Origin of the sequence: Cyclonatronum sp. (assembly GCF_022565315.1) — a bacterium.
Taxonomy (GTDB): domain Bacteria; phylum Bacteroidota; class Rhodothermia; order Balneolales; family Cyclonatronaceae; genus Cyclonatronum.
Genome location: NZ_JAIUMX010000013.1, coordinates 1 through 54,530, shown reverse-complemented (window position 1 = coordinate 54,530; position 54,530 = coordinate 1). Strand labels below are relative to the sequence as shown.

Below are 54,530 nucleotides of genomic sequence, written 5' to 3'. Positions count from 1 at the left end.
GTGCGGGATTCGAGCACGTCGAAGGTGAAGTCTCCGCCGCTGGTATCGATAGATCCGGGCCTTACATACTCGGCATTGCCGCCAAACATGTAGCGCGCACCAAAGTTGAAGTAAACGCGCCCCTGCTGTGCTTCGCCGCCGTCCCAGATAAGGGCCCGAACCCCCGCACCGGCGCCATAGGCAAAGGCGAAGTCGTCGAAATTGGTGTCGCTTACAACCTCTTCCTGTGTACGGCGGTCCCGTATGGTGGAGTCGGTGTAGAGGTAATTAAAGCCGATGAGCGCATCAACATAGGGGCGAAAGCGGTAGTCGCGGCCGGTAATACGGGCGAAAAAGTTTACGTTGGCCATATTGTAGCTGTTCTCTACCGAGACGGTAACGTCAGGAATCGTGGGGCTGATAGGCACCCGGCGGCGGTCGGTGCCGAAGGTAAGAAAGCCGGCATCGATTCCGAGCATCAGAGGCGAATACGGCAGGCGGTAACCGGCCATACCGTGAATTCCAAAACCGGTGCGGTCGAGCTTATCGCCAAAAGCCCCCTGCGGTACACCCACCTGGAAATTAACGGCAAACTCAGCTTCCTGCGCGTTTGATTCCGCAACGGTGCCAAATAGAAAAAGCCCTGCAAAAAGGGCTGAAAACAGAACTGCGTAAATGATTTTCATATTTTTGAATAAATGGATGGAGTCGATTATTTAAACTGCTGCAGAAAACTATTCCATGTTTGGTACATCGGGCTGATCAGCCTGGATTTTTCATCCGGAAGATTCAAAAAAAGACCAATACAGCCGACGCCTTATAAAGAATTCTTTTTTACACTTTATATTGCGCTAAGTTACGCAGGGCTGATTTCAAACGCTAAAATTTGAATACGCTGAAGGACTTACCCAAAAGCCGGAACGCAGCGGCAGATTCTGCTGTAGGCTTCTCATAACTTAAACATAAACAAGGGACAGGGATATGGTTTTCATTCAGAAAGAAATTGAGCTTCGGCCTCATCCCAGAGGCTTTCACATCATAACAGACGAAATACTGCGCGGTATCGGCGATATCAGACGCATCAAAAAAGGCATGCTTCAGGTTTTCATCAAACACACGAGCGCATCGCTCACCATTAATGAAAATGCGGATCCTACGGTCCGTCAGGATTTTGAGACTTTTTTCAACCGCACCGTACCCGAAGATACCCGGCTGTACAAGCACACCCTCGAAGGCGAAGACGACATGACCTCACACATCAAAAGTTCCTTAATGGGGGCATCAGTGCTCATCCCGATCAGCAGCGGCCGGCTGAATATGGGCGTTTGGCAAGGCATCTACCTGTGTGAGCACCGCAATGAGGGCGGTTCAAGATACCTGGTCTTAACGGCCTGGGGAACAGAAGGCTGAGCTGCTCAGCTTTTAGAAATAAAGCTGAAACAACATCTCCCAAAACTTCTTCAGAAGAGCTGCATTTTTTTGCTGAAGCAGGCTTCTTCATAAAAATACAACATGCAGGTGCTATTTTAATTCAGTCTGAATAATTGTATTTTAGATACCTTATTTAGAATTAATCTTTGCATACGCTATTATTTTTATGAGCTCTATCCTGCTGATCCTGCAAAAAAGAATTGTATCTCTCGCCGTTCTGTGCTGCCTGCTTTTTGTGGCAGAAACAGCCCTGGCTCAGATAACAGTGTATTCCGGACGCAACCGTGCGCTGGTTGAACCCTTGGTTGACCGCTTTCAGGCCGAGACCGGCATAACGGTTCGCGTGCGCTACGGGGGCACCACGCAGCTGGCCGTAGCCATTCTGGAAGAAGGCCGCAGAAGTCCGGCAGATGTTTTCTGGTCGCAGGATGCCGGAGCATTGGGCGCGCTTCACAACGGGGATATGCTGCTTGCCCTGCCCGACAGCCTCACGCAGGCCCTGCCGCCTCAGTTTCGCAACAGTGCAGGCAGCTGGATTTCAACAAGCGCACGAGCCCGGGTGCTGGCATACAACACCAAACAGATTTCAGCCGAAGAGCTGCCGGCCTCTGTGTACGATCTCACCAAACCCGAATGGCGCGGCAAAGTAGGCTGGGCGCCGGCTAATGCCTCTTTTCAGTCGTTTGTAACGGCCATGCGCGCCCTCGACGGGGAAGAAAAAACGCGCCAATGGCTCGAAGATATGCGCCGCAACGGCGCCATCGCCTACAATAACAACAACTCCATCCTTCAGGCCATAGAAGCAGGTGAAGTTCTCGTAGGCCTCACCAACCACTACTACATCGACCGCGCGCTGGGTTCAAACACTAACTACCCGATCCGGTTTGCGTTTTTTGACGCCGGTGATTCCGGTAACCTGATCAACATTGCCGGAATGGGCATCGTAGCACCGTCACGCAGGGTTGAACAGGCAACCCGCTTTATCCATTTTATGATACAGGAAGAAGCCCAGCAGTTTTTCCGGGATTCCACTTTTGAGTACCCGGTCACTACAGGGCTTGCACCCGGCTACCGCCTGATTGAAGACGTTCTCGAACTGGCCCCGGAAATTGACCTCGACCTGCTTGAGGACCTCGACGGCACGCTTCGGCTGCTTCGCCAAACCGGGCTGCTCTGAGTTTGATTTCAAAACGCACCCTTTCCGGTTTACCGCCCTGGTATTTTTTACTTCCGGCTGTTTTTGTGGGCATATCGGTGCTGATGCCCCTGGTGTATCTGGTAATTCGCGCCTTCGACGGCGACTGGTCCCAAACTTCGGAGCTGGTGCTGCGGCAGCGCAACCTCATCCTGCTCAAAAACACCCTGATGCTCACCGGTAGCGTAGTGCTGGTTACCACACTGCTGGCCTTTCCCTTTGCCTGGCTCACTACACGCACCAACGTGCCCGGCGTTAAACTCATGACCCTGCTCGGGGTTATGCCCCTTGCCATTCCCGGCTATGTGCTGGCCTATTCGCTGCTGGGCGTAGGCGGCACAAACGGCACGCTGGCGCAGCTGTTCGGCATCGTCATCGACCGGCCCTCCGGCTTCTGGGGCGCGCTGCTGGCCATAAGCCTGTACACCTTCCCTTACCTGTTCCTGAACCTGCGCACCGGTTTCCTCGGCCTCGACCCCTCCGTTGAGGAAGCCGCCCGCTCACTGGGCTACAGCAGCAGGCAGATTCTGTTCCGGGTGATCATCCCGCAGCTGAAGCCTTCCTATCTGGCCGGTATGCTCATCATCTCGCTCTACGTAATCGGCGATTTCGGGGCCGTTTCGCTGATGCGCTTCGAAACCTTCAGCTACGCGCTTTTCCTGCAATATGAGAGCGCCTTCGACCGCGTTTATGCCGCCTGGATCGCGCTCATGCTGCTGGCCCTCACAAGCACAATTCTGGTGGCCGAGTACAAGCTGCTCAAAGGGCTGTCTTTTTACCGTATCGGCGTCGGTTCCGCGCGCCGCACCAAAATCACTGAGCTCAGCAGCTGGGGCATCGGGCTGGCCTGGACCTACGTGCTGGCCGTGCTCACGGCCGCCGTAGTGATACCGGTTGTAACCATTCTATTCTGGATGGCGCAGGGGGTCGATCCCTTCATCTGGAACTCCTTCGGCGATGCCATCCGGAACTCCATCACAGCTTCGGCACCGGCCGCGCTGCTGGCCGTTTTCTTTGCGGTGCCGCTGGCCTACATTTCGATCCGCTACCCCTCCCGCATGTCCAACTACCTGCAGCGGTTTGCCTACCTCGGCTATGCAACCCCACCGCTGGCGCTGGCGCTGGCCTTCATCTTTTTCAGCCTGAGCGCGGTACCTTTCCTCTACCAAAGCCTGGCACTGCTGGTGTTTGCCTACGCGCTGCACTTCCTTGCAGAATCGATGGGGCCGATCCGCAGCGCCCTGTATCAGGCACCGCCGCGCATTGAGGAAGCTGCCCGCTCACTGGGCGTAAGCCGCTTCCGGGCCTTCTGGCTCACAACCTTCCCCCTGCTGAAAAGCGGAATTGTAGCCGGCTCCGCCTTTGTTTTCCTCTCAGCCATGAAGGAATTGCCAATTACCTTTATATTGTCACCCATCGGCTTCGAAACGCTGGCTGTGAGCGTTTGGGGGTATTCAGCGGAGGCCATGTTTGCCGAAGCCGCTCCTTTTGCACTTAGCATCCTGTTTTTCTCGGTATTATTTGTTTATCTGTTATTCGCCCGCGAATGGAAAAAAGCATGAACTGTCTGTTGAGAGCTACCAATCTCACGAAACGATTTTCGCCTCAGGATCCCCCTGTGGTGGATAAAGTTTCGTTTACGGTAGCCCCTGAAGAAATTTTCGCCATCCTCGGCCCAAGCGGCTGCGGCAAAACGACCACCCTGCGCATGATTGCCGGCTTCGAGCGAACCGACGAAGGTTCCATACAGCTGAACGGCAAAACGCTGGAGTGCCCCTATACGCACGTGCCCCCCGAAAAGCGGGGTGTAGGCTTCGTATTTCAGGATTATGCCCTGTTCCCGCACCTCAATGTGCTGGAAAATGTAAAGTTCGGCCTCACAGGGCTTTCCAAAAGCGAGCGTGAATACCGGGCAAACGACATCCTGGAGCTCATCGGCATGAAGGCCTTCTGCAAACGCAAGCCGCACGAGCTTTCCGGCGGACAGCAGCAGCGCGTTGCCCTGGCCCGCGCCCTCGCTCCGAAGCCCTCCATGCTGCTCATGGATGAGCCCTTCTCAAACCTCGATGCCGTACTGCGGCAGTCAACCCGCAACGAAGTGCGGCGCATCCTCAAAGAAGCGCGCATGAGCGCAGTGCTGGTTACGCACGATCAGGAGGAAGCCCTCTCGGTAGCCGACCGCATCGGGGTGATGAACAAGGGCAAACTCGTTCAGATCGGCACCCCCGAAGATGTCTATTACCGGCCCCGCACTTCTTTCGTGGCCACCTTCCTGGGCCGCACCAACCTGTTTGCAGCACAGGCATCCGGGCTGGAAGCCCGTTCCGAAATCGGCACCCTCATGCTCGATAAACCCGCCCGGGGCGATGTAATGCTCTCCGTACGGCCCGAGCACCTCACCATTGAGCGCGCCACACCCGCCAACAGCAGCAACAGCTGCGGCCTGATCTGCAGCCGCGAGTTCAAGGGGCACGACATCACCTACCACGTGCGCATGCCGCAGTGCGAGTGCATCGTGCATACCGATAACCGCATGCCCTTCAGCATTGGCGATAATGTGGTGGTTCGCCCGCTTGAGCCGGCCGTAGTACTCGAGCACGAAGACGGGCGCGCGAGCCTCACCCCAAGCTTCATGCAGGAAACCGGCGACCCCGACAAGCCCCTGTAAGTCTGCCCGAAGCCCCGCCCCGCTTCGACCAAAGCAGGCATAAACAGTTGCCCTGAACCCGGCTGCCCGATTATGACCGTACCGCCTTATTTTTAGGGGAAACGCCGTGCACATCACGGTCTTTCGTGCTTGCGGGAAATCCCAAACCAGCGGCCTGTCCCCAGCTTTTTGTTTTCTGTTTTGGGCGTTCCTCTCCCGCATAGCCCCTTCCCTGAAACCCTAAAGCAAGAGCTTCTCCGAAACCGGTTTTAAATTCAAACCTCTGAATCAGCTCAAAATGCCCGCAACACCTGAATTGGATGCAGCAGCGTCAGGATCATCCCCGCACTCAGCGCATACGCGTACGCATACGCAACCACAGCTGACAGACACACCGGCACCGCCGCAATGTCCGCTGAGCGGCTCTTACGGGCTCCGGCTGCTGTGCCGCACCCGCGATTTCGGCTGCAGCGGGGAAGCCTTCGAGGTGTGGGAATCGGCCGGAAATCACTTTTGCTTCACCTGGCCGGCACCGCCACCTGAAGTCATGCCCCGTTACTATGATATGCCCGCCTACCTCTCCCACAACAGCGAGCAGAAAGGGCTCTTTGCGGCTGTGTACCGGCGCGTGCGCACCTTCATGAACCGGCGCAAGCTCCGGCTGATTGCGAGCTACGTACCCCTCCGTAAGGCGCGCGTGCTCGATTTCGGCTGCGGTACCGGCGACTTTGCCGGCTTTCTGGCAAAGGCCCGCCCCGGCTGGTCGGTAGCCGGAATTGAGCCCGGGGAGTCAGCCGCGCAGCAGGCACGGGAGCGGCACGGCCTCGCGGTTAGCGAAAGCTTCGGAGCCCTCCCGGCAACAGAGCGCTTCAGCCTCGTCACCGCATGGCACGCCCTCGAGCACGTACCTGACCCGGCCGAAACCCTGCGGGAAATGAACCTACGGCTGGTGCATCACGGAAAGCTCGTCATCGCCCTTCCGAACTACACAAGCTACGATGCCGAATTTTACGGCAGCAGCTGGGCTGGTCTTGATACGCCGCGCCATCTGTTCCACTACAGCCCGAAAGGAATCACGAAGCTTGCCGCCGGCTGCGGTTTCCGCCTCGAAGAAAAACAGGGCATGCCCTTCGATGCTTTTTATGTGAGCCTGCTCAGCGAGCAGTACCGAAAGAGCGGCTTTGCCGGCTTTTTCAGGGCCGGACTCATCGGGTTGCTCTCAAATATATACGGTGCATCGAATGTTAACCGAAGCAGTTCTGTTATCTACGTGTTCACAAAAACAGAAGAAGCAAGCTGATTCCCGTCTGTCGTTTACTTTGCGTAAATTTTTCGTTAGTCTGTCAACAACCCCTTCGTTTATTCATTCCACATCTGCTGCTATGACTTACACTGAAATCTCCTTCGACATAAAAGTAATTGTGAAACCTGTATTTCTTGAGAATGAATCCGATGTGATTACAGGCAAATATGTCTATGCCTATTTCATTACTATTGAAAACCTGGGTCAGGAGCCCGTAAAACTCCTGAACCGCTACTGGCACATTGCTGATTCGACCGGCGATGTTTATGAGATTGAGGGAGAGGGAGTTATCGGGAGGCAGCCTGTAATCGGGCCCGGAAAATCGCATAGCTACAACAGCTACTGCGTGCTAAAATCAATGGCAGGCAACATGAAGGGCTACTATCTGATGCAGCGCGACAACGGCGAACGTGTTAAGGTGAACATTCCGGAGTTTCATCTCCGCTCACACCTGCTGAACTGAGCTGCCGCTCACCGGGAAGCTTTGCTCATAAAAAAGCTTTTCTGAATTTGACTGTAACTCACATGAATCGTTTTGAATATTCAGATTCAGCAGGAATTCAACTATAATTCAGAGTAATGCTGCCGATTTTCCTACCCCTTCCACCGAATAAACAAACCGGAATCTGCTTTCAGCGGGTTTATCGTAAATCAGAATTATAAAAAAAGACCTCTCTGTACAAATTGACAGAGAGGTCTTTTTTTTGATTACTGACGAAAAAAATGAGGACGAAATTACTCCTGCAGTAAAGCCTCAATACTGCCCGTCATTTCAGGACTCATAGGCGTAGTACGTGAGCCGAAACGGCGAATAAGATTTCCCTGCTGATCAATAAGAAATTTTTCGAAATTCCAGCGTATGTCACCCTCAATGTCGGGGTTAGGTGTGTTCGTTAACAAAGCAAACAAAGGGTGCTGCTCTTCCCCCCTCACAGAAATGCGGCTGAACATGGGAAAAGTGACGCCAAAATTACGCTCACAGAACTCAGCAATTTCATCATCCGCATCAAATTCCTGGCCACCAAAATCAGCTGAGGGGAAACCAAGTATCGTGAATCCCCGGCCGGCATAGGTTTCGTACAACTCCTGAAGTTCCCTATATTGGGAAGTAAACCCGCATTTTGAAGCCGTATTTACGAAGAGTACCACAGAGCCCTTAAACTGTTCCAGATCCGTTTCTTCCCCGTTCAGAGAAAGCATGGAAAAGTCGTAAACTGTACTTTGGCGCTCATTTGATGTGTTCTCATCCGCAGGTTCAGAGAAGGTCGTCATAAATAAGAAAATCAGTAAAATCATTTTTTTCAGGGTTTGGTTAACAGCTTATGCCTGAAATTATCACCGGCCCCATAACGTTCCAAGAGGAATCGATCCATATCCTTAATTTTGTTAATAATGAAACTTATCGCAGGCCTTTTTCTTGCTGCAGGTCTAATAGCCGGCATAACTGCGCCGCTACAGGCCCAGATGTTTTCCGTATCCGGCACCACACAACCACAGCAGCAGCGGCTCATCACCCCAAGCAGTGCGGGAGCTTTTGTTGAATTCGCTGATTTTTCTCTGTTTGGGCGCATTTCAGATGAATCCGGTATGCCCGACTACAGCTTTGACGGCATGCTCTACGGGGTTTTCATCAGAACACCGGGCCTCGTGTTTCACCTGGCCGACCGCACCTCACTGAGTGATGGTGAAGATATCCGCGCAACTTTTGTGGGTCTTGGCGTTCTGGCTCCCGCTACCATTCGTTCCGGTAACAGCTACCGTATCGCTATCCCGTTTGGTTTGAGCACCGATTACACGCTCGTAAGAACACGGCAAACGGCCAATACCAGTCAGGAGTTTGCTCAGAACTCAATTTATATTGCAGCCGGCCTCGATTTCCTTTTTCAGCTGACCCAGCGAACGCAGCTGCATGCCGTATCGCAGCCCAATATCGGTTTCACGGTAGGCTCTTACGGAGCCAACGGCGGCACTTCCTACAAACTCACGCAGGATCTTTTCCTGAATTTCAATCAGCTGGCAGGCCGTTTCGGCGCACAACTGGGCTACACAGCTTCCTTTATCCGTTACAGCAATACCGACCCGGAATTCCGGTACGACTGGTCCTCACACCGGCTGCGGTTTGCCGTCACTTTTTAACCGAAACTCCGCAAACTGTTTTTTGTGATGAGATCTGAAAAACTGCTTCTCGATCTTGAAGACATTCTGGAACAGCTCGGCTACGTCGTTCGCAAAGAACGGGGAAGTTTTCGCGGCGGGTTTTGTCTGCTTGAAGGCGAAAAAATAATTATGCTGAACAAAAATCAGCCTCCTGATTATCTCGTTGGCGTTATCGCCCGCTTTTTGCTGGAAAACAGCCATGAGATTGAACTCGACAGCCTGTATATTAAACCTGCAACCCGCAAGCATCTGAATGAGCGCATCAGGGCTGCAAGGCATCTGTCTGAGCGCCGGTCTGAAGACCGGCCCGACCCCCTAAATACTGATTTTGCATGAAACTTACTTTTCTCGGAACCGGCACTTCTATGGGCGTGCCCGTTGCCGGCGGCTTTGGCCGGGAAGTTCCGACCGGAGATTCCAGAGATGACCGCTACAGAACATCCGCATGGGTCCAAACCGACGAGCTGTCTATTATCATTGATACCGGCCCCGAATTCAGGCTGCAAACCCTGAGGGCGGGCATCCGAAGTGTTGACCTGCTACTGCTCACCCACGAGCATACCGATCACATTGCCGGCCTTGATGATCTTCGCCCTTTCCACTACATGCGCCGCAAACCGCTGCCGGCCTACACAACACAAAGCTGCATCAGGGCCCTGCGTACGCGCTTCCATTATATGTTTCCGCCACACAAAACCCCGGGCTCTGTAGATCTCGACCTGCACGTACTCAACCATGCCGTTACCATAGGCGACTGCACCATCACACCGCTTCCGGTCGATCACACCGTAATGGACGTGCTCGGTTTCCGCATCAACGATCTTTCTTATGTTACGGATGCCAAAATCATCCCTAAAGAAACGCGTGAGCGCATCAGAGGCTCCAAAGTGCTCGTGCTCAACGGCCTCCGCTGGGATCCTGACCATCCCACCCACATCACCATACCCGAAGCCGTAAAAATCGCCGAAGAGCTCGAAATTCCCCAAACTTACCTGGTCCACATTTCCTCCTACGTCATCCACAAAGAGGTCTCCGCAAAGCTCCCGGCCCACGTGCAGCTTGCCTACGATCAGCTGAGCATCGAAATCTGACCGGACCCCCGCTTCCTTACCATTATTGCTGAAAACAAAAAGCCGGAGAAGCTGCATGCTCCTCCGGCTTTTTTTATGTGATGATGAGGCTCAGAAACGATGCCGCACGGCCTGCAACATTTGCCGTTCCGGCGCTTATCTCAGCCGTGTTTCGGGGAAAACTTCCTCAAAACCGTGGGGCGGACGCTCGAGGGTCCAGGTTTCAAAATAAAACAGCCGCTCGCTTTTCGCCCTTTTCCCGTTGATGCTGAAAAATCGAAAGGTATCGGTACCGGTCATGGGCTGATAAACGTCAAAAAACGATTCGTAAATATTGGCCTTCGAAAACAGGTGCAGGTCAAATCCGTTGTGCGCCTGCTCGGTAAAGACCACCTGTGCCCCGGCATCAAGCACTGGTTTCAGGCAATCGATTTTTTCACGAACGGATAGATCAGCCGCAAAAAGGCCATCCCCTTCTGCATTTCCGGCCGCTGTCTTCGCCCGCCCGGCCACCTCATCTGAGCCGCACAAAACAAAAGCTTGGCCGGCGGCAGTGGGTGCCCACTGCTGTATTTCCGCCGGAGTACGAAGCTGCTCCACGCCGGAAAAAATCCGGACGGGCTTCAGCGCTTGCATAAAGCCGGCAAAGAGGCTGTCAAAACGGTCAAGTGCTGAAAACCCAAACTGAGGGTCTCCGGTTGCCCCAAACCGCGTACCAGTAAAATAAAACTTGGAGTACACCGGCACCGGCTTCATAAATTCTTCCAGTGTTGAAGGCCGTTTGAGCTCCCCTCTGGGGTCTGCGTTTCCTGAAAGCTGCTCCAGCCGGAGATCGTGCTCGAAAATAAGTTTGAAAATATCTTTATTCATGCTGCTGTCATTTTAGGGTGATGCGGTTCGGAGCCATAAGCCGCCCCGGGCATTATTTCGAATTAAACTGATTCATGGTCTGCACGATTCCCTGCCGGATGAAGCACAGCACACCTTCAGCAGAAAGCGCCACCGATTCCTCTATCAGCTGCCGCTCAGTATCGTCGAACGGCCCAAGCACATAATCGACCTGACGCCCCCTTGGGAAATCGTTACCGATACCAAACCGCAGCCGCGGGAAACGGCGCGTGCCGGTCCGCTCAATAATATCGGTGATGCCGTTGTGCCCGCCCGCCGAGCCGGCATCCCGAAAACGGATTTTCCCCGGCGGCAGGTTAAGGTCGTCGTAACAGATCAGGCAGTTATCAAGGCTCGTTTTAAAGGTTACAAGCGCCTTCGAAACGGCACTGCCGCTCCGGTTCATGTAGGTTTCCGGTTTGATGAGCACAAACGGCTTGCCTTTAAAACTGCCGCGGGCTTCCCGCCACGCCCCCCGGCCGGGCTCAAAAGCGAGGTTCATCTCACGGGCGATGTGCTCTACGATTGTAAAACCAATATTATGCCGGGTATTCGCATATTCAGCGCCAATATTTCCAAGTCCGAAAATTAAATGCATGGATCAGATTGAATTTATTTGCAATACGCTGTATAAACAGCAAACGCCGCCACTCATCTGAGGGCGGCGTTTGCCGGTAAAACAACGTATGCCGTAATGCTTAAACAGGAATGCTGTTTATGTTTATGCTTCTGCAGTTTCAGCAGCAGCTTCAGCTGTTTCTGCACCTTCTTCATCGTCGTCAAGCTCGGTAATTGAGATACCGCTTGCACCTTTCGGCGGACGAATAACTACGATAGTGCGCTCACCCGGAGTGAGAATCTGGAGGTTTTTCGGCTTAATACGGCGTACTTTAAGGGTATTACCGATCTGCATTTTACCGATGTTAACCACAAATTCAGCCGGCATATTTGCAGGCAGACATCTGATCTGAAGTTCACGAAGCGGCTGATACAAACGACCGCCTTCTGTAACACCCGGCGAAATACCTTCAAGACGGATGGGCACCGTGATGGTAAACTCTTTATCCTCAGAAGTAGCATACAGATCAACGTGAATCGGCCGATCCGTTACAGGATGAAACTCCACCTTCTGAATGATACACTTATACTCGCCACCGTTAACTTTGATGAGAAGAAACTCCTTATCAACAACGCTCAGCATTTTTTCAACGTCCAGCTCAGGCAGCGCGATATTGATATTTTCTTCAACACCCGGGCCATAGACTACAGCGGGTACCAGATTTTGATTGCGAAGCTTACTGCTGGGTGTGCTGCCACTTTCCCGAACGTTAACTTCAAGTTCTACGACTTTTGGGTTTTTCATAATATTTCCTTGTGTGTTAATTAATCATCAAACAGAGTGCTGATGGAATCATCCGTATATATTCTGCGGATGGCGTCAGCGAAAATACCAGCTACACTCAGAACTTTAATTTTGTCGGAATGACGCTGCAGCGGAATAGAATCCGATACTAAAAGCATGTCGATACTTGACTGCTCAATACGCTGATAGGCCGGTCCGGAAAGTATCGGATGTGTTCCTGCGGCCACAATCTTTTTCGCACCGCGTGCTTTAAGGGCATCTGCGGCATTGGTTAGTGTTCCGGCGGTATCAATCAGATCATCTACCATCAGAATGTTTTTGCCGTCCACTTCACCAATTACGTTCATCACTTCAGCTACGTTTTGCTGCGGCCGGCGTTTATCAACAAAAGCCAGACCTGCACCTAAGCGCTTCGAATACGAACGGGCCATTTTAAGGCTGCCTACATCCGGAGCTACTACGACCAAATCATCAATCGGATTGTTTTTGAAATAATCCACAAATATTGACCCGGCATACAGGTGATCAAGCGGAATATCAAAAAAACCCTGAATCTGAGGGGCATGAAGATCCATAGTAAGCACCCTGTCAGCACCGGCTGAAGCAATCAGGTTAGCCATTAGCTTGGCTGCTATCGAAACCCGAGGCTGATCTTTACGATCCTGCCTTGCATATCCGAAATACGGTATTACCGCCGTAACCCGATGTGATGAAGCCCGCTTCGCTGCGTCAATCATCAGCAACAGCTCAATAATGCTGTCAGCTGTTGGCGTTGACTGAATGATATAGGTATCAACCCCCCGTATGCTCTCCTTAAACTTAACGTACAGCTCACCGTCTGAGAAATTTTTAATAGTCACTTCTCCTAAGGTGCTGCCATACTCCTCTGCAATTGCACGGGATAGAGACAAATTACTGCGACCTGCGAATATAGCGAGCGGCTTATCCAAGGGTGATGCGGCTGAGGGTTATACGTAATAAAAAAGGATGCACACGTAGCATGGACATCCTTTAAGAAAGAAATGTTGCCCGGGGAGGATTCGAACCCCCACTGACTGGACCAAAACCAGCTGTCCTGCCTTTAGACGACCGGGCAATCATTTTATTTAATAGAATGCAAATTTAAAGAGAAATATAAGCTGTGTCAACCCCAAAATTAAACCTATCTCAGTTTAAGCCGGCCGGCTGCTATCCGGTACAAGGCGGCCTATACTGCATTCACCGCATCGCTTCTGTGCACACCACGAACGGTACTGATGCACCACACCAAGATGGCTGAGCGATGCTTTTTCCTTAAAACCGGCAGCTTCAAAAGCCTGGCTGAATACCGGTTCCGGCTCATAGTGATGCGTCTTCCAGTGCTGCCAGGCCTCCTGCTGCAGCCGCCCCGACGCCAAAATGCTGCCGAGAAGATAAAAGGCCGGCAGCCATACAATCAGATATAAGAGCTCATTTCGTTTACCGCTGCTTAACACCTGCCGTGCACACCATTCCGGGCCTTTCAGCAGATCACTGCGGCTGAGCGCATCGAGGCGGGTAGCAAAAACAGCGAGATGTCCGATTCTTTGCCGGGGTTTATTTCCCGGGCGGGAGCCGCTAAAATCCCAATCTGTGCGCTGCATCGGTGCTGAAGCACTATTTTCAGAAATAAGGCCGCTGAGTTCGAGCAGCTTTGCCTGAAGCGCGTCCGCACTCAGGCCCTGCCGAAGCAGCCCGGGCACATGGCCCGACAGCTGCACCATGGCATCCCTGTTGCGGCTGAGCCCGAATACGGAAGCCGCTCCTCTGAGCGCCATCTGCTTCCATGCCTGTTCTATGCCAAGAGCCGGCTCCCACCAGCACATCAGGGCCTCTGCTCTGCTGGCAAAGTACGCTTCGCGGGCCTTCTCAAGCTGCCGATGCACTATTTCAGGCTTCAGATACCGCACTGATGCACTGCATGGAAGACCTGAACCGGGCTGTAAATCCGCAAACTGTTCCGGTTTAATTACCGGTAACAGGGAACAGCGAAGCGGTATCTGACCGCTTTTTAGTTTTACCGGCTTTGCCGATGGATATAAAAAAACGTGCAGCACCACCCCGTTGTAGGCGGGGTCTGTACTGTGACCGTGCTCCTGCCACTGCTGTTCATGCACGTGCAGCTCTATATCGCCGCGCAGCAGCAGCCCGTCTGCGGTGCGGATGGCCCCAAGCCTGAAATCGGGGCCGTCGCCGGGGTTAAACTCCCCCGGGTTTTCCAGCATAAAAGTAAGCCCGCAGAGCGTACGATGTCCATGCCTGCCAAAGGCAAGCTGTTGCCATAACTGCTGCAGTTTATGTTCTTTCATGCAGTTTGATACTATATTCCCGACTTAGCGGGTGCCTGAAAGCAGGTCTTCCTCTGTAAGCCCCAGGTCTTCCGTTGCTTCGTACAAGTCAGGGAAATTTTTGGTTTTGATGCCTTTCCCGGACTCTTTCACCTTGTTTTTCAGACCATGTGTGCTGTCGGTAATCCATTTTCTGTTATCAGCACCTGAGCGCGGGCTCGAGAGCCATGCGCACAGTACTCCGCCTGCGAAGGCGCTTACCGCGGTTATGAACAGCTGTGAGGTGGAAAATTTCGCCATCGTTCGTTCTCCGTTTTGTATGAGGTTTCTTTTCTGAAATCTGCGCTTTAGCCGCACCGGAAATTCCGGTGCCTGCAAGATGTTCAGCCTTGCAGGCAAAGCTGAACATCTTGTTTATACTATTGTAAGATACAAAGTTCTAATCGAACGTTTAAATAAAACTTAACGGTGTTAACAAGTTTTTGTTGCAGTGCGTCAACGGTATTTCTGAAAGGGATCTTTCTGCAGCCGGGCCACGATTTCGCGCACATCCTGCGATTTCTCAATCCGGCATACCATGAGTGCGTCGTCGGTTTCCACAACGCCTATGCCCTCCAGGCCAACGAGTGCAATCAGGCGGCCGCTGCGGCTGTACGCGTAGCTGTTGCTGCAGCCGGTCATGAGCAGGTTTTCAGCATCAGCCACATTGCCCTGCTCGTCTTTATCCTCAAGTTCGTAGATGGCCTGCCAGCTGCCCACATCATTCCAGCCGAATTCGCCGGGCAGCACATATACCGTGGCGGCTTTTTCCATGATGCCGTAATCCACCGAAACCGAAGGCGCAGCCTCATAAAAGGCTTCCACCGCGGGAACTGACATCCCGCCGGCAAGCTTACCCTTCAGCCTTACGGCAAGCTCGTGCAGTTCGGGCAGGTGATTTTCAAACTCATCCATAATTACATCAGAGCGCCACACAAACATGCCGCTGTTCCACAGAAAATCTCCGGATTCCAGAAATGAAAGGGCGGTTTTCAGATCGGGCTTTTCGGCAAATCGCTTTACCTGATGCACCGGGTTGCCTTCAAGTATATCGCTGCTTTCCTGCTCGGTCTGTATGTACCCAAATCCCGTTTCCGGGCGGTACGGACGGATGCCGATGGTTACGAGATGGGCCCCGGCCTCAGCCTTCAGAAAGGCGGATTCCAGTATGGCGGCAAAGGTGGCCTCATCACGGATGTAGTGATCAGACGGCAGTACAGCCATCGCAGCACCGGGGGTACGGGCCTCAATAATGGCAGCAGCCGCTGCAGCAACGGGCGCGGTGTTGCGGCCCACCGGCTCACCGATGATGTTTTCAGCCGGCACATCGGGCAACTGCTCCTGAACCAGCCCCACATAGCTTTTATTGGTGATGATGAGCGTGCGCTCCGGCGGAACCATCCCGCTGATGCGGGCTACGGTTTGCTGAAGCATGGTTTTTTTGCCTACCAGCTGGAGAAATTGCTTGGGCTTTGCTACCCTGCTCTTTGGCCAGAAACGGGTGCCGCTGCCCCCTGCCATGATTACTGCGTATCGCATTGGTATTTGAATTAGAATATTCGGGTTCGGGGTTGGAGTTCGCTGCAGGCCTGCTCACACCTTGTTTCGCCTGCTGCTCTTTTTTCAATTTACTGATTTGAGCCGCGAAGCTGAAATATACTATGCCTTTTTGAGACAAAAACTGAAAACCGAACCTTCTCCCGGTACGCTTTGGGCCTTCAGGCTGCTGCCGTGCGATTCCAGAATGTGTTTCACGATGGCCAGCCCGAGGCCCGTGCCCCCTTTTCCTCTTGATCGTGATTTATCTACCCGGTAGAACCGCTCCGTTACCCGGCTCAGGTGCTCGGGCGCGATGCCGATACCGGTGTCCTCAACCAGGATCTGCACTTTTTTGTCATTTTCAGGGGAAGACTGCACCCTGAGCGTCACCCTGCCGCCGGGCCGGTTGTATTTGATGGCGTTTTCAACCAGATTCACCATCACCTGCCGCAGCTGATTCCGGTCGCCCATCACCCTGCAATCCTGTTCATCGGCTTGTACCGTAAAGGTGAGATCCTCTTCCGTTGCGCGGTACTGCAGCGTATCCTGCACTTCCTGCACACAGTCGGCAATGTAAAACGGCTTGATGTGCGATTTCAGCTCGCCGGTCTCGAGCTTGGCAATTTCCATCAGGTCGTTGGTCAGAATCGTAAGCCGGGTTACGTTTTTCATGGCCTTTTCCAGAAAAACGCGGTTCACGTTCTCGTCTTCCAGCGCTCCGTCGAGCAGGGTTTCCACAAAGCCCTGAATGGCAAAAATGGGCGTTTTGAGCTCGTGAGAGATATCCCCGATAAATTCCTTTCGGTAGTTTTCAAGCCGCATCAGCCGGTAAAATTCCTGTTCAATGGTTTCGGCTGCCTTTGCCACTTCATTCAGCATCTCATCAATTTCGTCCGTGCCTTTGCTCTGCAGCTCGGGAAGATCGTCGAACTGCTTTTCGGTAATGGCCCTCATCAGTTTGCGCAGCGCCTCAAAGCGGGCTTCAATCATCCAGCGGATGCTCAGCCACACGGCCCCGAAAGCCGCTGCACCGGCAAAAAGTGCAATCCCGGCGGCCTGCAGCTGCCCGATACCAGCCAGCCCCGCAAGGGCCGCGAATACCGCAAACAGCACCGTTGCAAACGTGATGCCGCCCGCCTTAAGTCCGATGCCGGCCATCTGAGCGCAGGTTTTGGTTCATCCTTCCGAAATGTTTCATTGCCGGAACCGGTACCCCACCCCTTTTACCGTCTCGATATATTCTTCCCCGATTTTCTCCCTTATTTTGCGGATATGCACATCCACGGTACGGTCAATCACATAAATGTTGTTGCCCCACACTTCATTCAGCAGGGTCTGCCGGTCCAGCACCTTGCCCTTGCGGCTTGCCAGGTAGTAAAGCAGCTCAAATTCTTTTTTGGGCAGCTGATGCTCGGTTTCACCTATGGTTACCACGTAGCGGTCGCGGTCGATCATCAGCTCGTGCACGTGCAGCACGGCATCGGGCTTATCCGCATTGCGGTAACGGCGCAGCACGGCCTTGATCCGGCTCTTGAGCTTGCTCGTGCTGATAGGCTTGGGCAGGTAATCGTCCGCGCCCAGATCCAAACCCTGAACTTCAATTTTCTCATCCATCTTGGCCGTCAGAAACACGATGGGGATGTGCTTCAGCTCGGTATCCTGTTTAATAAGCCGGCAAACCTCAATACCGCTCATGCCCGGCATCATAATATCGAGCAGAATGAGGTCGGGCCTGTTTTCTTTTGCCATTTTAATCCCCTGCTCCCCGCTGTCGGTCGCGAGCACGTCGTAGCCTTCCTTGCGCAGGCTGTAGCCTATAAATTCCAGCAGGTCCTCTTCGTCGTCAACTACCAGTATTACTTGCTTGGGCACTTTTCTCCGGGTTTGTTTTCAGGATGATGTACACATAAAACTAATGTTAACCATCCTGGCGCGAAACCCAAACCGGCTGGCTGTTATGAAATTGTTACCGCTCATACCGCGCTTTTCATTGTTTTTATCGGGGGATGGCTCCCTGCCCTCATGAAATTCAGGGCCGTTCCGGCCTCAGCTGAGCTGCCGCAGCGCTCCTTTAATGAGCGCCTGGACATCAGGCCGGCCGCCTTCTGCGGCGTTGAGCACCGCCTGCAGCGCTTTCTCGGCGGAGGCCCGCCGGTAGCCAAGCGCCTCGAGTGCCGAGAGCGCCTCGGCTGCGGCCCTGCCAGCTCCCCCGCTGCTGCCCGTTTCAGCTGAAGCGCCGGCCGTCTGCCCGCTCAGCTCCGTCATCTTATCAGACAGCTCGAGCACGATGCGCTCAGCCGTTTTCCGCCCGATGCCCGGCGCGGTTGAGAGCGCACCCACATCCTGCGTAGTGATGCTGCGCACCAGCTGCGGCCCGTCGAGCGCCGAAAGCACGCCGAGAGCGACTTTAGGCCCGACGCCCTTCACCGTAATCAGCTTTTCGAACAGCTGCTTCTCGACCGTTGTCGCAAAACCAAACAGGCGCTCATCGGCTTCGGTGCGGTGATGGAAAATATCCAGGCGAACCGCCGTGCCGGTGTCGGGCAGCGCGGCCAGGGTTTGTGCGCTCACGCCGGCGATGTAGCCCACCCCGCCAGCTTCAATAATAACGTGACCGGCACCTTTCTCCGCAAGCGTGCCGCGCAGGTAAGCAATCATGGGTTTAAATTAGGATGAAGGATTACGTATTCCATCAGAAAGTACAGCCTCAGGAGCGGATGATGCGGTCGGGGTTGCCGCTCAGGAAATCGCCCCAGGCCGAGTGCCCCCTCCCCTGACGCTTCAGCGGGTGGCCGTCGCCGGGCATGTCTTTGCGCATGGCGTGGCACCAGGCTACGGCGAGCGCATCGGTGGCATCAGCGGGGTAGGCTTCTTCACCCAGGTTGAGCAGCTTGGCCAGCATGTAGGCAACCTGCTCTTTGGCGGCATTGCCGTTTCCGGTGATGGATTTTTTCACGGCCTTGGGGTAGTACTCGGCAACTTCAAGCCCGCCCGCGCTCAGGGCCAGAATACAGGCTGCCTGCGCCCGCCCCAATTTGAGCATGGCCAGCGGATCTTTGCCGTACACCGGCGTTTCGATAGCGCAGAAATGGGGTTTGTACTGCTGCATCAGGCCCTGAATTTCTTCAAAAATAAACTGCAGGCGGCGGGCATGCTCCTCGAACTGCTCGGCGCGCAGCACGCCCAAAGCAAGGGCTTCAAAGCGGGTACCGCTTCGGCTGAGCACCGCATAACCCGTTCTGCGCGAGCCGGGATCTATGCCTAAAAAGATTTCTGCTTCCATGCCGGTATCAAAAAAAGAGCGGGTTCAGGGCAGGGTACACATCACCCTGCCCCCCCGAAATTAAAAATGCAGCAGCCCAAGCGGGTGCTGCTTTAGGGCGCTGCGGCTCAGGCGTTATCGCCGGCGTTTTCCGCATCGCGGCGGGCATGCATTTCGAACAGATCGTTCATCAGCTCCTCGCTGATGCCGTTGGTCACGAAACCGCCGTCGTGGAACAGGTTCTGCATGGTCACCTTGCGGGTGAGGTCGCTGAAGAGGGTTACGCAGTAATCCGCGCAGTCGTCAGCGGTGGGGTTCCCCAGCGGCGACATCTTCTCGGCAAAGGTGTACATGCCGTCGAAACCCTTAATGCCGGAGCCGGCCGAAGTAATCGTGGGCGCCTGCGATACCGTGTTCACCCGAATGCCGCGGCTGCCGAGGCGCGAACCGTAGTTACGGGCGATGCTTTCGAGCAGGGCCTTGGCGTCGTTCATGTCCGAGTATTTCGAGAAAATCCGCTGTGCCCCGATGTAGGAAAGCGCCACAACGCTCGCGCCGTCGTTCAGGATGCCCGCTTTATCGGCAAAGTGAATCACCTTATGCAGCGAGATGGCCGAAATATCGAGCGACTGCTGGAACCAGTTGTAGTTCAGGTCGTCGTAGGGCTTGCTTTTCCGCACATTGGGCGACATACCGATGGCGTGCAAAATAAAATCGACGCTGCCGAGGGCTTCCTTCACTTTTTCCATCATGGCCGCAACGTCGTCTTCTTTGGAAACATCGCAGGGGAAAATCGGCGCGCCGGTTTCCTCACTCAGCGCGTTGAGCGCACCCAGCCGCAGGGCAACAGGCGCGTTGGAAAGCACAAAAGAAGCTCCTTCCCGTTTGCAGGCAAGGGCTACCCGCCATGCGATGCTGCGCTCATCAAGTGCGCCAAAAATAATTCCCTTCTTGCCTTTAAGCAGGCCATATCCTTCTGTGTAATTCATGTTCTGTATTTTTTGGTTGTAGGGTGATGTGTTTCCGGCCTGAACCCGCCTGTAGTGGCGGTACAGCTTTTATTTGAACGTTTTGAACCGGTTCGGCCGGCCCTGAGAAGCGGAAAACACACCTGAAATTGAGTTGATAATTTCTTACTGCAAAGATTTTGCTTCCCGAGCTTTTTTTGCCGGCTTGAGGAAGTCGTACCGAATATACACATTTAATACTGCAACCATAAACAGCAGCTTGCAGGCTGTGCTCTGCCCCATCCGAATCCCCCCCCGCCGGACAGCCGGAGCCGGCTCTTTTTGTAAAACCAAGCTCGGGAAATACAAGATTTAAGATTATTTTCGGTTCAGGGAAGCATCATCCTTCATCCCTTATTCCCAAACATCTGAATTTTATGAAAAATATGACCCACCATATCCGGATTTTGCTGCTTGCCGGGCTGTTTTTCAGCCTCTCTGCGATAGGCACGCTCCGGGCACAAACCTTTGAGGAATTTGAACGTGCGCAGCAGCAGGCCCTCCGCACCTTTGAAGCCGCGCAAAGCGAAGGTGTATTCGCACAAATTGAAGCATGGGAAGCTTTTCGTGAAGCCGAGCGGCAGCGCTTCGAGGCTTTCCGGCAGGCCATGACCGCACGCTGGGGCAGCTTCCGTGAGCGCTCCCAAAAAAGCTGGGTGGAGTACACCGACGGTGGCGACGCCCGCTGGGAAGTCGATTTCGAAAGCGGCGAAGCAACCATTGAGGTGGCGCAGCGGGAAGGCGAAACGCAGCAGGAGATGCAGCAGCGGCTGGCCTCGGCCCTGCGTGAACTCAGCCTCAGCCCCGCAACCCAAACCGGCCTGCCGGGCGACAGCAGCCGGGTGCTTGCCGTGCCCGTTCTCGAAGGTCAGCTTGAAAACATCGGTGCGGAGAGCAGCGATGCTGCCCTAAACGCGCTTGCAGCCGGCGCTGAGCTCATAGCCGTTACGCCGGCTGCTGAGCCCGCTCCGCCGGCAGAGCCCCCTGCCCGGCCTGATGCTCAGAGCCGCCCCCTTCCTGAACCCGCCGCAACCGTGCTGCGCCTGAACCTGAGCCTCGCCCCCGACCACCTGCAGGTACGCGCATCGCGTTTCCGCAATGAGCTGCTGCACGCCGCTCAGGAATGGAACCACGACCCGGCCCTGCTGCTCGCGGTGGTGCACACCGAATCTTACTTCAACCCGACCGCCCGCTCACACGCCAACGCGCTGGGCCTGATGCAGGTAGTGCCGGCCTCCGCGGGTCGCGACGTGTACCGGCAGCTCAACGGGCAGGACGGCATCCCGGGGCCGGATTTGCTGTTCGATCCGGCTGTGAACATGATTTACGGTGCCGTGTATCTCGATATCCTGCGCAGCCGCTACATCCGCGGGCTGCAGTCGGCTGTGGTGCACGAATATTTCATTATTGCAGCGTACAATACCGGCGCCGGAAATGTAGCCCGCGCCTACACGGGCAACACCAATATCCGCCGCGCTGCCGAACGCGCCAATGAAATGAGCGAGGCAGAAAACCTGGAGTTCCTCATCCAAAACCTGCCCTATCAGGAAACAAGGCACTATTTACAGAAAGTGCTCGAAAGAAGGGCACAGTACACCGCATGGCTGCAGGCTGCCGGGCAGAATTAAAACATCCTGCTTCAAATAACTTAGGCAGCTCAGAAACGGTTGGGCTGAAAACTCTTACTTTCCTTATTGAGTTAGAAGGGAATAATCTGTATTTTTCGCAACTTTGCAGTAATCGAAGCAAACCAGCAAATACACTCCCGTCATGTTTGATGATCTTTCGTCCAAATTACAGTCCACATTCAAAACCCTCAGCGGTCAGTCCAAAATTACGGAGCTGAACATTGCAGAGGCTGTGCGAGAAATCCGCAGAGCCCTGCTTGATGCGGACGTAAACTACGAAGTAGCGCGGGAATTTACCAAAAAAGTGAAAGATCAGGCTCTTGAGCAGGATGTACTCACAAGTGTATCACCCGGTCAGCTCTTTACCAAGATTGTTTATGATGAGCTTACACAGGTACTCGGAGGTAAACAAGAAGAGATCCGGTTTGCAACTACCCCGCCTACCGTTATCCTGATTGCCGGGCTGCAGGGCTCCGGCAAAACGACATTTACCGGCAAGCTGGCCAAATATCTGAAAAGCAAGGGCCGTAACCCCCTGCTTGCTGCCGCCGACGTGTACCGCCCGGCTGCGGTTGAACAGCTTAAGACCCTGGCTGAACAGATTAAAGTACCTGTTTATTCGATTGAAGAAAAAGATGCTGTACGTACGGCAAGAGAAGCCCTTCAGTTTGCCCGCAGCAATGCACATGATGTGCTGATTATTGATACAGCAGGCCGCCTGCATGTTGACGAGAAAATGATGGCGGAAGTCTCCGAAATCAAAAAAGCGGTACAACCTAACGAAATCCTGTTTGTAGTTGACTCAATGACGGGTCAGGATGCCGTTAACACCGCCCGAGAATTCGATAAAACAATTGATTTCGACGGGGTCGTACTTACCAAACTTGACGGGGATACCCGCGGCGGTGCCGCACTTTCCATCCGCAATGTGGTTGAAAAACCCATCAAGTTTATCAGCATGGGTGAGAAGCTTGATTCGCTCACCCCTTTTTTCCCGGACCGGATGGCACAACGCATTCTGGGCATGGGCGATGTTATTTCCCTTGTGGAAAAAGCACAGCAGGAATTTGACGAAAAAGAAGCCAAACAGCTTCAGCAGCGCATCACTTCTGATAAGTTTGATCTGGAAGATTTTCACAAACAGATCAATCAGATTAAAAAGATGGGCTCTCTCAAAGATCTGGCGGGCATGATTCCCGGCGTGAGCCAAAAACTAAAAGACACCGAAATTGACGACAATGCCCTCGACCCGATCGAGGCCATCATTAACTCAATGACCCCGGATGAACGGCGAAATCCGCATATTCTGAATGCAAGCCGTAAAAGACGCATCGCATCCGGCTCAGGCACATCTGTACGTGCCGTAAATGACCTGCTCAAGCAGTTCAGCCAAATGAAGAAAATGATGAAAACGATGACTAAAATGAGCAAAATGGGCCGTGCTATGCAGGGTCTCAAAAATCTCACAGGCCGGCCGTAAGTTACGGGCAGGCTGCATTTTTCGTTTTCAGCAATACGATTTTCACACACATAAAACGCAATACACGTATTAAAGGAGAATAATTTTGGTACGAATCAGATTACAACGCCACGGACGCAAAAAAGCGCCTTACTATCATATCGTGGCAGCCGACAGCCGTAAAAAGCGCGACGGCCGTATTATTGAAAGCCTTGGCCGCTACAACCCCGTTTCAACACCGGCTATGGTAGCCGTTGATACCGAGCGGATCATTTACTGGCTAAAAACCGGTGCTCAGCCTTCCGAGACAGTTGAACGCCTGCTCAGAAACGAAGGTATTTACTATCGCCTCCACCTCGAGCGCTGGAAAAAATCCCCCGAGGAAATTGAAGCCGCACTAAGCAGCTGGAAGCAGGAAAAAGCCGACAAAACCGGTCAGCCCCTCACTTCTAAAGAAGCTAAAAAAGCTGCTGTTAAAGCAGAAGAAGAAGCTTTCCAGGCCGAGCAGAAAAAACGCGCCGAAGAAGCAGCCAAAAAAGCTGAAGAAGCACGCATCGCTAAAGAAAAAGCAGCAGCTGAAGCCAAAGCAGCAGCAGAGGCAGAAGCCGCTGAAGCTGAAGCCAAAGCCGAAGCCGAAGCCCCGGCAGATGCAGAAGCTGAGGCAGAAGCCCCTTCTGAAGAAACAGGCGAAAGCGCTGCTGAAGAAACCAAAAGCGAATAAGCGCTTTCGGTCTGATTCCCTGCCTTTTTCAAACACAGGTTTCCCATGTACCCGATTGGCTTCATAAAAAAAGCTCATGGCATTAAAGGAGAAATCGTGTTCGTACACGAGGAAGGCGCTCCCCCTGAAGTAAACGATCTGCTTTATGTTAAAAGCAGCCGGGGAGATTATGAACCGATTCGCATTGAAGCAATCCGCCCGAACGGTAAGGCCGGCTCGGGTTTGTTCTTTGTTTTATTTTCAGGTATCAGCAACCGTTCGGAAGCCGAAACTCTGCAGGATCTCGTGCTCTTTTCTCCAACTGAGCCCCTGCAGCGTACTGATCAAAATGAAGAGGATGAATCCGCCCTTATCTTCGGCTGTGAAGGCTATCAGCTCGAAGACGAGGCTTCCGGTATAAGCGGGTACATCACAGGTGTGATGGATAACCCTGCACATCCTATTTTTGAGGTTCAGCTTAGGGCACAGCTGCTGCTCGTTCCGGCAGTTGAAGCTTACATTGCTGAAATAGACCACGACGCTCAGGTAGTGTATGCACAGGGCCTCGATGCTTTTTTCGGCCTTGAAGATTAACCAACAGCTGCCCGCTCATTAACTTTCTATGCTCCGAATTGATCTGCTTTCTGTTGTGCCCGAGATGCTGCACAGCCCGCTTGACCACAGCATTATCCGTAATGCGCGCGACAAGCAGCTGGCCGAAATCGAAGTACACAACATACGTGATTACTCCACGCATAAACACCGAAAAGTTGATGACTACCCTTTTGGGGGAGGCGCCGGCATGGTGCTTACAGCACAGCCGGTTTTCGACTGTACCGAAGCCCTCAAAGCTGTGCGTTCGTACGATGAAATCATTTTCATGACACCCGATGCGCCGGTTTTCACACAGCAGGATGCCAACCGCTTATCGCTGTGCAGCAACCTTATCATTTTGTGCGGCCACTACAAAGGGATAGATCAGCGCATCCGGGATGAAATCATCACCAAAGAATACAGCATTGGTGATTTTGTTCTCTCTGGTGGCGAACTGCCCGCGCTGGTCGTAACCGACGCTATTGTAAGGCTGCTCCCGGGTGTACTGGGTGATGCAGAAAGTGCCCTTACCGATTCCTTTATGGACGGGCTGCTCGATGCGCCGCATTACACGCGTCCCGCTGAATTCCGCGGAATACCGATACCTGAAGTCCTTCGCTCGGGCGACCACAAACGCGTTCAGCAGTGGCGTCAGCAGCAGATGGAGGATAAAACAAAGCGCCTCAGACCGGATCTTTACAATCAATTTCTGAATAATCAATAAAAGCACATTTCTAATCAGGCAAAACAATGGAAAAGCTCAAATTAATTGAACAAACACAAGTGGGCGAAGTGGTTGACTTCAAGCCCGGCGACACGATCAACATCCATTATCGTGTGCGTGAAGGTGAAAAAGAGCGTATTCAGCAGTATGAGGGTGTTGTTATCAGCATGCGCGGCTCCACTGCCAACAAGACCTTTACTGTACGCAAAATTTCTAATAACGTAGGGGTAGAGCGTATCTTCCCCATGTACTCACCCTTCATTTCCAAAATTGAAGTGAAAAAACGCGGTAAAGTACGTCGTGCAAAACTCTTCTACCTGCGTGCTCTTCGCGGCAAAGCAGCCCGCATCAAGGAAAGAGGCCGCTTTACCCGCTAAGCCCGTTTCGTGCTGCTTTAAGCGACGGCAGAGCCCCCGCCTTAAGCATAGCGTTTTATGTGTTCGGCCACCCTCTAACGGGGGTGGCCTTTTCTTGTTTAGCTTAAAGCTTTGTTGAGATGCCGCATTTATTTATGCAAACGTCTCAGTTGTGCAGCAGCCAACGGCCTGTTCGGGATAGCCTCATATAATACCGGAATCCGGAAATGAGACACACCAGACCTACCAGGGCCCAAAGCACTACAGCTGTAAGTGCTCCGCTGCGTTCTGTTTCCAGATACTCAAAAACCCGGAATACGCTGTTCAGCAAAAAAATACTGCTTACAAGCACTGAAATAAGCAGCATAAACCAGCTGCGGTTTCTGATTCGTTTGGCTGCGGCTGCGTTATCACCCTGTTTTACATCCTCATAGTCGGCTGCCGTAACAAACGGGCGTGCATAGTACAACGCCTTTTTAGCTTCTTCGGTGAGCATAGGTATATAAATAAAAAGGGGTCGCGGCTCAGCACTCTAAACCCGTACCGCCACGACCCCAATTGTGTAATGGAGTTCTGTTATTTTCTGCCTGACCGCCTTTACAGGCTGTACGCCTTATTTGAACTTTATTTCAATGCGCTCAGTCGGGTCCTGCTCCGCATTGCGGATGGAAATCTGCTGTGCACTTCGTTTGGCAATTTCCTTAAACGACAAAGCTGCCGGACTCAGGTCGTGCTGCGCAACAGCAGGTACACCTTCATCGGCGCCTTCCCGGACAGACTGTTCGAGGGGTACCTCTCCTAAAAATGGTACCTGTAAACGGGCAGCAAGATTCCGGGCTCCGTCTTTACCAAAGATGTGGTACTTCTTATCCGGCATATCCGGCGGGGTGAAGTAGGCCATATTCTCGATAATACCGAGCACCGGCACGTTCACTTTCTGGAACATCGCCACTCCCTTGCGGGCATCGTCAAGCGCAACATCCTGTGGGGTTGATACAATGATGGCGCCCGTTAGCGGCACGGTCTGCACAATGGTGAGCTGAATGTCGCCGGTTCCCGGAGGCAGATCCATAATCAGGTAATCGAGCTCGCCCCACTCTGCTTCGCTCAGAAACTGCTTCACCGCGCTTGAAACCATCGGTCCGCGCCAAACCACCGCCTGATCCTGATCTACAAGCAAACCCATGGAAAGCAGCTTCACACCGAATTTCTCCAGGGGGATGAGCTTCCGGCGCGTATTGATGTTCGGCCGCTCCCGCACATTAAACATAGTCGGGATGCTCGGTCCGTAAATATCAGTATCCACAAGCCCGACCTTGGCGCCTGTCTGTGCCAGCGCTACTGCAAGATTCACGGAAACAGTTGATTTCCCCACGCCGCCTTTTCCGGAGGCTACTGCAATAATGTTCTTAACCCCCGAAAGCGTATCGGTCTGCGTTTCCTCTATTTTCTTGTTCTGCTGCACTTTTGAACTCATGTTCGGTACAACTTCGGCTTCAGCATCCACAAGATGCTTCACCGCATTTACACACGCACGCTGAATTTCTTCTTTCATCGGGCAGGCAGGCGTGGTGAGGTTTACTGTAAAACTCACCTTTTTGCCTTCAATCTGCACATCTTCGACCATATTGAGGGTCACAATGTCCTGACCCAAATCGGGGTCAATTACATTGCTGAGAGCTTCTATAACTTTTTCCTGCGTAATTGACATAGTAAATAAATTCCGGATTTATCTTGGCTGATAGTATCTTGGCAATCTAACAAACTATTATGAAATATCGTTGAAAGATTTATGCACCAACCTCCCGTAAAAACAATTTCTGTGCTCGGCTGCGGCTGGTACGGCCTCCCTTTGGGAGCCCGGCTTGTTCAGGCCGGTTTTCAGGTTAACGGCTCCACTACTTCAGAAGAGAAACGCCCGCTGCTGCGCGAGCACCACATCAGCGACTATGTGCTTCAGTTTACGCCCGGCCTCAAAGCACCGCAAAGCCTGCACTCCTTTTTTGATGCCGATGTGCTGGTGCTCAACATCCCGCCCGGCCGGAAGAAAGAAAACCTGCGGTCGTGGTACCGCCTGCTGATCGACAACCTGATGCCTCACCTGCTGTCATCGCCTGTGAGCCTGGTTGTGTTTATCAGCTCCACGTCGGTTTACGCCGACCTGAACCGGGTAGTACAGGAAGAAGACGCCGGGCAGGGCAACATCACCAATTCCGGGCTTGCCATGCTTGAGGCCGAGCAGGCGCTGATGTCCCGAAGCGAATTCGGCACCTGCGTGCTTCGTTTTGCCGGACTCTACGGCAACGGGCGGCATCCCGCCAGGTACCTCGCGGGACGGCAGGGCCTCGACAAGCCCGAAGCTCCCGTAAACCTGGTCCACCTCGAAGACTGCATCCGGGTTACTGAGCGCGTTATCAGAAAGCAAATCATGGGTGAAATTTACAACGTGTGCTGCGACGGACACCCCAACCGGGAAACCTACTACACCGAGTGCGCCCGGCGCATGAATCTGCCGCTGCCTGCCTTTACGGCCACTGCCCCGGATGAAAACTGGAAGCAGGTAAGCAGCCGCAAACTGCGCGAAGAGCTCGGCTACGAGTTCAAATATAAATCGCCCTACGACGGCTATTGAGGGTCTTTTTTCGGGTGATGGGTTCACGGCCTGAAATCACATCACCCAGATTATAAGCGCGTACCGGCCGATCCGGAGGCTGAAAACGAGCAGCAGAAACGGAAGCAGCGGCAGCCGGAAGAGACCGCCAACGATGGTGAGCGGGTCACCGATGAGCGGCGCCCAGGAAAACAGCATGCTCCACATGCCGTACTTTTTGGTGTAGATAAGGGCGATGCGTCCGTACCGGCTCTGCCGCAGTTTTTGCCGGGCCGGTTTATAAAAAAGATAGCCAATGCCGTAGTTGAACATGCAGGCCAGGCAGTTACCCAGCGAGGCCCAGAGGAGGATGGCGGCCGGATCGAGCCCGGCCAGCATGGCAGCAACAACCGCAGCTTCTGAACTAAACGGGAGGATGGTCGCCGCGGCAAAAGCCGTTACAAACAATCCCAAATACGGCCATGCGGGAAAGCTGCTGAGCAGGGGCAGGAGGCTCATCATCCTAAAAAAAATACCTCATCACCGGCCTTACCCGGTCGGGACTTCAGCCGCAGACCCGCGCCCGGCCACGATGCGGGCGCCAATCCAGATGGTGATGGCGATAACGGCGCCGGTTACAAAGAACGGAATGAAGGGCGAAATGCCAAACAGAAAACCGCCCCAGGTCGGGCCGATGGTGCGACCAAGACCCGAAAGCCCCTGTGCGGTGCCCATAACCGTGCCGACCTGCGCAGGATCGGCTTCTTTGGAGATGAGGCTGTTCATGGTAGGCAGGTTGAGGCTGTGCCCCACCGCCATCAGGCCGAGGAACATGGTGAGCATCCACACCTCTGTTGAAAGGCCGATCAGCGCCATGCCGATGGCCATGAGAATGTTGCCGGTGAGGAAGATTTTTTCCTCAGAAAACATGCGCGTAAGCGGCCGAATCAGCCCGCCCTGAATGATGACCGCGATAATGCCGATATAGAAAAACTGCAGGCTCACCTGCTGCGCATCCATCCCCAGTATGGCTTCGCTGAAAAGCGGGAAGGCGCTGTAGAGGTTCGACTGACCAAAGGACAGGATGAAGGCGGCGAACACCAGCATCCCGAAAAAGGCCGAGCCTTTGGCTTTGTTGTCGCTGAGCCGCTCCCAGAAGGTTTTGGTGAAAACGCCCCCGATTTTGAACTTCGGCAGGCTTTTGGCCCGCTCTTTATCAACGGTTTCTTCCAGGCGGAAAAATACCCAGAGAAAGCTGCAAAACGACAGGAATGCCGCAAAGAAACCGGGCAGAGCGTATTTGTTGGCTTCCAGCCAGGCCGCGAAATCGGCATAGCCGAGGTTGGCAAAAAAGCCGGCAAAGGACGGATTGATGAGTGCAGCAGCCAGTACCGGCCCAAGCACGAAGCCGATGCCAAAGGCGGCGCCGATCAGGCCCATGCCGCGGGCACGCTCCTCGGTGGTGGTAACATCGGCGATGTAGGCCTGCGCGGTGGAAATGCTGCCGCCCATTACCCCGGCAAGCAGCCGCGAGAACAACAGGACGCCAAGCGAGCCCGCCAGCCCGAAGATGATGTAGGCCACCATCGAGCCCAGGGTGCTGATGAGCATGATGGGGCGGCGCCCGATGCGGTCTGAGAGGCTCCCCCAAATCGGGGAAAAAATGAGCTGCGCGAAGGAAAAAATGCTGTAAAGCAAACCAATGGTGATGGCCGTGGCCCCGAACTCAGAGCCGTAAAACGGCAGCAGCGGAAGCACAATGCCAAAACCGATCAGGTCAATCAATACAACAAAGAAGACCGTAAAGAGGCGCCCTTTTTTCAAACTCAGCCTTTTTGTTGTGCAAGATGTGCGATTTCTTCAGCCGTTTCGTCGGCGGCATTCACGGTATGGTCGAGCTGTTCCTGCGTGATGGCATTGGAGAGGAACAGGCTTTCGAAAGCCGAGGGCGGAAGGTACACGCCCCGTTTCAGCATACCGTGGAAGAAGCGCCCGAAAAGCTCAGCATCGGTTTTGGAGCAGCTTGCGAAATCGGTCACTTCATCTTCACAAAAGAAAATACCGAGCATAGATCCGACCCGGTTGAAAGTATGCGTAATCTCATGATGCTTGAATACCCGGTGCAGCCATTCTTCGAGATGCGCGGTTTTGTGCTCAAGGTCTTCATAGATGCCCGGGTTGTTGTGCAGCTCGGTGAGCAGGGCGAGCCCCGCACTCATGGCAAGCGGGTTGCCTGAAAGCGTACCCGCCTGATAAACGGGCCCGACCGGCGAAACGACCTTCATGATTTCTTCCCGGCCGCCGTAGGCGCCTACCGGAAGGCCGGCTCCGATGATCTTGCCGAAGGTGACCAGATCGGCCTGTACGCCGTAGAGCTGCTGTGCCCCGCCGGGTGCTACGCGGAACCCGCACATCACCTCGTCGAAAATCAGGACGGCACCTTCTGCGGTGCATACATCGCGCAGGCCCTGCAGGAAGCCCTCAGCCGGGGGCACGCAGCCCATGTTGCCGGCAATGGGTTCGATAATGAGGGCGGCAATTTCGCCCTTGTTTTCGGCAAAGAGGCGCTTCACATCTTCCAGGTCGTTGAAGTTCGCCGTGAGCGTATCCTGCGCGGTGCCTTTGGTTACACCGGGGCTGCTCGGGGTGCCGAAGGTCATTGCGCCGCTGCCTGCTTTGATGAGGAAAGAATCGCCGTGCCCGTGATAGTTGCCTTCAAACTTGATGATTTTATCGCGGCCGGTAAAGCCCCGTGCCACGCGAATCGCGCTCATGCAGGCTTCTGTACCGGAGTTTACCATACGGATTTTGTCGAGGCCCGGCACCATCTGCTGAATGAGCTCGGCGAGCTGAATTTCGAGTTCGGTCGGGGCCCCGAAGGAGGTGGAGCGCTCAGCTGCTTTTTGCACGGCTTCCACAACCGGCGGCCATGCATGGCCCAGAATCATCGGGCCCCAAGAGCCTACATAATCGATGTAGGTGTTGCCGTCTGCATCGTACAGCACAGAACCTTTGGCTTTTTCAAAAAAAACGGGCGTTCCGCCCACTGCTTTAAAGGCCCGGACAGGGCTGTTAACGCCGCCGGGAATAAACTGCTGTGCCCGTTCGTACAGGGCTTTACTTTTTTCGTACATAGAAATGGTTGTTCTGATTTTAAAAAGTCAAAAAGACAAAGTGATTTACCTTCCGAAAATCCTTAAAGAGGATACATGAGGAAAAGCCATTGATCGAATGAAATGTACAGCTGAGGCTTGAACACTGTGTGAATGCATTACGTTTTATTAGATCAGCTCATATCCGGTTCCGTACTCAGAGCTGCGGCTGTTTTCAGCGCCGCCAGTATTTTTTCAGGGTTAGCGTATTCACGTTTTCGTGTGTGTGATAAGAAACCTCATCCATCACCGTATGCATTATACTAAAGCCAAAGCCTCCCTCTGGCAGAGAGTCAGGATCTTCCAAAGATAGTTTCTGTTCGATTGGCTGTATCCCTTTTATATTCGTAAGGCCTTTATCCGAAATACTGATGAGCACATAATCACGTGTAAAAGAGAGATAGATGGAAATATACCGGTTGGGTTTGTCAAGGTAAGCATGCTCCTTCACATTGTTGAGGGCTTCTACGACCACAAGCCTGATATTACATGAGTTAGGACTGCAAATGTCATTATCATGACACAGGTTCTGAATCCGCTCAGATACTGCAAGTATATCGCTTGTTGTGCTTTTAATATGGAAGTCCCACGATCTCAAATGACGGGCAGCTTCATGTTTGGAGGTTGGTGAGCAGCCTTGCGGCATCTTTTGCGAAGTAGGTCGCAATAAGATCAGCACCGGCGCGGCGGAAAGCAAGCAGCGACTCCATCATCGCCTGCTCCTCGTTCAGCCAGCCGTTCTGAGCGGCAGCTTTAATCATGGCGTACTCCCCTGAAACCTGATAGACCGAAACCGGCACGTTCACGCTTTCGCGTACTGCCCGCACTACATCGAGGTAAGGCAGGCCGGGTTTCACCATCACAATATCTGCACCTTCCTGTTCATCGAGCTGAGCCTCGCGGATTGCTTCGCGGATGTTGGCCGGATTCATCTGATAGGTTTTCTTATCACCGAAGCCGGGTGCTGAGTCGAGGGCGTCCCGGAAGGGGCCGTAAAAGCACGACGCATATTTGGCGCTGTAGGCCATGATGCCGGTGTGGATATAGTCTTCGGCTTCGAGGGTTTTGCGGATTGCAGCAATACGGCCGTCCATCATGTCGGAGGGCGCAACGATATCAGCCCCGGCCTGAGCGTGGCTGAGCGCCATGCGGGCGAGCACTTCAACGGTTTCGTCATTCACGATCTCACCGTTTTCCACAATGCCGTCATGGCCGAAGCTGGAGTAGGGGTCGAGGGCTACGTCCGTCATCACACACAGCTCCGGCTGCGTTTCCTTCACGAGCCGGATGGCCCGCTGCATCAGTCCGTCGGTGTTAAGGGCTTCGGTGCCCTGATTGTCTTTGCGTTCGTCGGGTACTTTTACAAAAAGCAGTACCGAGCGGATGCCAAGGGCATAAAGCTCCTTTATTTCTGCCGCAAGCAGATCGAGGCTAAAGCGGAAATAGCCCGGCATCGACACAATCGGATCCCGGGTGTTTTTGCCCTCTACAACAAAAAGGGGAGCAATGAACATAGCAGGATGAAGGTGATGCTCAGTTGTCATCTCCCGCAATGCATGCGTCAGCCGCGTTCTTCTGCCCCGTATTGACGGAAAAGATCCTTGTGGATTCGGTAATATTCTAATACTCATTTCAATATATCTTATTTAGGAATGATAGCTGTTTTAGCCGCACATTCCAATTTTCTATTTACAATTAAAAACCCTTTATCGGCTTCTGAGCCCCCTGTAGTATAGCATTACGGGCCCAATTCAGCTCATGCTGCTCAGGGTTTACCGGCGAGCCAGTCTCGCGGGTTTTGGAGTACTTCCACCAGCCGGGCTTCGTCGGAGCCCGGCTGCACTTCGGGGCTGTAATCCCAGCGCACGCGCGGTGGCAGGCTCATGAGGATACTTTCAATGCGGCCGTTTGTTTTCAGGCCGAAAAGCGTGCCGCGGTCGTGCACGAGGTTGAACTCCACATAGCGGCCGCGGCGGAGCTCCTGCCAGTAGCGGTGTTCGGGCGTCCAGCTCAGGTGCTTGCGCTTTTCCGCAATCGGGATGTAGGCTTCGGTGAAGGCGTCGCCGCAGTTTTGGGCCAGCTGAAACCAGGTTTCGAGGCCGTCGGCGGCGTCCTGAGCACGGCGGTAATCGTAAAAGATGCCGCCTATGCCCCGGCCCTCGCCCCGGTGCGCGTTGTGGAAGTAGGCATCACACTGCTTTTTGAACTGCGGGTACAGAGCCGGATCGATCTGATCACAGGCCTGCCGGTGGGTCTGATGGAAGTGGCGGGCGTCTTGATCAAATAAATAGTAGGGTGTGAGGTCGGCGCCGCCGCCAAACCAGGCATCTTTGGGCGCTCCGTCGGGGCCGTCGTAAAGCTCGAACATGCGGTAGTTGGCGTGCACGGTGGGTACGAATGGATTTTCAGGATGAAGCACGAGCGAAATGCCCGCTGCAAAAAACCATCCTTCCGCGGTGCCGAACTGTTTTTGGATGAATTCGGGAAGCGCGCCGTGCACCACAGACACATTCACCCCGCCTTTTTCAAAAACCCGGCCGTTCGCGATTACGCGGGTGCGGCCGCCCCCGCCACCTTCCCGCTCCCAGAGGTCTTCCTGAAACTTTGCGCGCCCGTCCGTTTTTTCGAGCGCCCCGCAGATGCGGTCCTGCAATCCGTAAATATAGTCCGTAAAACGATTTTTGAGCGGTTCTGACAACGGCTTACTCCTTAATGATGAATCAGATTTTGATGAACAGCCTGAAAATAAAACATCTGCGGCAAAACCGCATTCCGGTTCAGGCCCCGTTTGGCCTGCCGGATCAACAGCGACAGAGAAACTGCCGGATACACCCGCTGCATTTCAAAATCGTAGCGGCGCCCCGACCGGTAGCGCCTGCCTCAAAAAGCACGGAGCATGCCGTAGGTTTGGGAGTGTTCACAAGCACGAAAGACCGTGATGCGCACGGAATTCTCCCCAAAAACTACAGTAGGCAGTGCTGCCTCAGTTTTTGGGCTGCCAGCTTTTTACGGCTTCGAAGAAAGCGCGGGCATGATCGACCGGAACAAAGGGCAGGATGCCGTGCCCGAGGTTGGCGATGTAGCGCTGCGCTCCGAAGCGGTCGATCATGCGGTGCACCTGTTTGGTGATATCCGCCGGGGACGACAGCAGCCGGGCAGGATCGAAGTTTCCCTGCAGCGTTATTTCGTTGCGGGTAAGCTGCCGCGCATATTCCGGCGTGATGCACCAGTCCACGCCGAGTGCCGCGGCTTTGGTGCGGTAAGCGATGCCTTCGAGCGCGTACCAGCTGCCTTTGGGGTAGAGAATTAGCGGAACTTCGGTGACCTCGTCTGAAATGCGTTTCAGGTAGGGGAACGCTATTTCGTTGAAGTCTTCGGGTGAGAGCAGCCCGCTCCAGGAATCGAACACCTGCACGGCCTGTGCACCGGCGGCAATCTGCGCCTTCAGATAACGGATAGTCGTTTCGGTGATGACCTCCAGCACGTGCTTCGCAGCCTCGGGGTACTGAAAGTAAAAGGCTTTTGCACGGGCGAAATCTTTGGAGCCGCGGCCTTCCACAAGGTAGCAGAAGAGGGTCCAGGGGGCGCCCGCAAAACCGATGAGGGTCGCCTCGCCGGCAAGCGCGTGCCGGGTAAGGGTGAGGGCTTCCATTACGTAGTGCAGGCGGTCGTGCACATCGGGCACGGCAAGCGCGAGGGCCTGCTCCGGCGTGGAAACCGGCGTGGGGATACGCGGGCCCTCACCGGGGTTGAGGGTGACTTCCACGCCCATGGCCTGCAGCACCACCAGAATATCCGAGAAAATGATGGCGGCATCAGGGGCGAAGCGCCGGATGGGCTGCATGGTGATTTCGCAGGCGAGGTCGGGCGTTTCCACCCGTTCGAAGAAAGAATATTTGCCGCGCAGCTCCATGTATTCGGGCAGGTAGCGGCCGGCCTGCCGCATCATCCAGACCGGCGGACGCTCAACTTTTTCGCCGCGGAGGGCTTTTAACAGTAAATCGTTTTTTAATTCCGGGAAGGCGTTGCTCATAACGGGTTCGTTTTTTTGTTTTTTCGGGTGATGGGTTTCCGGCCCTCATCCCGCTTCGGGTTAATTCAGTTTCCTGAAAATCAGGTTTGGCACTAATGTACCGGGCTTAAAATCAGCACAGATTCGGGTTCGGACACAGCAGCCATCAGCCTGAAAAATAAGCATGAACAGCCTGTAATAAATGCCTGGTTGAGGGCTGCGGTGCTTCAATAATAGTTTGGAAGCCGGCCTGCTGCAGCGCCAGCGCGGTTGTGCCGCCAATGGCGAATGCAGGAAGCGAAGCGCCGGGCTTTTCGCCGAGCTGCAGCCAGGCCTGCACCGCACTCGGGCTGTAAAACGCAAGGGCGCGGATATCAGCCGGGATGCTGACGGGTTTGAGCGGCTCGGTTTTGTAGCACGAAATATGATGGTAGCGGATGCCGGCGGCTTCGAGCTCTTCGCGGGCTTCGTGCCGCGGACTTTCGGCGGCAAAGTGCCAGACCGCGGCAGATTCGGGCAGGTTCGCGGCCATCATGCGGCCGGTTGCGCGGCCGTGCTGCTGCGCGGCATCGGGCTGATGAACGCTCAGGCCGGCTTCGGTGAGCAGGGCCGCGGTCCGCTCACCAACAGCGAAAACCGTGCTGTTTTGCGGCAGCTCATCCTTCAACCTCAAAAAAAACGGGACTGCATTCCGGCTCGTGAACAACAGGGCGTCGGGCTTGGGAAGGGAGCGGGTTTGGGCAAGAACTTCTTCATCCCCAAAAAAAGAAATTCCGGTGAGCGCCGCCTGAGCGGCTTCAATGCCGAGCTTCGCGGCTGCCGCGGTTTCTTCGTCAGAAAGGCTGCGCGTAAACCAGACCCGGATCGGCGGTTTCACGGCTACTCGGGGTCTTTGCGGATTTCCGCGAGGATATCCATTACCGTTTCGCGTGCCATCATGGCTTCGGCGGCGCGGTCGCCCAGGCTTGCCGCATGCTCTACCGGCATGTTCATGGAAATCTCTTCGCGCAGGCTGCCGTCAAGCGAGGTAAGGACAGCCTTAAGCTGCAGCTCGCTGCCGTACATTTGGGCGAAGGCGCCGAGCGGTGCGGAGCAACCGCCTTCGAGTACCTGCAGAAACCGGCGCTCGGTACGGGTGCACAGCGCCGTTGAGGAATGGTGAAGCGGGCCGAGGGCGCGGTTCAGGTCGGGGCGGTTATCGCGGGCCATTACGGCTACGGCTCCCTGCGCGGGCGCGGGTACCATCCATTCGAGGTAGGCAGAAATGTTACCGTCGAGGCCTACCCGCTTGAGTCCGGCGGCGGCGAATATGGCGCCGTCCCATTTGTTTTCATTCAGCTTACGCAGCCGTGTGTGCACATTGCCGCGAATATCGGTGAGGCGGTGCTTCGGGAATTTACCCAGCCACTGACCGCCGCGCCGGTGGCTGCTCGTAGCGATGACTGCCTCGTAGCTTTCATCGTGGAGGAAATCAGCGTCTTTGCGGGCAACGAGCACATCGCGGGGGTCGTCGCGTTCAAGAATGGCAATAACAGCAAGACCCTCAGGGGTGAGGGTCGGGATGTCTTTGAAGGAATGTACGGCGATATCAACTTCGCCGCGGAGCAGGGCATCGTCGAGGGCTTTGGTGAAGACGCCCTTGCCTCCGAGCATGGGGAGGGGCGTATCGAGTACCTGATCGCCTTCAGTTTTGATAAACACAAGTTCGCTTTTGTAGCCGTGCTGCTTAAGGCCTGCAGCGACATGCTCGGCCTGCCAGGTAGCGAGGATGCTGTCCCGGGTGCCGATCCGGATGGTTTTAGCCCCCATTGCTCAGATTTCGTCCCCGATTTTGTACATATCCTGAATGATGCGGGTCACTTCTTCGGTACGACCCTGATTTTCTTTGAGATGCTCGATCGAATGCGCCACAATTTTATTGATGATACGCTGTGTGAGGTGTTCGACCTGAAGCATGGCGTCTTCATTTAATTTATGGCGGAAGCGCTCAATTTCCTGACGGCGGATCTGATCGAACTTGGTGTTGATAGCACGGATGGTCGGCACAACGCGAAGCTCGGAAAGCCAGGTGCACCACTGCTCAAATTCATCTTCGATGATTTGCTCCACAAACGGAATGTTGGACTGACGTTCGCGGAAGGTTTCATCGAGGGTATCGCTGAGCATATCCATGTTGATAAGATGCACAAACGGCAGCACACCAACTTCATCTGCTATATTGCGGGGAACTGAGAGATCGATCATCAGCTTTTCGCCGCCCTCGGGGTCGCAAAGCTCCATGTGCCCGTGATTGATCACCGCGTGAGAGGCGCCGGTAGCTACAATAATGAGATCAGCGCGCGCAATTTCGATATCAATATTTTTGATGGGGGCAACATTCACGGGGAATCGCATGCCGAGGCGCTCGGCGCGGGTCATGTTCCGGTTGATGACCGTAACATCGGAGGCGCCCATGGCAATCAGGTTCTTGCAGGTCACTTTGCCGATTTTGCCTGCGCCAACGAGCAGCACTTTTTTGCCGGTGAGTTTCTTCATGCGACGCTTGGCCAGCTGTACGGCCGCGTACGCCGTTGAAGCAGCACCCATGCCGAGGGAGGTTTCGTTGCGGGTACGCTTGTGTGTGCGGCTCACGCTCTGCATGAGGCGGTGCACAACCGAATCGGCCATGCCGAGATCGGATGAGAGCCGGTAGCCTTCTTTCACCTGCTTGATAATCTGAAGATCGCCCAGAATCTGAGCTTCAAGCCCGACTGCAACGCGGTAAAAGTGACGGACAGCGTGTTCGCCGTGCCGGATAAAGCCATACTCTTTAAATTCACTTAGTGAGCCCTTGGCGTGCTTACAGAATAAAATCGACAGCAGCTCCGCATCAGAAGTAGTTGCAAACACTTCGGTACGGTTGCAGGTCGAAACGATTATCATACCCCCGATACCCTGCGTTTTAGCATCTTCGAGCATGGTTGACTGCTCTTCCCAGGAAAGGCTGAATTTCTCCCGGATACGCACATCTGCAAGGCGATGATTGATACCAATAAGCGTAAATTTTTCTAACAGTATGCTTTTATCCATATACAGATTGAAGGATTAAGAAGCGACCAGCGTACGGGCCGTTTCTTCAGATGCAGCGGTGTGTTCTGCATCAAGTACATTCGACATAATTTTGAGTGTTTCATCGGCCAGGGCTTTGATGAAAAGCGGATGGTCGTTCAGGCCGGGCATTACTTCAAGACCCTCGATATGAAGGTTTTCTTCTTCGATGGCTTCGCGAAGCTCAATGTTAAGCTCCATTGATGTTTCGATATGATCCGTCACGAAAGCGACCGGAATCATAACCATGTGCTTAATGCCGTAGCGGATGAGGCGGAACACGAGATCTTCGGTATTAGGCTGTGTCCATTTCTGGGGACCTACACGGCTCTGGAAACCGAGCCAGTACTGCTTGTCGCGCCCGCGAAGTTTCATGACGGCTTCTACCGTTTCGTTGATCTGCCGGGTGTAGGGGTCGCCGCTTTCCACTTCGATGAGCGGGGTGCCGTGTGCGGTAAATACGAGATGCACCTTGTCGCGGTCTTCGGGGCTGAAGCGCTCGAGGGCTTCGTTGATGCGGTCGTTCATGGCATGAAGGAAGTCATCATTGAGGTAGTAATCCTTCACAATGAATTCCTGCCAGTCCACTTTTTTCTTCCAGGCTTTGTGCTCTTTCTTCACATCTTCCCAGTCGCGGAAGCTGCTGCCGGAGGTCGTCCAGGAAAACTGCGGATAAAGCGGGAGCAGCACAACATGATCCATGCCGTCTTCCCGGATTTCATTCATCACCTGATCTGCAAACGGCAGCCAGTAGCGCATAGCCGTATAAACTTTAAAATTATGCTCAGGCACGTTCTGCTTGAAATACTTTTCGAGGCTGCGGCGCTGCAGCTCTGTGAGCCCGTTGATAGGCGAGCAGCAGGTTGACACCACCTTGTTCTGCCGGTTGAAGCAGTACTTGCTGCCGGTACAGCCTTTGGTGCAGTAATTGATTTCCTGATAGTTCTCTACAATTTTTTTGGCTCTGATGGTAGAAATGAGCTTTGCAAGCTTGTCCTGCCAGAAACCTCCGCCCAAACGGATGATATCGGGATCACGGAACAGATTGTAAAGGAAAATTTTGATGTTATCCTCAGAGGTCGGGCCGCCGAGGTTCATTAAAACTACGCCAATATTCTTCTTCGTATCGCTCATTACTCAGGTTAAAAAATTACAGTTAAAGTATGAAGGTCAGCTTCTCAACAGACGCTTTACAGGTGTCTGTAAAGTTCACTTTTTATATGAAGTGTGAATGAAGAAGAGGTCACGCCACGAGAATAATCTTATATTCGGATAAGAATATACGATTACCGGGTTGTTTTCGCCAAAATCAGGTTCTAAATAGATTTAATCTACATAAATCAGACGTCAGAATGTAGGTTTGGGCATCCTGAAACATGCTCCGTTTCAACAAAAAAGGCAGGAACAGGGTCTGATTGCTATCTTGTGTAAAACCATTTTCGGGGTCGTGCTGTATCGTGCTGTAAGGACACAAAGATGCAGCTTAACTGCCTGTGCAGCAGGCCTGAAAAGGCTTCTTACATAGGTTTCCCGGCAGACTTCAATACCGCTTAACGAACTGAAAAGAAGGCTGCTTAGGTGTTCTTTATCATGTTTACACTGCCGTGCCGGTCTGCTAAAAAATGCTTACTTTCCTTTGGTTTAATAATCGAAACAATAGTTTTTAGCGTAAAAAAATACCTTATTCTTAAACTTCTATCTTTCGAATTAAGACTAAGTTATCATAAATCTATCCGGGTCTGCCTTCAATCAGGCTCCCAACTGTTATCGCTTTAAGCCTTTTTATGGCTTTATCTGTTTTTCAAACGAATGTTTTTGCTTAACCATCTGCATTTCATACCTACATGACTCCTACTCATAAGTCAAAGCCGAACATCCCGCTGCCATTTTTTTGGTTTGTGTTTCTTTCGGGGCTGTCTGTTCTTTCCTGCCAATCCGGTATTCAGGACACACAGCCGGCCCCTGCTCATGCTGCTGAAATAGCAAGCGGCTTCAAGCTCGACCCGGCTCAGCTTCAGCAGCTTTCAGCAACTGAAATTCGTTTCAGCAACTTTGAGCGGATTGAAGCCGGTCCGCCGGAAATTCATCCGGCGCTTGCCAACATCTACCAAAGCGGCATTCCGGATGTAATAACTGCCACAGCACCCGCTGAATTGGGTTTAGCAGATGAGGGCGAACATGTTGAAGCAACACATACTACTATACGCGCTGGTTTGCCCGAAACGGTGATTGCCCGCGACATGGCAAGCCGGGACCATAACCCTGCAAACATCAGCAGCTTCGGCAAACTGCAGGGGTTGCGGCAGAACAATGTTGTAACCCTCACACAAGATAACTACGGCAATCTTTGGTTTGGCACCGCAGGCGGGCTCACCCGTTTCGACGGCTCCGCCTTTTCTCATTATGATACCGAGCAGGGGCTGCTGAACAATTTTGTACGCTTCCTCTTTACCGACAGCCGCGGCCACCTTTGGATTGGCTCAGAGGGAGGGGTAAGCCGCTACGACGGGCTCCGCTTCACCCACTATACCACCCAAAACGGACTAATCAACAATGCGGTAATCAGCATTACCGAAGATACAGACGGGCGTATGTGGTTCGGCACCCGGGGCGGCGGCATCAGTGTACTCGACGGCGACAGCTTTATCCATTATACTGCAAACGATGTGTTAACCGGCAATGTGGTATGGCACCTGCTTCGCGACAGCAAGGGCGTTATCTGGGCCGCGATACGCGGTGGCGGAATTGTGAGCTTCAAAGAAGGCACCTTCCGGCATTACGGCACCGAACACGGGCTGGCACATAATGCTGCCCTTTTCCTGTATGAAGACCGTGACGGAAACCTCTGGACCGGTACCGAAGGCGGCGGGGTAAGTAAATTCGACGGGCAGCAGTTCCGGAATTACGGCACTGCTCAGGGGCTATCCAACGATGTGGTGATGTCGGTTACGCAGGATGCCTCCGGGAATATGTGGTTTGGTACCCTGCAGGGGCTCAGCCGCTACGACGGAAGCACCTTCATGCACATCAGTGAAGCACACGGGCTGAAAAGTGATGTGGTCTTCACCCTGCTTACCGATAAAACCGGCAACCTGTGGATGGGCACACGCAGCGGAGGACTCAGCCGCTATAACGGCGACGTTTTCAGCCACTTCACTACCCGCGACGGGCTTAGCATGAATGTGATCGTAAGCTCCCTTCAGGATTCGCGCGGGAGGCTCTGGTTTGGTACCGAAGGCGGTGGCATCAGCCGTTTTAACAAAACTGATGACGGGAACCGTGCCTTTTTTGAGCATATCGGAACCCGGCAAGGGCTGAGCATGAACAATGTAATGAGCCTGCACGAAGACCGTTTCGGGCGCATCTGGATCGGCACGGCCGGTGGCGGCACCCACATTTACGACAACACCCGCCCCGACCGTGAACCTGAGATTATTTATGTGAATGTGCCCGGTTATTCACTTGGCTTCGTATTTGACATTTATGAAGACCGAAACGGTACCCTTTGGTTTGGTACAACCGGCGGTGTGGTGCGCTTCGAGCCGGCCCCGGGCAGCAACGGGCAGACAGGGCGATTCACGCAGATCGGTGTAGCCGAAGGCCTCAGCAGCGATAACGTATTCAGCATCACAGAAGACCGCCGGGGAACTTTCTGGTTTGGCACAAGCGGCGGGCTAACGCGCTTCACCCCTGATATTGAAGGAGGGGAAGGAAGGTTTTACCATTACTCGATGGATAACGGCCTAACATCCAACCTCATCTGGTCGGTTTTTGAAGACAGTAACGGAATTGTCTGGCTGGGCACTCAGAGCGGAATAACGGCCTTTCTGCCTGAAAACCAGCCGTCAGAAACAGCCGCGCGGCTGGTACGGATAACAGAGCAGCAGGGGCTGATTAACAACGATGTGCGCAACATACTCGAAGACACCAACGGCAACCTTTGGTTTGGCAGCAGTTTTGGCCTGAGTGTACTTTCCCCGCTAACAACCCGAACCCTGCTGGCCCGCCTCACTTCCGGTACCACACAAGCTGATGAAGTTTTTTTCCGCAACTTCAGCTATGAAGACGGTTTCCTGGGCATAGGCAATTTCCGCAACACCATTCTTGAGGATGATGAAGGCCTGATCTGGATTGGATCGGGCGACCGGCTAACTGTGCACTACCCGGCCTCAGAAGCAAGGCTGGCTAACATCCCGGCTCCCAACATACAGCTCACGGGAATCGAGCTTTTTAACGAACAGCTCGACTGGATGAATCCGGCTCTTGAAGAGGGCCGCACCATTGAGCTCGCCAACGGTATTGAAGTGCGCGACGTACGCTTCAGCGGGCTTTCGCCCTGGTATCACCTGCCTGAACAGCTCAGCCTGGCCTTTAATAACAACTTTATGAGCTTCAACTACGCGGGTATCAGTATGCATCAAACGCACCGCATCAAATACAGATACAAGCTCGAAGGTATGGATACAAACTGGAACCCCGTAACCGAACGAACAACGGCACCTTATGGCAACGTACCTCCGGGCCGGTACACCTTTCGGGTAAAAGCCATGAACAGCGACGGTTTGTGGAGCGAAGAACTGACATTTCCCTTCATCATACGGCCTCCCTGGTGGCAAACCATTTGGGCCTACTCGTTCTACACCCTCTTTTTTGCCGGCACCCTGTTCGGTCTGGTACAGTTTGAGCGCCGTCGCCTGGTTGAGAAAGAACGCGAGCGCGCAAGGGAGAAAGAACTGGAACAGGCACGGGAAATTGAAATTGCCTACAAAAACCTCAAAGCAACGCAGGATCAGCTCATTCAGCAGGAAAAACTGGCCTCACTGGGGCAACTCACCGCTGGTATTGCCCATGAAATTAAGAACCCGCTGAACTTCGTGAACAACTTCTCTGAACTGAGCATAGAGCTGATTGAAGAAATTTACGAAGAGCTCGAAAAGCTCGGAGAAAGCGACACAAGGGAAGAAATCGAAGACATCCTCGGGGATATAAAATCAAACCTGGAAAAAATTTATCAGCATGGCAGCCGTGCCGACGGCATTGTGAAATCCATGTTGCTGCACAGCAGGGGCGGCTCAGGCAAAACTGAGCCTGCCAACCTTAACAGCATCATTCAGGAATACATGAATCTGGCCTTCCACGGCATGAAAGCAGGCAAAAATCCCATCAATGTGGGCCTGAAAAAAGAGCTGGACGAAAACATGGGAGACATCCCCCTGATTACGGAAGACTTCTCACGGGTACTCATCAATATGTACAACAACGCCTTTGATGCCATGCGTGAAAAAGTAACGAATGAGGGTGAAAACGGCTATCAGCCGCTGCTTACGGTACGCAGCCGCAAAACGGAGAACCGTGCCGTTATCGAAATTGAAGACAACGGCCCCGGCATCCCCGAAGAACTCAAAAACAAAATTCTGCAGCCTTTCTTCACCACTAAAAAAGGTACGCAGGGTACCGGTCTGGGTCTTTCAATCACAAACGACATCGTGAAGGCGCACGGCGGCGAAATCAGGATCGAAAAACCCGCTGACGGAACCGGAACGCGCTTTGTAATCTCCATTCCTGCTTCACAAATCTGAGCCCTCCTACAACATAAGCCCTGGAAATCCCCTAAATCTTTGTATTATGAAAATTCTCGTAGTTGATGACGAACAGGATGTTGAACTGCTTTTCAGGCAAAAGTTCCGCCGCGAGTTAAAAAAGGGGCTTATCGAGCTGGCTTTTGCTTTTTCCGGTGAAGAAGCCATGCAGGTACTTGCCTCCGGGGAAGCTTTGGATACCGTATATATTTTCAGCGATATCAACATGCCGGGTATGTCGGGTATTGAGCTGCTCGAAAAGGTAAACCAGGCCTACCCTGAAATCAAAGTCTGCATGATTTCAGCCTATCACGACAGTGAACACTACGATCAGGCCATCGCTGCCGGTGCACGGCAGTTTTTTTCCAAACCGATAGATTTCACCTCTATCAAAGAAGAGATTCACAAATATCTTAACATTTAGCCGCAAGCATTAATTTGTTCAAGCCTCCAACACATTTATATGTCTGAAAAATGTTCCAAAATCCTCGTTGTTGATGACGAACCGGACCTGCAGCTGCTGATGAAGCAAAAATTCAGACGGCAGATACGTAAATCCGAATATGAATTCTTCTTTGCAGAAGACGGCGTTCAGGCCCTTGAAATCATTCAGCAGCATGAAGAAATTTATCTGATTCTCAGCGATATCAACATGCCCAATATGGATGGGCTCACCTTCCTTAATGAGGTGCAGAAACTTAACCGTCGTGAGCTCAAAACCATTATGGTTTCTGCCTATGGCGATATGGAAAACATCCGCTCTGCTATGAACGGGGGTGCCTACGATTTCGTGACCAAACCCATCGATTTTAACGATCTTGAGACAACCATCGGTAAAACCCTGGAAGAAATTGAACAATACCTCACGGCTGTGCAAACCCGGCAACAGCTGGAAGCACTAAACTACGATCTCGATATGGCCTCGCGGATTCAGCAAAAACTGCTGCGCCGCGATTTCCCGGTTTATACCAACGATGCCCGTTTTCACATTCATGCCGGCATGCTTGCAGCTAAATATGTAGGCGGCGATTTTTATGGCTTTTTCAAATACGATCCCGATCATCTTGTATTTTATGTGGGTGATGTATCCGGTAAAGGCATGCCTGCTGCTATTTACATGGCCGTTTGCCAGACCATGCTCAAAGCCATCGGCTCACAGATTCTGAGCCCTGCGGAAAGTATCACAAAGGTTAACCGCATGCTGATCCCCGAAAGTGACATCACTACCTTTGTGACGGTGTTTTACGGAGTGCTGAACCTCACAACCGGCGAACTTTCGTACTGCAACGGCGGCCACAACCTGCCCTACCTGCAGCACGCCGACGGAAGCGTTACCGAACTTGAAGATGTGGGAGGCCTGCTGATGGGCAAATTCGACGGAATGCCCTATTCCGAAAAAACCATTCAACTGAAACCCGGCGATACGCTTGTAACCTTCACCGACGGGGTAACGGAAGCCGAAAACAGTTCCGCTGAAATGTATGAGGAGGAGCGTGTTATCAGCTACCTCGAAACCCACCCGAAAGAAAATACTGAGCAGTTGGTAAGCGGGCTGTTTGAAGAAGTGGAGCGGTTTGCCGGTGATGCGCCGCAGTCAGACGACATCACGGTTCTTGCTGTACAGTACAAAGGCGGGTAAAACCTGTATGTTTTTTAGGATGATGTGCTTCGGGGTGCAATCCCGCCCCGAAGCAGCATATCAAGATTCCGGCCCCCGGCGCGCAGAAAAGGCAGCCATGGCACAGATGCCATCACCCGAACATCTTCTGAGAAAACCGTTTGCTCGTCAATGAAGCGGAGCACCCGCTCGATGGGGTTGTTAGCAAACAGAGCCTCAAATACAGGCACAATCAACTTCTGATCGCGGCTGAGGATATCGAGCAGCATCAGGTCGTAAATCCGGTAGCGTGCGGAAGAATCTGGCTGACGCCTTGGCGAGCCATGAAGTGCCAGTGAATCAGCAATATGTTTTGCCTGCCGGTGAATCCGGGAGAAGGCATAGCCGGTTGAAGCCTTCGGAATGCCGGATGCTGTTCCGGTAAGATGCACCCGTTGGCCGGCTTGCGGCCGGTAAATGCTGTCTGCCATAGGTATCACGCCGGATTCGCTTCGGGTGATGCGGTACCTGCCCTGCTGCAAATTATAATAACGGTTCAGGTAGGCCGTGATGGCGGCATCATAGGCTTCCTCCGGCAGTTTTGCCGGTGAAAAAAGCGTGTATTCCACCAGGGCTTTAGTTTCTGAATAAGGCAACACATAAAAAAAAGTAGCCCCGTCGAGCTGCTTCACGCGAAAGTCCATCATTCGGGCTGTTGACGGATCAAAAACCGGTGCGTCTGTTTCAATTTCTACCCCCTTGAAGTGCTGCAGCAACCGAAAACGGGCCCGCTTCAGGTCAGGGTTGCCATAGCTTTTGAAGAAATACTGCGCCGTTAGCGGCCTGCCCCCTGCATCAATTTTCACACCGCTTTTTGATTCGCCAAACCCGCCGATCTGAGCTTCAATTACATCAACCTGATGCATTTGCCGCAGCGCGTGCATCATTTTGGCAAAGTAGTCTTCACCCTGAACACAGTAATAGCCCATTGTACTGAGCGGCACTTTTAGTGCCGTTTTTCCGGCATAAACTTCGAGATGCTGCCAGCTGTAACGTATGCTTACCGGGTCAGGCAGGGCATCTTTGGCCCAAAAGCACCAGGTTTTGCCCGCAGCATGGTTTTCGTCTTCGGGGCTTTGAATCAGCGCCACGGATTTATCAGCCAGCCCCGGATGGGTAGCAATGTGCCAGCACAGAGAAAGTCCCGAAAGACCCGCGCCACCAATCACATAATCATAATGACGCTGTGCAAAAGCCATTTGTTGCCGTTGAAAAGGCGGTTAAGTGAAATCTGATCGAAAACCTGAATCAGTGCGGGAGCATAGCTGCAAGAATCTGCCCGTCGTGCTGGGAAATCCCGGCATACCACACATCATTCCATTTCCAGGAAACTACGTCGTGGCCATTGAATTTCTTGATATAGACATCATTGTGTGCTTTAATCGTATCAAAGGCTTCCTGCAGCGGATGCAGATGCGGATGCGCGTCGAGATTTACGAGCTCTGCCGCAAAAATAAAAATGTACGTTTCATCAGTCGTTTGATAGGTAAGCAGCGGCGTATGAAACCCTTCAAAAAAATCAGCATAGGTAACACCAACGAAAGTTGTATTCAGCAGCTCAGGTACCGTGATATTGCAACCGTAGGTGTTTTTGAGGTACTGCTGCGCTTCATAGGTCGTATCCGGTGAAATAGCCGGCTGAATGAAACGACCGTCAAAACTTGCGAAGTGCGTGTAAGTCAGCTCTTCAAAGGAATAAGTTGTTAGTCCTGAATTTTCAGACGGCATAAACTGCTGCACCAGAAAAATTAACAGTGACATCACCAACAAAGCGGCAAGCGGCATCATAAATCTGTTCTGACGCGGTTTTGCCTGACTGTTCTCTCTCAGGAAAGGATTCGTTTCGGCTTGTTCGGCCTGTAGTTTGGTTTGAATGGCATCAAACAGATGCGCCGGGGCCTGGATTTTTTTGCAGTGCCTGCTAACAATTTGTTTAATGAGCTGCTCTTTTTTTATTGCAGTCTGTATATCCTGATCAGCAGCGGCAAGCTCAAGGAGGTTTTTCTCCTCTGTACTGTTGAGCTCACCGTCAACATAGGCTGTGATCAGTTCACTTAAATTTTTTTTCTCCTTCATAGTAGGTACTGCAAGATTCTGATGTGTTATAAAACTAAACCCTACGGCTATGTACGTAAATCAACTGTGGGCTATTGATCTGTAACAGCCTTCACACTTTCACTGTTCCGCAAATACAGTAAAAAATAAATCTTCTGCAAAAAACTTAATATCAAAGTTTAAAAACAGATTTTTGGCTTCGCTGAAAGATCAAATCATGCTTCATCTGAACCGGTAAACCCGGGAACCGGCTTTTCTGACTGACACCACCGAAGGGAAACGGTTGCGGATTTTAACTGACTACTCCCTTACATAATGAAGCCCGCTGACCCTGAACAGGTTAGCGGGCTTTTTTGTGCAACACATCAGGCGCGCTGCCTGTTAACCGGAAGCCAGCAATGCTTTAACTTCCTTCATACGCGTATCGAGCAGGTCATACAGCTCAAGGGCGTAAAAATTACCTTCTTTACGGCCTTCGAGCTCAGTAAGGATTTCATCAAGACGCTTCACGAGCCGCTCAGATTCAAAGTCTTCTGACATCTCTATGTACCGGCTAAGCAGCTTGCGGTCCTTGCGGAAAGCTTTTTCAAAATGGCGGAAAGCCTGCTTGGTGTAATCAGGGAGTGCGCTCATAATCAGCCCCATATTGAACTCAGAGACAACACTGCCTGTTTCCAGGGTTCTGGCTTTTTTGATGTCGCGCAGGGCAGCTTCGGCATCCCCTTCAAAGAAATACGCAAGCCCTCTTGATGACAACGCCTCAATCTGCTGCGGGTCTTCTTCAAGAATGGCCGAAAAAGCTTCGATAGATTCCGGGTATTTGCCGGAATCGTAGAGCAGTTTGGCTTTCTGCAGCAAGGCAAAATCATTTTCGGGATCATGCCGGATTGCTTCGTCAGCATCTGCCAGGGCTTCATCCCATGCCTTACGGTTACGCAGCAGCATTGAGCGAACGAGGTAAGCTTCTGTGTAGGTGTTATCCAGCTCAAGTGCTTTGTTAGCATCTTCAAGAGCGGCGTCGTTATCCTCGAGAGCGATATGGGTTTCAGCTCTGAATTTGTAAGCCGCTTCAAACTCCGGATTTTTTTCTACCGCAAAAGTAAAAGCATCCAGGGCTTCCTCATAGTTCTCATCCCGCTGCTCCGAAACCCCAAGAATAAACCAATCTTCGGCATCTTTGTCGTTATTGCTTTTTGCAATAATCTGCTTGCAGAGGGTTTTTAGCGCTTTTTGCTGTGATTTATTGAGTTCCCGGTTATCCAGCAGCCAGGGGAGCAGTGTTTCTTTGGTCATATTTAAATTTAGCGTTGTGTCGTGTGATGGTTATTTTCAGCAAAGGCTGAATCAGACAATCCTGTAATTTTGCCTTTCCCGGATTTTTCACCCTAAAAGCAGGCGAATCCGACAATGGGTTAAGTTATCCTTTATTTCATTCTTAGTACAACAACAATCTTTTTATGCCTAAACACAGCCACGCCGCCTCAGCCTTCCTTAAAGACCCAAAAGCAAGCCTGCTTCCTCAGACCGGGCTTCTTGTTTTACTGCTTCTCATTTTCATCATCCCGCAACCCGTAAGCGTGCATGCACAGGTGCTGAATATTGAAAGCCTGCGCATGGAGGCCGACACATCCAAAAGTTGGGCCGGGAACCTGAGTTTTGGCTTTTCGGCGAGCAAACAAGACAGCGAAACCATTCAGCTTAACAGCAGCGCTACCTTAATTCACTTTGGGAAAGTTCATTCCCACCTCATGCTCACCAACCTCAACCTGCTCACAATCGACGACGAACTTGTAAATAACGGTTATGTTCACCTGCGCGGCACTTATTGGTACCGCCGCACATGGTCTCCGGAAATTTTTACACAGCTCCAGTACAGTGAGGATTGGGGTCTGAGGAGGCGTGCCCTGCTTGGCGGGGGCATGCGGCACAACACCGTTCAGACCAACAGCTTTACAGCAGGCATTACCAGCGGGCTCATGTACGAGCATGAAGTATGGCGCCCGGAAGAAGCTCCCCGCGTTGAATATAACCGCCTGAAAAGCACAACATCCCTGCTGATGCGCGGCAAACTGACGCCTACCACCAACCTGTATATAGTAGGTTACTACCAGGCTGAGCCGCAGCGCTTCGGCAGCCCCCGGCTCACCGCAGATGCAGAGCTTCGATTCCAAATCAGCCGGCTGATACGCTTTAGTGCGCAGTTCAGCACCACCTACGATTACAACCCGCCACCTGATGTTGTAAGCTGGATTTACAGCTTCCGCAACAGCTTCAGCTTTGTTTTTTAGGGTGATGCCGCCAGCTGCGGTAAACCAGGGTTTCATGCCCGTAAAATCTGATCACAGCTGTTTAATCTCCCGATTGCAGGGAACCGCCACAAGGCTAAGCGGTTTACAGCATTACGCAAAAAGCCTTATCTTATTTAATTATACTTTTGCCGATATCTGATTTCCATTTAAGGATCCGGCTGTAAATCTTAGAAGCCTGTGAAGGCCTCAACCAACTGATCTATGACCAACAAAATCTTTTTTCTGCTGCTCTTTTTACCCGCTTTGCTGTGGGCCTGCAATCCGCCCGAAATTGAGCGGCGCATCCCCAGTGAGTTCCTGGGCGGCGAGCGAATCGTGCCCGAAAATGCCTTCACCGGCTGGATCGGTCTGGAACAGGCCATCGAACAGGCACGTGAAGCCGACAAAAAAATCCTGATTGATGTATATACCGACTGGTGCGGCTACTGCAAAAAGATGGAAGCTGAAACCTACACGCGCGACCGGGTTCAAAGTGCGATTAACGAGCATTTTTATGCCGTACGCATCAACGCAGAATCCTCTCAGCGGATTAACTACCTTGGCCAGGAAATGAGTATGAGCGACTTTGCCATGGGCCTGGGAGTTACCGGATTTCCGACCACGATTTTCCTCACTCCCGATGGTGAGCCCCTCGGCTTTCAGCCAGGTTTTATTGACTTCAATACCTTCGAGCGATTGCTCGTGTACGTAGGCACGGAAGCTTACGAGCGTAATATTTCATTCGATCAATTTACCCTCGACTGAAAGGAGCCTGCATGAAAGTTTTATCAAATATCCGAATTATGCCTCTTAGTATGCGGCTGTTCATCCTCTTGCTGCTATTGGCCGGCCCGCAGCTTCGCACTGCAGGTGCACAGTTCATTTCCAGTGCCGACAAGATGAACCCAAGCGTTGCCTTAAACGTGGATCAGGTTGAGCGTGGTGCCGAGTTTAAGGCCGTTGTTGAACTCAACCTCGAATATCCCTGGCACGTGAACGCGCACCGGCCTACCCTCGAGTGGCTCATCCCTACTGAACTGCAGCTACGCCGTTCCGAGCACATCATCCTAACGGACATTCGTTATCCGCCACCGCTCACGCTTACTTTCGGCTTCGCAGATGAGCCCCTCGATGTGTACGAGGAAACATCCCCCATTTACCTGAGCCTCCGCACCTCCTCTTCCACGCCTGTTGGCGAGTACATTCTTCGGGCGGACCTAACCGTTCAGGCCTGCGACGACATGCAATGCCTCGCCCCCGCAACCGTCGAAATTGAGATCCCGATTCAGATTGTGGAAGCTGGCGCCGGCATGTCCCCCGTTAATGAAGCACAGTTTCTGGCCTTCGACGATGCAATGATCGGTGGTGGCGCTCAGGGCGATATTTCAGCCTTGTTCGATGGCGGGCTGTGGCTGGCATTTATCGGAATCTTCCTCATAGGCCTGGCCCTGAACCTCACCCCCTGCGTGTACCCGATGATTTCGGTAACCGTTTCCCTCTTCGGCGGGCAGCAGGACGGCAACACCCTGCGCGTGTTTGGCAAGGCTGTGGTGTATGTGCTTGGTATCGCCACCATGTACTCCGTGCTTGGTGTTATAGCCGCCCTCAGCGGCGGCCTGTTCGGCAGCTGGCTCCAAAGCCCCTGGATGCTCGGCTTTATCGGCTTTCTCATGTTCGGGCTTGCACTAAGCATGTTCGGCCTGTACGAAATTCAGATGCCTTACTGGCTTACGAGCAAAATCGGAGGCAGCGGCAACACTACCGGCCTGGTCGGCCTATTTATTTCAGGGCTTGTTGTGGGCATCTTCGCGGCACCCTGCGTGGGCCCGCCCATCATCGCGCTGCTTGCCTACGTGGGCACAGTGGGCGACCCTGTGTTCGGGTTCTGGGTATTCTTCGTGCTCTCGCTGGGCCTTGGCCTGCCCTACCTCATTCTGGGAACCTTCTCCGGCCTCATGCAGAAACTGCCAAAATCAGGCACCTGGATGATTTGGGTGAAGAAACTTTTCGGAATCGTTCTGATTGGTGTCGGAGGCTTTTACCTCGGCCTTGCGCTGTTCCCGCAGTACGTACAGTGGGTTATTGTGCTCACGCTGCTCATCGGCGGTATTTACATCGGCTTTCTGGAGCAGAGCGGCAAGGGTAAAACCGGATTTACGGTTACCAAGTATGCCACCGGTCTGGTTTCCATCGCGCTCGCCGTTATGTTTTACATGAACCTTCAGAAAGAAGGCATCGTGTGGGAAAGCTACTCAGAAGACAAACTCGCGCTTGCCCTTGAGAGGGGTCAGCCTGTGATGATCGACTTTTACGCCGACTGGTGCATTCCATGCCTTGAGCTCGACCGCATTACCTTCACTGACCCCACCGTGATTGAAGCTACTGGAAATATGATGCGCCTCAAGGTTGACCTCACCAATTTCGACTCCCCCGAATCAGAAGCCCTGCGGGTGCAGTACAACATAGCCGGTGTGCCAACCATCGTATTTATTGATGATCAGGGCAACGAAGTTACACAGGCAAGAGTAATTGGCTTCCTTCGCCCGAATGACTTCCTTGAGCGCGTAGCCATGGCAATGCCTTCAGAACTCACCCTGAACGAGTAGTAAGGAAGCAGCAACTATCTTTCTTCTTACAAGGCAGTTACTTCGCACTGAGGTAACTGCCTTTTTTGAAGAATGAAGGGTGAGCAAACCCGAACGTACTGCTGATACCGGCTGTTTTAAAAATACCGGAAGCATCATATGCTAACTATTTGGTTCTCAACTATTTGAAATTATTTCAACAGCTTATCAGTAAGTCGCATTGTCCATTTTTATTATTATAGCCAGATATGCTAAAAAAGAGGATGACAACACTTTTTAAACTCTGGATAGCGTCAGTAATCCTGATTCTGATTCTGTTTCCGCTTTTGCCGGCAATTTCAATCGCAGAAAACGCTGCGGGAAATCACGGCAATACAAACGATGATCAGGGCGTGGCGGAATTCCGGCCGGCACACGTTCTCGTTATCAGCATCGATGGTTTCCATATGGGGATGCTTAGTGAGCATACAACGCTGCTTCCGAATATTTCCGCCCTCGCCGAACGCGGAGTGCAGGCCGAAGGGCTCATCCCCACTAACCCTACCCTCACCTGGCCCAACCACACCAGCATGGTAACAGGCAGCGGCTCTGCCCGCCATTCCGTTTTGTTTAACGGCATGGTTCAGCGCACCAACGGCAGTCTGCCCCTTCGGTTTGAAGCCAGCCTACATAAAGAATCGCTTGTAGCCGCAAGAACTGTTTATGACGATGTTTTTGAAGCCGGAAAAACGGCTGCTGCAATCAACTGGCCGGGCACAGTCGGGGCAACAGCCCTGAGGGATAACCTCCCTGATGCCCCCGACCCCATCGGTAATGCAAGCGAAGAACTTCTCTGGGATCTTTTTGATGACGGCCTGCTCGACGACTTCACCAGCTTTGCGCTCTGGCAATACGACCATGCCGGCCGCGACACATTCTGGGCCTCAGCAGCCGGCTGGCTGATCACCAACCGTATGCCCGAGCTGCTGCTGCTGCATCTCCTGAATTTGGACTCTATGCTTCACCGGAATGCGACAGATTCTCAGGAAGCTCTCGACGCGCTTGTACACACCGACGAGCTGGTCGGGCTGCTGCTCCGACAGCTTAAGGATGCAGGACTATATGAACAAACAGCGGTTTTTCTGGTTTCTGATCATGGTATGACGAACACGCCGCAAACCCTTTTACCAAACCGCGTGCTACAGCAGCATGGTCTTCTTGAGGTAAATGAGAAAGGCCGCATAGCCGGCGGGCGGGCAGAAGTTTTCGCCAACGGCGGTTTCGCGATGGTTTATTTTCAGAACCCCTGGGATACGGCCCTGATTGAAGAAACCGCGCAGTTATTCGAACAAACCACAGGCATCGAGCGAGTTGTGCGGGAAGCCGATTTTGAAGCATTCGGGCTGCCCGATCCGCAGCAGCATCCGCAGGCAGGGCAGCTTGCACTGTTCAGCAGCTGCGGTACAGCCATGAACAACGCCGTAATCACGCGCACGCATCAACAGGAGTTCATTGTACCGAGTGCCGGTAACGATTTCGCCCTTGCCCATCACGGGTTTTTAAACGAATGCGACTGCATGAGCGGTGTATTTATCGCCTATGGTAAGGGTATTCTCAGCGAGCTACGCCTTGAGGCTTTTTCAATCGAAAGCCTCGCCCCAACCATCGCTCTGCTGCTTGATGTACCCTTCGAAAGCGCGGAAGCCCAGCCCCTCTACCAGGTGCTGGTACCCGCTTTCAGAACAGAACAGGTGACCGACAGCAAATAGCGCCTCTTAATTTGCTTTCCGGCACCTTAGAAGTTTAAGGTGCCGGGCTTGCTTCATCCCCGCGCAGCTCTCTCACCCACGCCATCATTACGCGATAGGCTTCATTCCGTACCGGCTCTCGTGAGAGGAT

General features: G+C 53.0%; 53 protein-coding genes and 1 tRNA gene. 23 read left to right on the top strand and 31 right to left on the bottom strand.

The window, feature by feature from the left end:
- Nucleotides 1–665, bottom strand: a 665-nt coding sequence (locus LAT75_RS04285) for an outer membrane beta-barrel protein (protein WP_291481390.1), incomplete at its 3' end; no start/stop codon positions are given.
- 295 nt (nt 666–960) lie between these two features.
- Between LAT75_RS04285 and LAT75_RS04280 the strand changes: the two genes are divergently transcribed.
- The 6 genes from LAT75_RS04280 to apaG all read left to right on the top strand — a co-directional run bounded on the left by LAT75_RS04280 (nt 961) and on the right by apaG (nt 7,018).
- A complete protein-coding gene (locus tag LAT75_RS04280) occupies nt 961–1,389 on the top strand; it encodes a secondary thiamine-phosphate synthase enzyme YjbQ (RefSeq protein WP_291481389.1) in 429 nt (142 codons plus the stop codon).
- Between the two features lie 187 nt (nt 1,390–1,576).
- Nucleotides 1,577–2,587: an iron ABC transporter substrate-binding protein gene (locus LAT75_RS04275; protein ID WP_291481388.1), complete on the top strand. Its 1,011-nt coding sequence runs from the start codon at nt 1,577–1,579 to the stop codon at nt 2,585–2,587.
- A gap of 2 nt (nt 2,588–2,589) precedes the next feature.
- Nucleotides 2,590–4,167 carry an iron ABC transporter permease gene (locus LAT75_RS04270; protein WP_291481387.1) on the top strand — a complete coding sequence of 526 codons (1,578 nt, stop codon included), beginning with the start codon at nt 2,590–2,592 and terminating at the stop codon, nt 4,165–4,167.
- 59 nt (nt 4,168–4,226) lie between these two features.
- On the top strand, nt 4,227–5,273 hold the full coding sequence (locus LAT75_RS04265; RefSeq protein WP_291481386.1) for an ABC transporter ATP-binding protein: 1,047 nt from the start codon (nt 4,227–4,229) through the stop codon (nt 5,271–5,273).
- A gap of 277 nt (nt 5,274–5,550) precedes the next feature.
- Nucleotides 5,551–6,552, top strand: a complete 1,002-nt coding sequence (locus LAT75_RS04260) for a class I SAM-dependent methyltransferase (RefSeq protein ID WP_291481385.1) — start codon at nt 5,551–5,553, stop codon at nt 6,550–6,552.
- 82 nt (nt 6,553–6,634) lie between these two features.
- Entirely contained in the window at nt 6,635–7,018 is a 384-nt protein-coding gene (gene apaG, locus LAT75_RS04255) for a Co2+/Mg2+ efflux protein ApaG (protein ID WP_291481384.1), read from the top strand.
- 272 nt (nt 7,019–7,290) lie between these two features.
- Here the strand turns inward: apaG and LAT75_RS04250 are convergent, their stop codons facing one another.
- Nucleotides 7,291–7,851: a glutathione peroxidase gene (locus LAT75_RS04250; RefSeq protein WP_291481383.1), complete on the bottom strand. Its 561-nt coding sequence runs from the start codon at nt 7,849–7,851 to the stop codon at nt 7,291–7,293.
- Nucleotides 7,852–8,019: 168 nt separating this feature from the next.
- Here LAT75_RS04250 and LAT75_RS04245 point away from each other — a divergent pair, with 168 nt between their 5' ends.
- From LAT75_RS04245 to LAT75_RS04235, 3 genes are read left to right on the top strand one after another with little or no spacing between them, the layout of a single operon-like run.
- On the top strand, nt 8,020–8,691 hold the full coding sequence (locus LAT75_RS04245) for a hypothetical protein (RefSeq protein ID WP_291481382.1): 672 nt from the start codon (nt 8,020–8,022) through the stop codon (nt 8,689–8,691).
- Between the two features lie 27 nt (nt 8,692–8,718).
- Nucleotides 8,719–9,048, top strand: a complete 330-nt coding sequence (locus tag LAT75_RS04240; protein ID WP_291481381.1) for a hypothetical protein — start codon at nt 8,719–8,721, stop codon at nt 9,046–9,048.
- The gene (locus tag LAT75_RS04235) at nt 9,045–9,803 is read left to right on the top strand and encodes an MBL fold metallo-hydrolase (protein ID WP_291481380.1); all 759 of its coding nucleotides are present in this window, start codon (nt 9,045–9,047) and stop codon (nt 9,801–9,803) included. The genes LAT75_RS04240 and LAT75_RS04235 overlap by 4 nt, the downstream gene beginning before the upstream one ends.
- Nucleotides 9,804–9,938: 135 nt before the next feature.
- Here the strand turns inward: LAT75_RS04235 and LAT75_RS04230 are convergent, their stop codons facing one another.
- The 13 genes from LAT75_RS04230 to LAT75_RS04170 form a co-directional block, all read right to left on the bottom strand.
- Nucleotides 9,939–10,652, bottom strand: coding sequence for a hypothetical protein (locus tag LAT75_RS04230; protein ID WP_291481379.1), 714 nt, complete (start codon nt 10,650–10,652; stop codon nt 9,939–9,941).
- Between the two features lie 52 nt (nt 10,653–10,704).
- Entirely contained in the window at nt 10,705–11,268 is a 564-nt protein-coding gene (gene pth, locus LAT75_RS04225; RefSeq protein WP_291481378.1) for an aminoacyl-tRNA hydrolase, read from the bottom strand.
- Nucleotides 11,269–11,391: 123 nt separating this feature from the next.
- Nucleotides 11,392–12,033: a 50S ribosomal protein L25 gene (locus LAT75_RS04220; protein ID WP_291481377.1), complete on the bottom strand. Its 642-nt coding sequence runs from the start codon at nt 12,031–12,033 to the stop codon at nt 11,392–11,394.
- A gap of 20 nt (nt 12,034–12,053) precedes the next feature.
- Entirely contained in the window at nt 12,054–12,983 is a 930-nt protein-coding gene (locus tag LAT75_RS04215; protein WP_291481376.1) for a ribose-phosphate pyrophosphokinase, read from the bottom strand.
- 75 nt (nt 12,984–13,058) lie between these two features.
- Nucleotides 13,059–13,129 (bottom strand) — tRNA-Gln (locus tag LAT75_RS04210).
- A gap of 76 nt (nt 13,130–13,205) precedes the next feature.
- Nucleotides 13,206–14,360 (bottom strand): DUF2851 family protein, encoded by a 1,155-nt coding sequence (locus LAT75_RS04205; protein WP_291481375.1) that lies wholly within the window; start codon nt 14,358–14,360, stop codon nt 13,206–13,208.
- A 24-nt stretch (nt 14,361–14,384) separates the two neighbouring features.
- Entirely contained in the window at nt 14,385–14,639 is a 255-nt protein-coding gene (locus LAT75_RS04200; protein WP_291481374.1) for a hypothetical protein, read from the bottom strand.
- Nucleotides 14,640–14,834: 195 nt separating this feature from the next.
- Nucleotides 14,835–15,917, bottom strand: a complete 1,083-nt coding sequence (locus LAT75_RS04195) for a mannose-1-phosphate guanylyltransferase (RefSeq protein WP_291481373.1) — start codon at nt 15,915–15,917, stop codon at nt 14,835–14,837.
- 120 nt (nt 15,918–16,037) lie between these two features.
- Complete coding sequence (locus LAT75_RS04190; RefSeq protein ID WP_291481372.1) at nt 16,038–17,075, bottom strand: ATP-binding protein; 1,038 nt, start codon at nt 17,073–17,075, stop codon at nt 16,038–16,040.
- A gap of 36 nt (nt 17,076–17,111) precedes the next feature.
- Nucleotides 17,112–17,789 carry a response regulator transcription factor gene (locus LAT75_RS04185; RefSeq protein ID WP_291481371.1) on the bottom strand — a complete coding sequence of 226 codons (678 nt, stop codon included), beginning with the start codon at nt 17,787–17,789 and terminating at the stop codon, nt 17,112–17,114.
- Nucleotides 17,790–17,963: 174 nt separating this feature from the next.
- On the bottom strand, nt 17,964–18,575 hold the full coding sequence (gene ruvA, locus LAT75_RS04180) for a Holliday junction branch migration protein RuvA (protein WP_291481370.1): 612 nt from the start codon (nt 18,573–18,575) through the stop codon (nt 17,964–17,966).
- Between the two features lie 49 nt (nt 18,576–18,624).
- The gene (ruvC, locus tag LAT75_RS04175) at nt 18,625–19,200 is read right to left on the bottom strand and encodes a crossover junction endodeoxyribonuclease RuvC (RefSeq protein ID WP_291481369.1); all 576 of its coding nucleotides are present in this window, start codon (nt 19,198–19,200) and stop codon (nt 18,625–18,627) included.
- A 107-nt stretch (nt 19,201–19,307) separates the two neighbouring features.
- The gene (locus LAT75_RS04170; RefSeq protein WP_291481368.1) at nt 19,308–20,168 is read right to left on the bottom strand and encodes an enoyl-ACP reductase; all 861 of its coding nucleotides are present in this window, start codon (nt 20,166–20,168) and stop codon (nt 19,308–19,310) included.
- A 395-nt stretch (nt 20,169–20,563) separates the two neighbouring features.
- On the opposite strand from LAT75_RS04170, the gene LAT75_RS04165 reads away from it, so the two are divergent.
- The 6 genes from LAT75_RS04165 (at nt 20,564) to rplS (ending at nt 25,668) form a co-directional block, all read left to right on the top strand.
- Nucleotides 20,564–21,814, top strand: a complete 1,251-nt coding sequence (locus tag LAT75_RS04165; RefSeq protein ID WP_291481367.1) for a murein transglycosylase domain-containing protein — start codon at nt 20,564–20,566, stop codon at nt 21,812–21,814.
- Nucleotides 21,815–21,956: 142 nt separating this feature from the next.
- Nucleotides 21,957–23,294 carry a signal recognition particle protein gene (gene ffh, locus LAT75_RS04160; RefSeq protein ID WP_291481366.1) on the top strand — a complete coding sequence of 446 codons (1,338 nt, stop codon included), beginning with the start codon at nt 21,957–21,959 and terminating at the stop codon, nt 23,292–23,294.
- Nucleotides 23,295–23,379: 85 nt separating this feature from the next.
- On the top strand, nt 23,380–23,994 hold the full coding sequence (gene rpsP, locus LAT75_RS15615; protein WP_363320512.1) for a 30S ribosomal protein S16: 615 nt from the start codon (nt 23,380–23,382) through the stop codon (nt 23,992–23,994).
- Nucleotides 23,995–24,039: 45 nt separating this feature from the next.
- Nucleotides 24,040–24,567 carry a hypothetical protein gene (locus LAT75_RS04150; RefSeq protein ID WP_291481365.1) on the top strand — a complete coding sequence of 176 codons (528 nt, stop codon included), beginning with the start codon at nt 24,040–24,042 and terminating at the stop codon, nt 24,565–24,567.
- 28 nt (nt 24,568–24,595) lie between these two features.
- On the top strand, nt 24,596–25,291 hold the full coding sequence (gene trmD / locus LAT75_RS04145; RefSeq protein ID WP_291481364.1) for a tRNA (guanosine(37)-N1)-methyltransferase TrmD: 696 nt from the start codon (nt 24,596–24,598) through the stop codon (nt 25,289–25,291).
- Nucleotides 25,292–25,317: 26 nt separating this feature from the next.
- Nucleotides 25,318–25,668, top strand: coding sequence for a 50S ribosomal protein L19 (rplS, locus tag LAT75_RS04140; protein ID WP_291481363.1), 351 nt, complete (start codon nt 25,318–25,320; stop codon nt 25,666–25,668).
- Between the two features lie 145 nt (nt 25,669–25,813).
- Here the strand turns inward: rplS and LAT75_RS04135 are convergent, their stop codons facing one another.
- A complete protein-coding gene (locus tag LAT75_RS04135; protein ID WP_291481362.1) occupies nt 25,814–26,143 on the bottom strand; it encodes a hypothetical protein in 330 nt (109 codons plus the stop codon).
- Between the two features lie 117 nt (nt 26,144–26,260).
- On the bottom strand, nt 26,261–27,358 hold the full coding sequence (locus tag LAT75_RS04130) for an Mrp/NBP35 family ATP-binding protein (RefSeq protein WP_291481361.1): 1,098 nt from the start codon (nt 27,356–27,358) through the stop codon (nt 26,261–26,263).
- 81 nt (nt 27,359–27,439) lie between these two features.
- Here LAT75_RS04130 and LAT75_RS04125 point away from each other — a divergent pair, with 81 nt between their 5' ends.
- Nucleotides 27,440–28,279, top strand: coding sequence for an SDR family oxidoreductase (locus LAT75_RS04125; RefSeq protein ID WP_291481360.1), 840 nt, complete (start codon nt 27,440–27,442; stop codon nt 28,277–28,279).
- 36 nt (nt 28,280–28,315) lie between these two features.
- On the opposite strand, the gene LAT75_RS04120 is transcribed toward LAT75_RS04125, so the two are convergent.
- The 11 genes from LAT75_RS04120 to hemH all read right to left on the bottom strand — a co-directional run bounded on the left by LAT75_RS04120 (nt 28,316) and on the right by hemH (nt 39,622).
- On the bottom strand, nt 28,316–28,759 hold the full coding sequence (locus LAT75_RS04120) for a hypothetical protein (protein ID WP_291481359.1): 444 nt from the start codon (nt 28,757–28,759) through the stop codon (nt 28,316–28,318).
- A gap of 27 nt (nt 28,760–28,786) precedes the next feature.
- On the bottom strand, nt 28,787–30,061 hold the full coding sequence (locus LAT75_RS04115) for an MFS transporter (RefSeq protein WP_291481358.1): 1,275 nt from the start codon (nt 30,059–30,061) through the stop codon (nt 28,787–28,789).
- A gap of 2 nt (nt 30,062–30,063) precedes the next feature.
- On the bottom strand, nt 30,064–31,371 hold the full coding sequence (hemL, locus tag LAT75_RS04110) for a glutamate-1-semialdehyde 2,1-aminomutase (protein WP_291481357.1): 1,308 nt from the start codon (nt 31,369–31,371) through the stop codon (nt 30,064–30,066).
- A 193-nt stretch (nt 31,372–31,564) separates the two neighbouring features.
- On the bottom strand, nt 31,565–31,987 hold the full coding sequence (locus tag LAT75_RS04105) for an ATP-binding protein (protein ID WP_291481356.1): 423 nt from the start codon (nt 31,985–31,987) through the stop codon (nt 31,565–31,567).
- A gap of 13 nt (nt 31,988–32,000) precedes the next feature.
- A complete protein-coding gene (gene hemB / locus LAT75_RS04100) occupies nt 32,001–33,020 on the bottom strand; it encodes a porphobilinogen synthase (protein ID WP_291481355.1) in 1,020 nt (339 codons plus the stop codon).
- Between the two features lie 134 nt (nt 33,021–33,154).
- The gene (hemF, locus tag LAT75_RS04095; protein ID WP_291481354.1) at nt 33,155–34,087 is read right to left on the bottom strand and encodes an oxygen-dependent coproporphyrinogen oxidase; all 933 of its coding nucleotides are present in this window, start codon (nt 34,085–34,087) and stop codon (nt 33,155–33,157) included.
- Between the two features lie 285 nt (nt 34,088–34,372).
- Nucleotides 34,373–35,422 (bottom strand): uroporphyrinogen decarboxylase, encoded by a 1,050-nt coding sequence (gene hemE, locus LAT75_RS04090; RefSeq protein WP_291481353.1) that lies wholly within the window; start codon nt 35,420–35,422, stop codon nt 34,373–34,375.
- 145 nt (nt 35,423–35,567) lie between these two features.
- Entirely contained in the window at nt 35,568–36,278 is a 711-nt protein-coding gene (locus tag LAT75_RS04085; RefSeq protein WP_291481352.1) for a uroporphyrinogen-III synthase, read from the bottom strand.
- 2 nt (nt 36,279–36,280) lie between these two features.
- Nucleotides 36,281–37,210, bottom strand: coding sequence for a hydroxymethylbilane synthase (gene hemC, locus LAT75_RS04080; RefSeq protein ID WP_291481351.1), 930 nt, complete (start codon nt 37,208–37,210; stop codon nt 36,281–36,283).
- Between the two features lie 3 nt (nt 37,211–37,213).
- The gene (hemA, locus tag LAT75_RS04075; protein ID WP_291481350.1) at nt 37,214–38,470 is read right to left on the bottom strand and encodes a glutamyl-tRNA reductase; all 1,257 of its coding nucleotides are present in this window, start codon (nt 38,468–38,470) and stop codon (nt 37,214–37,216) included.
- Nucleotides 38,471–38,485: 15 nt separating this feature from the next.
- A complete protein-coding gene (hemH, locus tag LAT75_RS04070) occupies nt 38,486–39,622 on the bottom strand; it encodes a ferrochelatase (protein ID WP_291481349.1) in 1,137 nt (378 codons plus the stop codon).
- Nucleotides 39,623–40,332: 710 nt separating this feature from the next.
- On the opposite strand from hemH, the gene LAT75_RS04065 reads away from it, so the two are divergent.
- From LAT75_RS04065 to LAT75_RS04055, 3 genes are read left to right on the top strand one after another with little or no spacing between them, the layout of a single operon-like run.
- Nucleotides 40,333–44,067 carry a sensor histidine kinase gene (locus LAT75_RS04065; protein ID WP_291481348.1) on the top strand — a complete coding sequence of 1,245 codons (3,735 nt, stop codon included), beginning with the start codon at nt 40,333–40,335 and terminating at the stop codon, nt 44,065–44,067.
- Nucleotides 44,068–44,113: 46 nt separating this feature from the next.
- A complete protein-coding gene (locus LAT75_RS04060) occupies nt 44,114–44,491 on the top strand; it encodes a response regulator (RefSeq protein WP_291481347.1) in 378 nt (125 codons plus the stop codon).
- Between the two features lie 39 nt (nt 44,492–44,530).
- Nucleotides 44,531–45,706: a SpoIIE family protein phosphatase gene (locus tag LAT75_RS04055; RefSeq protein ID WP_291481346.1), complete on the top strand. Its 1,176-nt coding sequence runs from the start codon at nt 44,531–44,533 to the stop codon at nt 45,704–45,706.
- A gap of 14 nt (nt 45,707–45,720) precedes the next feature.
- Here LAT75_RS04055 and LAT75_RS04050 read toward each other — a convergent pair whose 3' ends face one another.
- From LAT75_RS04050 to LAT75_RS04040, 3 genes are all read right to left on the bottom strand, one after another.
- Nucleotides 45,721–46,923, bottom strand: coding sequence for a lycopene cyclase family protein (locus tag LAT75_RS04050; protein ID WP_291481345.1), 1,203 nt, complete (start codon nt 46,921–46,923; stop codon nt 45,721–45,723).
- A 49-nt stretch (nt 46,924–46,972) separates the two neighbouring features.
- The gene (locus LAT75_RS04045) at nt 46,973–47,800 is read right to left on the bottom strand and encodes a hypothetical protein (protein WP_291481344.1); all 828 of its coding nucleotides are present in this window, start codon (nt 47,798–47,800) and stop codon (nt 46,973–46,975) included.
- A gap of 360 nt (nt 47,801–48,160) precedes the next feature.
- Complete coding sequence (locus tag LAT75_RS04040) at nt 48,161–49,072, bottom strand: tetratricopeptide repeat protein (RefSeq protein WP_291481343.1); 912 nt, start codon at nt 49,070–49,072, stop codon at nt 48,161–48,163.
- A gap of 164 nt (nt 49,073–49,236) precedes the next feature.
- Between LAT75_RS04040 and LAT75_RS04035 the strand changes: the two genes are divergently transcribed.
- The 4 genes from LAT75_RS04035 (at nt 49,237) to LAT75_RS04020 (ending at nt 54,400) form a co-directional block, all read left to right on the top strand.
- Nucleotides 49,237–50,067, top strand: coding sequence for a DUF481 domain-containing protein (locus LAT75_RS04035; protein ID WP_291481342.1), 831 nt, complete (start codon nt 49,237–49,239; stop codon nt 50,065–50,067).
- A 222-nt stretch (nt 50,068–50,289) separates the two neighbouring features.
- Nucleotides 50,290–50,832, top strand: coding sequence for a thioredoxin fold domain-containing protein (locus LAT75_RS04030; RefSeq protein ID WP_291481341.1), 543 nt, complete (start codon nt 50,290–50,292; stop codon nt 50,830–50,832).
- An 11-nt stretch (nt 50,833–50,843) separates the two neighbouring features.
- Nucleotides 50,844–52,673 (top strand): cytochrome c biogenesis protein CcdA, encoded by a 1,830-nt coding sequence (locus LAT75_RS04025; protein WP_291481340.1) that lies wholly within the window; start codon nt 50,844–50,846, stop codon nt 52,671–52,673.
- A gap of 242 nt (nt 52,674–52,915) precedes the next feature.
- Nucleotides 52,916–54,400 carry an ectonucleotide pyrophosphatase/phosphodiesterase gene (locus LAT75_RS04020; RefSeq protein ID WP_291481339.1) on the top strand — a complete coding sequence of 495 codons (1,485 nt, stop codon included), beginning with the start codon at nt 52,916–52,918 and terminating at the stop codon, nt 54,398–54,400.
- The last annotated feature ends 130 nt before the right edge of the window (nt 54,401–54,530 follow it).

What these genes read in the sequence shown, in the direction of transcription:
- LAT75_RS04275 (WP_291481388.1), top strand. Translation starts at nt 1,577, where the DNA reads ATGAGCTCTATCCTGCTGATCCTGCAAAAAAGAATTGTATCTCTCGCC.
- LAT75_RS04030 (WP_291481341.1), top strand. Translation starts at nt 50,290, where the DNA reads ATGACCAACAAAATCTTTTTTCTGCTGCTCTTTTTACCCGCTTTGCTG.
- ruvC (WP_291481369.1), bottom strand. Translation starts at nt 19,200, where the DNA reads ATGGAAGCAGAAATCTTTTTAGGCATAGATCCCGGCTCGCGCAGAACG.
- LAT75_RS04190 (WP_291481372.1), bottom strand. Translation starts at nt 17,075, where the DNA reads ATGGCCGGCATCGGACTTAAGGCGGGCGGCATCACGTTTGCAACGGTG.
- LAT75_RS04120 (WP_291481359.1), bottom strand. Translation starts at nt 28,759, where the DNA reads ATGATGAGCCTCCTGCCCCTGCTCAGCAGCTTTCCCGCATGGCCGTAT.
- pth (WP_291481378.1), bottom strand. Translation starts at nt 11,268, where the DNA reads ATGCATTTAATTTTCGGACTTGGAAATATTGGCGCTGAATATGCGAAT.
- LAT75_RS04245 (WP_291481382.1), top strand. Translation starts at nt 8,020, where the DNA reads ATGTTTTCCGTATCCGGCACCACACAACCACAGCAGCAGCGGCTCATC.
- LAT75_RS04240 (WP_291481381.1), top strand. Translation starts at nt 8,719, where the DNA reads ATGAGATCTGAAAAACTGCTTCTCGATCTTGAAGACATTCTGGAACAG.
- LAT75_RS04170 (WP_291481368.1), bottom strand. Translation starts at nt 20,168, where the DNA reads ATGAATTACACAGAAGGATATGGCCTGCTTAAAGGCAAGAAGGGAATT.
- ruvA (WP_291481370.1), bottom strand. Translation starts at nt 18,575, where the DNA reads ATGATTGCTTACCTGCGCGGCACGCTTGCGGAGAAAGGTGCCGGTCAC.
- hemL (WP_291481357.1), bottom strand. Translation starts at nt 31,371, where the DNA reads ATGTACGAAAAAAGTAAAGCCCTGTACGAACGGGCACAGCAGTTTATT.
- LAT75_RS04200 (WP_291481374.1), bottom strand. Translation starts at nt 14,639, where the DNA reads ATGGCGAAATTTTCCACCTCACAGCTGTTCATAACCGCGGTAAGCGCC.
- LAT75_RS04235 (WP_291481380.1), top strand. Translation starts at nt 9,045, where the DNA reads ATGAAACTTACTTTTCTCGGAACCGGCACTTCTATGGGCGTGCCCGTT.
- LAT75_RS04135 (WP_291481362.1), bottom strand. Translation starts at nt 26,143, where the DNA reads ATGCTCACCGAAGAAGCTAAAAAGGCGTTGTACTATGCACGCCCGTTT.
- trmD (WP_291481364.1), top strand. Translation starts at nt 24,596, where the DNA reads ATGCTCCGAATTGATCTGCTTTCTGTTGTGCCCGAGATGCTGCACAGC.
- hemC (WP_291481351.1), bottom strand. Translation starts at nt 37,210, where the DNA reads ATGGGGGCTAAAACCATCCGGATCGGCACCCGGGACAGCATCCTCGCT.
- LAT75_RS04060 (WP_291481347.1), top strand. Translation starts at nt 44,114, where the DNA reads ATGAAAATTCTCGTAGTTGATGACGAACAGGATGTTGAACTGCTTTTC.
- hemA (WP_291481350.1), bottom strand. Translation starts at nt 38,470, where the DNA reads ATGGATAAAAGCATACTGTTAGAAAAATTTACGCTTATTGGTATCAAT.
- LAT75_RS04125 (WP_291481360.1), top strand. Translation starts at nt 27,440, where the DNA reads ATGCACCAACCTCCCGTAAAAACAATTTCTGTGCTCGGCTGCGGCTGG.
- LAT75_RS04130 (WP_291481361.1), bottom strand. Translation starts at nt 27,358, where the DNA reads ATGTCAATTACGCAGGAAAAAGTTATAGAAGCTCTCAGCAATGTAATT.
- LAT75_RS04195 (WP_291481373.1), bottom strand. Translation starts at nt 15,917, where the DNA reads ATGCGATACGCAGTAATCATGGCAGGGGGCAGCGGCACCCGTTTCTGG.
- hemE (WP_291481353.1), bottom strand. Translation starts at nt 35,422, where the DNA reads ATGAGCAACGCCTTCCCGGAATTAAAAAACGATTTACTGTTAAAAGCC.
- LAT75_RS04280 (WP_291481389.1), top strand. Translation starts at nt 961, where the DNA reads ATGGTTTTCATTCAGAAAGAAATTGAGCTTCGGCCTCATCCCAGAGGC.
- LAT75_RS04165 (WP_291481367.1), top strand. Translation starts at nt 20,564, where the DNA reads ATGAAAAATATGACCCACCATATCCGGATTTTGCTGCTTGCCGGGCTG.
- ffh (WP_291481366.1), top strand. Translation starts at nt 21,957, where the DNA reads ATGTTTGATGATCTTTCGTCCAAATTACAGTCCACATTCAAAACCCTC.
- LAT75_RS04220 (WP_291481377.1), bottom strand. Translation starts at nt 12,033, where the DNA reads ATGAAAAACCCAAAAGTCGTAGAACTTGAAGTTAACGTTCGGGAAAGT.
- LAT75_RS04055 (WP_291481346.1), top strand. Translation starts at nt 44,531, where the DNA reads ATGTCTGAAAAATGTTCCAAAATCCTCGTTGTTGATGACGAACCGGAC.
- LAT75_RS04045 (WP_291481344.1), bottom strand. Translation starts at nt 47,800, where the DNA reads ATGAAGGAGAAAAAAAATTTAAGTGAACTGATCACAGCCTATGTTGAC.
- LAT75_RS04020 (WP_291481339.1), top strand. Translation starts at nt 52,916, where the DNA reads ATGACAACACTTTTTAAACTCTGGATAGCGTCAGTAATCCTGATTCTG.
- LAT75_RS04150 (WP_291481365.1), top strand. Translation starts at nt 24,040, where the DNA reads ATGTACCCGATTGGCTTCATAAAAAAAGCTCATGGCATTAAAGGAGAA.
- LAT75_RS04040 (WP_291481343.1), bottom strand. Translation starts at nt 49,072, where the DNA reads ATGACCAAAGAAACACTGCTCCCCTGGCTGCTGGATAACCGGGAACTC.
- LAT75_RS04050 (WP_291481345.1), bottom strand. Translation starts at nt 46,923, where the DNA reads ATGGCTTTTGCACAGCGTCATTATGATTATGTGATTGGTGGCGCGGGT.
- LAT75_RS04260 (WP_291481385.1), top strand. Translation starts at nt 5,551, where the DNA reads ATGCCCGCAACACCTGAATTGGATGCAGCAGCGTCAGGATCATCCCCG.
- LAT75_RS04035 (WP_291481342.1), top strand. Translation starts at nt 49,237, where the DNA reads ATGCCTAAACACAGCCACGCCGCCTCAGCCTTCCTTAAAGACCCAAAA.
- rplS (WP_291481363.1), top strand. Translation starts at nt 25,318, where the DNA reads ATGGAAAAGCTCAAATTAATTGAACAAACACAAGTGGGCGAAGTGGTT.
- hemB (WP_291481355.1), bottom strand. Translation starts at nt 33,020, where the DNA reads ATGAGTATTAGAATATTACCGAATCCACAAGGATCTTTTCCGTCAATA.
- LAT75_RS04065 (WP_291481348.1), top strand. Translation starts at nt 40,333, where the DNA reads ATGACTCCTACTCATAAGTCAAAGCCGAACATCCCGCTGCCATTTTTT.
- LAT75_RS04230 (WP_291481379.1), bottom strand. Translation starts at nt 10,652, where the DNA reads ATGAATAAAGATATTTTCAAACTTATTTTCGAGCACGATCTCCGGCTG.
- hemH (WP_291481349.1), bottom strand. Translation starts at nt 39,622, where the DNA reads ATGAGCGATACGAAGAAGAATATTGGCGTAGTTTTAATGAACCTCGGC.
- LAT75_RS04205 (WP_291481375.1), bottom strand. Translation starts at nt 14,360, where the DNA reads ATGAAAGAACATAAACTGCAGCAGTTATGGCAACAGCTTGCCTTTGGC.
- LAT75_RS04025 (WP_291481340.1), top strand. Translation starts at nt 50,844, where the DNA reads ATGAAAGTTTTATCAAATATCCGAATTATGCCTCTTAGTATGCGGCTG.
- apaG (WP_291481384.1), top strand. Translation starts at nt 6,635, where the DNA reads ATGACTTACACTGAAATCTCCTTCGACATAAAAGTAATTGTGAAACCT.
- LAT75_RS04250 (WP_291481383.1), bottom strand. Translation starts at nt 7,851, where the DNA reads ATGATTTTACTGATTTTCTTATTTATGACGACCTTCTCTGAACCTGCG.